The 56,577-nt window shown below is 61.4% G+C and carries 51 protein-coding genes, 4 tRNA genes and 2 other RNA genes (2 of these 57 cut by a window edge); 25 read left to right on the top strand and 32 right to left on the bottom strand.

What is annotated here, in order from left to right; translation table 11 throughout:
* A protein-coding gene (gene gltX, locus MC269_RS05130) for a glutamate--tRNA ligase (protein ID WP_239954288.1) crosses the window boundary here: on the bottom strand, positions 1-1,391 show its 5' portion. The gene continues 25 nt to the left of window position 1, outside the view; 1,391 of the gene's 1,416 nt are visible here — the first part of the coding sequence; it begins with the start codon at positions 1,389-1,391; its stop codon lies off the left edge, out of view.
* Positions 1,392-1,662: 271 nt separating this feature from the next.
* Here gltX and MC269_RS05125 point away from each other — a divergent pair.
* The 7 genes from MC269_RS05125 (at position 1,663) to MC269_RS05095 (ending at position 3,371) form a co-directional block, all read left to right on the top strand.
* A tRNA-Val gene (locus tag MC269_RS05125) sits at positions 1,663-1,738 on the top strand.
* A 38-nt stretch (positions 1,739-1,776) separates the two neighbouring features.
* Positions 1,777-1,852, top strand: a tRNA-Val gene (locus tag MC269_RS05120).
* Positions 1,853-1,893: 41 nt separating this feature from the next.
* A tRNA-Val gene (locus MC269_RS05115) sits at positions 1,894-1,969 on the top strand.
* Between the two features lie 4 nt (positions 1,970-1,973).
* Positions 1,974-2,049 (top strand) — tRNA-Lys (locus MC269_RS05110).
* Positions 2,050-2,092: 43 nt separating this feature from the next.
* Positions 2,093-2,227, top strand: a non-coding RNA gene (locus MC269_RS05105) — RtT sRNA.
* Positions 2,228-2,270: 43 nt separating this feature from the next.
* Positions 2,271-2,405, top strand: a non-coding RNA gene (locus MC269_RS05100) — RtT sRNA.
* 618 nt (positions 2,406-3,023) lie between these two features.
* Positions 3,024-3,371 (top strand): FlxA-like family protein, encoded by a 348-nt coding sequence (locus tag MC269_RS05095; protein WP_081138248.1) that lies wholly within the window; start codon positions 3,024-3,026, stop codon positions 3,369-3,371.
* Here MC269_RS05095 and MC269_RS05090 read toward each other — a convergent pair.
* Complete coding sequence (locus tag MC269_RS05090) at positions 3,368-4,288, bottom strand: LysR family transcriptional regulator (RefSeq protein ID WP_081138250.1); 921 nt, start codon at positions 4,286-4,288, stop codon at positions 3,368-3,370. The genes MC269_RS05095 and MC269_RS05090 overlap by 4 nt on opposite strands.
* A 95-nt stretch (positions 4,289-4,383) precedes the next feature.
* Between MC269_RS05090 and MC269_RS05085 the strand changes: the two genes are divergently transcribed.
* Positions 4,384-5,394 (top strand): bile acid:sodium symporter family protein, encoded by a 1,011-nt coding sequence (locus tag MC269_RS05085; protein ID WP_081138252.1) that lies wholly within the window; start codon positions 4,384-4,386, stop codon positions 5,392-5,394.
* Positions 5,395-5,420: 26 nt separating this feature from the next.
* On the opposite strand, the gene MC269_RS05080 is transcribed toward MC269_RS05085, so the two are convergent.
* The 3 genes from MC269_RS05080 to zipA all read right to left on the bottom strand — a co-directional run bounded on the left by MC269_RS05080 (position 5,421) and on the right by zipA (position 8,775).
* Positions 5,421-5,639: a DUF3820 family protein gene (locus tag MC269_RS05080; RefSeq protein WP_239954287.1), complete on the bottom strand. Its 219-nt coding sequence runs from the start codon at positions 5,637-5,639 to the stop codon at positions 5,421-5,423.
* 1 nt (position 5,640) lies between these two features.
* Positions 5,641-7,659, bottom strand: coding sequence for an NAD-dependent DNA ligase LigA (gene ligA, locus MC269_RS05075; protein ID WP_239954285.1), 2,019 nt, complete (start codon positions 7,657-7,659; stop codon positions 5,641-5,643).
* A gap of 66 nt (positions 7,660-7,725) precedes the next feature.
* On the bottom strand, positions 7,726-8,775 hold the full coding sequence (gene zipA / locus MC269_RS05070) for a cell division protein ZipA (protein ID WP_239954283.1): 1,050 nt from the start codon (positions 8,773-8,775) through the stop codon (positions 7,726-7,728).
* Positions 8,776-8,993: 218 nt separating this feature from the next.
* On the opposite strand from zipA, the gene cysZ reads away from it, so the two are divergent.
* The 5 genes from cysZ to crr all read left to right on the top strand — a co-directional run bounded on the left by cysZ (position 8,994) and on the right by crr (position 13,953).
* Positions 8,994-9,761, top strand: a complete 768-nt coding sequence (cysZ, locus tag MC269_RS05065) for a sulfate transporter CysZ (RefSeq protein WP_081138260.1) — start codon at positions 8,994-8,996, stop codon at positions 9,759-9,761.
* Between the two features lie 142 nt (positions 9,762-9,903).
* Entirely contained in the window at positions 9,904-10,875 is a 972-nt protein-coding gene (gene cysK, locus MC269_RS05060) for a cysteine synthase A (protein ID WP_239954281.1), read from the top strand.
* A gap of 387 nt (positions 10,876-11,262) precedes the next feature.
* Positions 11,263-11,520, top strand: coding sequence for a phosphocarrier protein Hpr (ptsH, locus tag MC269_RS05055; protein WP_007889063.1), 258 nt, complete (start codon positions 11,263-11,265; stop codon positions 11,518-11,520).
* Positions 11,521-11,679: 159 nt separating this feature from the next.
* Complete coding sequence (gene ptsI / locus MC269_RS05050; RefSeq protein WP_239954280.1) at positions 11,680-13,407, top strand: phosphoenolpyruvate-protein phosphotransferase PtsI; 1,728 nt, start codon at positions 11,680-11,682, stop codon at positions 13,405-13,407.
* Between the two features lie 42 nt (positions 13,408-13,449).
* Positions 13,450-13,953 (top strand): PTS glucose transporter subunit IIA, encoded by a 504-nt coding sequence (crr, locus tag MC269_RS05045; RefSeq protein ID WP_033753703.1) that lies wholly within the window; start codon positions 13,450-13,452, stop codon positions 13,951-13,953.
* Positions 13,954-14,038: 85 nt separating this feature from the next.
* Here the strand turns inward: crr and MC269_RS05040 are convergent, their stop codons facing one another.
* The 10 genes from MC269_RS05040 to MC269_RS04995 all read right to left on the bottom strand — a co-directional run bounded on the left by MC269_RS05040 (position 14,039) and on the right by MC269_RS04995 (position 22,744).
* Complete coding sequence (locus tag MC269_RS05040) at positions 14,039-15,406, bottom strand: ATP-binding protein (protein ID WP_239954279.1); 1,368 nt, start codon at positions 15,404-15,406, stop codon at positions 14,039-14,041.
* Positions 15,403-16,083: a response regulator transcription factor gene (locus tag MC269_RS05035; RefSeq protein WP_081138268.1), complete on the bottom strand. Its 681-nt coding sequence runs from the start codon at positions 16,081-16,083 to the stop codon at positions 15,403-15,405. The genes MC269_RS05040 and MC269_RS05035 overlap by 4 nt, the downstream gene beginning before the upstream one ends.
* 155 nt (positions 16,084-16,238) lie before the next feature.
* Positions 16,239-17,120 (bottom strand): cysteine synthase CysM, encoded by an 882-nt coding sequence (gene cysM, locus MC269_RS05030; protein WP_239954278.1) that lies wholly within the window; start codon positions 17,118-17,120, stop codon positions 16,239-16,241.
* A gap of 75 nt (positions 17,121-17,195) precedes the next feature.
* The gene (gene cysA / locus MC269_RS05025) at positions 17,196-18,284 is read right to left on the bottom strand and encodes a sulfate/thiosulfate ABC transporter ATP-binding protein CysA (RefSeq protein ID WP_081138272.1); all 1,089 of its coding nucleotides are present in this window, start codon (positions 18,282-18,284) and stop codon (positions 17,196-17,198) included.
* Positions 18,274-19,149, bottom strand: a complete 876-nt coding sequence (gene cysW, locus MC269_RS05020; RefSeq protein WP_239954277.1) for a sulfate/thiosulfate ABC transporter permease CysW — start codon at positions 19,147-19,149, stop codon at positions 18,274-18,276. The genes cysA and cysW overlap by 11 nt, the downstream gene beginning before the upstream one ends.
* Positions 19,149-19,985 carry a sulfate/thiosulfate ABC transporter permease CysT gene (gene cysT, locus MC269_RS05015; RefSeq protein WP_239954276.1) on the bottom strand — a complete coding sequence of 279 codons (837 nt, stop codon included), beginning with the start codon at positions 19,983-19,985 and terminating at the stop codon, positions 19,149-19,151. The genes cysW and cysT overlap by 1 nt, the downstream gene beginning before the upstream one ends.
* Complete coding sequence (locus MC269_RS05010; RefSeq protein WP_239954275.1) at positions 19,985-21,001, bottom strand: sulfate ABC transporter substrate-binding protein; 1,017 nt, start codon at positions 20,999-21,001, stop codon at positions 19,985-19,987. The genes cysT and MC269_RS05010 overlap by 1 nt, the downstream gene beginning before the upstream one ends.
* 178 nt (positions 21,002-21,179) lie before the next feature.
* The gene (locus MC269_RS05005; protein WP_239954274.1) at positions 21,180-21,797 is read right to left on the bottom strand and encodes an RpoE-regulated lipoprotein; all 618 of its coding nucleotides are present in this window, start codon (positions 21,795-21,797) and stop codon (positions 21,180-21,182) included.
* A 64-nt stretch (positions 21,798-21,861) separates the two neighbouring features.
* Complete coding sequence (locus tag MC269_RS05000) at positions 21,862-22,323, bottom strand: DUF2919 family protein (protein WP_239955067.1); 462 nt, start codon at positions 22,321-22,323, stop codon at positions 21,862-21,864.
* Positions 22,319-22,744, bottom strand: a complete 426-nt coding sequence (locus MC269_RS04995; protein WP_081138282.1) for a GNAT family acetyltransferase — start codon at positions 22,742-22,744, stop codon at positions 22,319-22,321. The genes MC269_RS05000 and MC269_RS04995 overlap by 5 nt, the downstream gene beginning before the upstream one ends.
* Positions 22,745-22,954: 210 nt before the next feature.
* On the opposite strand from MC269_RS04995, the gene amiA reads away from it, so the two are divergent.
* Positions 22,955-23,821 carry an N-acetylmuramoyl-L-alanine amidase AmiA gene (amiA, locus tag MC269_RS04990; protein WP_081138283.1) on the top strand — a complete coding sequence of 289 codons (867 nt, stop codon included), beginning with the start codon at positions 22,955-22,957 and terminating at the stop codon, positions 23,819-23,821.
* A gap of 32 nt (positions 23,822-23,853) precedes the next feature.
* Positions 23,854-24,756 carry an oxygen-dependent coproporphyrinogen oxidase gene (gene hemF, locus MC269_RS04985; RefSeq protein ID WP_239954272.1) on the top strand — a complete coding sequence of 301 codons (903 nt, stop codon included), beginning with the start codon at positions 23,854-23,856 and terminating at the stop codon, positions 24,754-24,756.
* Here hemF and maeB read toward each other — a convergent pair.
* The 7 genes from maeB to MC269_RS04950 all read right to left on the bottom strand — a co-directional run bounded on the left by maeB (position 24,751) and on the right by MC269_RS04950 (position 33,731).
* The gene (gene maeB, locus MC269_RS04980; protein ID WP_239954270.1) at positions 24,751-27,030 is read right to left on the bottom strand and encodes an NADP-dependent oxaloacetate-decarboxylating malate dehydrogenase; all 2,280 of its coding nucleotides are present in this window, start codon (positions 27,028-27,030) and stop codon (positions 24,751-24,753) included. The genes hemF and maeB overlap by 6 nt on opposite strands.
* A 116-nt stretch (positions 27,031-27,146) precedes the next feature.
* Complete coding sequence (locus tag MC269_RS04975; protein WP_033753739.1) at positions 27,147-28,112, bottom strand: sugar-binding transcriptional regulator; 966 nt, start codon at positions 28,110-28,112, stop codon at positions 27,147-27,149.
* A gap of 101 nt (positions 28,113-28,213) precedes the next feature.
* Complete coding sequence (locus tag MC269_RS04970) at positions 28,214-29,071, bottom strand: phosphogluconate dehydrogenase C-terminal domain-containing protein (protein WP_081138286.1); 858 nt, start codon at positions 29,069-29,071, stop codon at positions 28,214-28,216.
* 4 nt (positions 29,072-29,075) lie between these two features.
* A complete protein-coding gene (locus MC269_RS04965; RefSeq protein WP_239954268.1) occupies positions 29,076-29,885 on the bottom strand; it encodes a sugar phosphate isomerase/epimerase in 810 nt (269 codons plus the stop codon).
* Positions 29,882-30,655 (bottom strand): triose-phosphate isomerase family protein, encoded by a 774-nt coding sequence (locus MC269_RS04960; protein WP_239954266.1) that lies wholly within the window; start codon positions 30,653-30,655, stop codon positions 29,882-29,884. The genes MC269_RS04965 and MC269_RS04960 overlap by 4 nt, the downstream gene beginning before the upstream one ends.
* On the bottom strand, positions 30,652-32,397 hold the full coding sequence (locus MC269_RS04955) for a dihydroxyacetone kinase family protein (RefSeq protein ID WP_239954264.1): 1,746 nt from the start codon (positions 32,395-32,397) through the stop codon (positions 30,652-30,654). The genes MC269_RS04960 and MC269_RS04955 overlap by 4 nt, the downstream gene beginning before the upstream one ends.
* A 2-nt stretch (positions 32,398-32,399) precedes the next feature.
* Positions 32,400-33,731, bottom strand: coding sequence for an MFS transporter (locus MC269_RS04950; protein WP_081138290.1), 1,332 nt, complete (start codon positions 33,729-33,731; stop codon positions 32,400-32,402).
* Positions 33,732-34,126: 395 nt separating this feature from the next.
* Between MC269_RS04950 and rpiB the strand changes: the two genes are divergently transcribed.
* The 4 genes from rpiB to ampH all read left to right on the top strand — a co-directional run bounded on the left by rpiB (position 34,127) and on the right by ampH (position 39,204).
* Positions 34,127-34,591, top strand: coding sequence for a ribose 5-phosphate isomerase B (gene rpiB / locus MC269_RS04945; protein WP_081138292.1), 465 nt, complete (start codon positions 34,127-34,129; stop codon positions 34,589-34,591).
* A 276-nt stretch (positions 34,592-34,867) separates the two neighbouring features.
* Complete coding sequence (gene tal, locus MC269_RS04940) at positions 34,868-35,818, top strand: transaldolase (protein ID WP_081138294.1); 951 nt, start codon at positions 34,868-34,870, stop codon at positions 35,816-35,818.
* Between the two features lie 69 nt (positions 35,819-35,887).
* Positions 35,888-37,888, top strand: a complete 2,001-nt coding sequence (tkt, locus tag MC269_RS04935) for a transketolase (RefSeq protein WP_239954262.1) — start codon at positions 35,888-35,890, stop codon at positions 37,886-37,888.
* 146 nt (positions 37,889-38,034) lie between these two features.
* Entirely contained in the window at positions 38,035-39,204 is a 1,170-nt protein-coding gene (ampH, locus tag MC269_RS04930; protein ID WP_239954261.1) for a D-alanyl-D-alanine-carboxypeptidase/endopeptidase AmpH, read from the top strand.
* Here ampH and MC269_RS04925 read toward each other — a convergent pair.
* The 4 genes from MC269_RS04925 to MC269_RS04910 form a co-directional block, all read right to left on the bottom strand.
* A complete protein-coding gene (locus tag MC269_RS04925) occupies positions 39,201-40,268 on the bottom strand; it encodes a DUF1176 domain-containing protein (RefSeq protein ID WP_239954260.1) in 1,068 nt (355 codons plus the stop codon). The two genes, ampH and MC269_RS04925, sit on opposite strands and share 4 nt — an antisense overlap.
* A gap of 209 nt (positions 40,269-40,477) precedes the next feature.
* Positions 40,478-41,056, bottom strand: a complete 579-nt coding sequence (nudK, locus tag MC269_RS04920; RefSeq protein WP_239954259.1) for a GDP-mannose pyrophosphatase NudK — start codon at positions 41,054-41,056, stop codon at positions 40,478-40,480.
* 127 nt (positions 41,057-41,183) lie between these two features.
* The gene (ansP, locus tag MC269_RS04915; protein WP_081138304.1) at positions 41,184-42,680 is read right to left on the bottom strand and encodes an L-asparagine permease; all 1,497 of its coding nucleotides are present in this window, start codon (positions 42,678-42,680) and stop codon (positions 41,184-41,186) included.
* A 274-nt stretch (positions 42,681-42,954) separates the two neighbouring features.
* Positions 42,955-43,227 (bottom strand): DUF1471 domain-containing protein, encoded by a 273-nt coding sequence (locus MC269_RS04910; protein ID WP_239954258.1) that lies wholly within the window; start codon positions 43,225-43,227, stop codon positions 42,955-42,957.
* Between the two features lie 256 nt (positions 43,228-43,483).
* On the opposite strand from MC269_RS04910, the gene narQ reads away from it, so the two are divergent.
* The 3 genes from narQ to acrD all read left to right on the top strand — a co-directional run bounded on the left by narQ (position 43,484) and on the right by acrD (position 49,156).
* The gene (gene narQ / locus MC269_RS04905; RefSeq protein ID WP_239954257.1) at positions 43,484-45,175 is read left to right on the top strand and encodes a nitrate/nitrite two-component system sensor histidine kinase NarQ; all 1,692 of its coding nucleotides are present in this window, start codon (positions 43,484-43,486) and stop codon (positions 45,173-45,175) included.
* 59 nt (positions 45,176-45,234) lie between these two features.
* Positions 45,235-45,867 carry a response regulator gene (locus tag MC269_RS04900; RefSeq protein WP_239954255.1) on the top strand — a complete coding sequence of 211 codons (633 nt, stop codon included), beginning with the start codon at positions 45,235-45,237 and terminating at the stop codon, positions 45,865-45,867.
* A gap of 172 nt (positions 45,868-46,039) precedes the next feature.
* Complete coding sequence (acrD, locus tag MC269_RS04895) at positions 46,040-49,156, top strand: multidrug efflux RND transporter permease AcrD (protein WP_239954254.1); 3,117 nt, start codon at positions 46,040-46,042, stop codon at positions 49,154-49,156.
* Between the two features lie 100 nt (positions 49,157-49,256).
* Here acrD and MC269_RS18830 read toward each other — a convergent pair whose 3' ends face one another.
* On the bottom strand, positions 49,257-49,304 hold the full coding sequence (locus MC269_RS18830; RefSeq protein WP_224481767.1) for a hypothetical protein: 48 nt from the start codon (positions 49,302-49,304) through the stop codon (positions 49,257-49,259).
* Between the two features lie 401 nt (positions 49,305-49,705).
* Here MC269_RS18830 and MC269_RS04890 point away from each other — a divergent pair, with 401 nt between their 5' ends.
* The 3 genes from MC269_RS04890 to MC269_RS04880 are packed head-to-tail and all read left to right on the top strand — an operon-like array spanning position 49,706 to position 51,415.
* Entirely contained in the window at positions 49,706-50,074 is a 369-nt protein-coding gene (locus MC269_RS04890; RefSeq protein ID WP_239954253.1) for an ArsC family reductase, read from the top strand.
* A gap of 1 nt (position 50,075) precedes the next feature.
* Entirely contained in the window at positions 50,076-51,203 is a 1,128-nt protein-coding gene (gene dapE, locus MC269_RS04885; RefSeq protein ID WP_239954252.1) for a succinyl-diaminopimelate desuccinylase, read from the top strand.
* 23 nt (positions 51,204-51,226) lie between these two features.
* The gene (locus tag MC269_RS04880; RefSeq protein ID WP_081138316.1) at positions 51,227-51,415 is read left to right on the top strand and encodes a YpfN family protein; all 189 of its coding nucleotides are present in this window, start codon (positions 51,227-51,229) and stop codon (positions 51,413-51,415) included.
* 57 nt (positions 51,416-51,472) lie between these two features.
* Here the strand turns inward: MC269_RS04880 and ypfH are convergent, their stop codons facing one another.
* From ypfH to bamC, 5 genes are all read right to left on the bottom strand, one after another.
* Positions 51,473-52,156 (bottom strand): esterase, encoded by a 684-nt coding sequence (gene ypfH / locus MC269_RS04875; protein WP_081138318.1) that lies wholly within the window; start codon positions 52,154-52,156, stop codon positions 51,473-51,475.
* Positions 52,157-52,229: 73 nt separating this feature from the next.
* Complete coding sequence (locus tag MC269_RS04870; RefSeq protein ID WP_239954251.1) at positions 52,230-54,197, bottom strand: tRNA(Met) cytidine acetyltransferase TmcA; 1,968 nt, start codon at positions 54,195-54,197, stop codon at positions 52,230-52,232.
* Complete coding sequence (locus MC269_RS04865) at positions 54,197-55,057, bottom strand: neutral zinc metallopeptidase (RefSeq protein WP_081138322.1); 861 nt, start codon at positions 55,055-55,057, stop codon at positions 54,197-54,199. The genes MC269_RS04870 and MC269_RS04865 overlap by 1 nt, the downstream gene beginning before the upstream one ends.
* A 124-nt stretch (positions 55,058-55,181) precedes the next feature.
* Positions 55,182-55,895: a phosphoribosylaminoimidazolesuccinocarboxamide synthase gene (gene purC / locus MC269_RS04860; RefSeq protein ID WP_081138324.1), complete on the bottom strand. Its 714-nt coding sequence runs from the start codon at positions 55,893-55,895 to the stop codon at positions 55,182-55,184.
* A gap of 147 nt (positions 55,896-56,042) precedes the next feature.
* Positions 56,043-56,577, bottom strand: the 3' portion of a protein-coding gene (gene bamC / locus MC269_RS04855; RefSeq protein WP_239954250.1) for an outer membrane protein assembly factor BamC. The gene runs 497 nt beyond the window's last position; only the last 535 of its 1,032 coding nucleotides appear in the window; its start codon lies off the right edge, out of view; its stop codon occupies positions 56,043-56,045.

Genomic DNA, 56,577 nt, shown 5'->3' with positions numbered 1-56,577 from the left:
ATAAAGGCCAGCGCTTTTTCAATGCGCGCCACGCTGCGGCGCTGTCCAATTGCTTCTACGGTCACGTCCAGGCCAGGCGACTGCCCTGCGCCGGTTACAGCGACGCGCAGCGGCATGCCGACCTTGCCCATCCCAACCTCCAGCTCGTCCGCCGTGCTCTGAATCGCATGGTGCACGTTTTCCGCCGTCCAGTCGGTGATGGCGGCCAGTTTGTCACGCACCACTTCCAGCGGCTGACGCGCCACCGGGCGCAGATGTTTCTTCGCCGCGTCGGCATCGAATGCATCGAACTCTTCATAGAAGTAACGGCAGGAAGCCGCCATCTCTTTCAAGGTCTTGCAGCGTTCGCCCAGCAGTGTCACCAGCTTCGCCAGTTCCGGGCCGGTGCGCGTGTCGATATTCTGCTGTTCAATGTGCCACTGCAGATGGGTCGCCACATATTCCGGCGCCAGGCTGTTAATGTAGTGATGGTTCAGCCACTGCAGCTTTTCCGTGTTGAATGCGCTGGCGGATTTGCTCACGGCGTCCAGCGTAAACAGCTCTTTCATCTCTGGGATGGTGAAGATCTCCTGATCGCCATGGGACCAGCCCAGACGCACCAGGTAGTTGAGCAGCGCTTCCGGCAGGTAGCCGTCGTCGCGATACTGCATCACGCCCACCGCGCCGTGACGCTTGGAGAGTTTTTTGCCGTCGTCGCCGAGGATCATCGAGACGTGCGCGTACACCGGCACCTGCGCGCCAATCGCCTTGAGGATGTTGATCTGGCGCGGCGTGTTGTTGATATGGTCTTCGCCGCGGATCACGTGGGTGATGCCCATGTCCCAGTCATCGACGACGACGCAGAAGTTATAGGTGGGCGAACCGTCGGTGCGGCGGATAATCAGGTCGTCGAGTTCCTGGTTGCTGAACTCGATGGGGCCGCGGATCTGGTCGTCGAAAATGACTGAGCCTTCCTGCGGGTTGCGGAAGCGCACCACGCACGGCTCATCCGCCGCGTGATGCTCGTGGCTGTCGCGGCAGCGGCCGTCGTAACGCGGCTTTTCGCCGTTGGCCATTTGGGTTTCGCGCAGCTGCTCCAGACGCTCTTTCGAGCAGTAACATTTATAGGCGGTGCCGGCGTCCAGCATCTCGTCAATGACCGCGTTGTAGCGATCGAAGCGTTTGGTCTGGTAGTACGGGCCTTCGTCCCAGTCCAGGCTCAGCCAGTTCATGCCATCCATAATGGCTTCGATAGCTTCCGGCGTCGAACGCTCGAGATCGGTGTCTTCGATGCGCAGGACGAATTCGCCCTGGCTGTGACGAGCGAAGAGCCAGGAGTAAAGCGCGGTACGTGCGCCGCCGACATGCAGGTAGCCGGTTGGGCTGGGCGCGAAGCGAGTTTTGATTTTCATTCAGCAGTGCCTTAGATGCGCGGGTTCGTTGTCTGGATGACAAAAAACGGGTTAGACGCGAAAAACAGTGCGCACATTCTAGCACCTGGCGTTGAATCCTCAATGACTGCGCGTCGGCGCAAAGGGGTAAAGAGGCGGGTTTCTGCTAATAAAACCAGCACATTGGCTAAAAGCAGTGCGGGATGCCTAATTTTGAAGCGAACGCGCATTTTAGTTTTAAAAAGCGTTGACTCACTTCGAAGGATCTCTATAATGCGACTCCACACAGCGGGGGTGATTAGCTCAGTTGGTAGAGCATCTCCCTTACAAGGAGGGGGTCGGCGGTTCGAGCCCGTCATCACCCACCACTCTAAAGGTGGCCCGCAGTGAACAAGAGATAAGATATGGGTGATTAGCTCAGTTGGTAGAGCATCTCCCTTACAAGGAGGGGGTCGGCGGTTCGAGCCCGTCATCACCCACCATATCTTAGTCAGATGACGCTCTTGTTAAGCAGTACCGAAGTGGGTGATTAGCTCAGTTGGTAGAGCATCTCCCTTACAAGGAGGGGGTCGGCGGTTCGAGCCCGTCATCACCCACCACTTCGGGTCGTTAGCTCAGTTGGTAGAGCAGTTGACTTTTAATCAATTGGTCGCAGGTTCGAATCCTGCACGACCCACCAATTCAGAAAAAAGCGCCTTTCAGGCGCTTTTTTCGTTTCTGCGCGCCGTGGGTTAGCGTGCAGGATGAGAACCTGCGCAGGTTCGACTGAATCGCCCGGAACGATTCAGGCTGATGCGCAGCATCACCCGCAGGGCGAGGCCCCGGACGGGCCGAGGCTAATCCTGCACGACCCACCCATTCAGAAAAAAGCGCCTTTCAGGCGCTTTTTTCGTTTCTGCGCGCCGTGGGTTAGCGTGCAGGATGAGAACCTGCGCAGGTTCGACTGAATCGCCCGGAGCGATTCAGGCTGATGCGCAGCATCACCCGCAGGGCGAGGCCCCGGACGGGCCGAGGCTAATCCTGCACGACCCACCCATTCAGAGAAAAGCGCCTTTCAGGCGCTTTTTTCGTTTCTGCGCGCTGTGGGTTAGTGCCTTTCAGGCGCACGAGAAGGGCCGTTACGTAAAGTCGGCGTGAACACGTCCGTGTGGCCTCGGCCGCCGCTTCCCTGCGGCGGACGCTTTACTTCACGGCCCATCCCGCGCGCCTTTATGTGGCATCGTGCGGCGTTTGAGAAAAAACAGGGTTCGACTGAATCGCCCGGAGCGATTCAGGCTGATGCGCAGCATCACCCGCAGGGCGAGGCCCCGGACGGGCCGAGGCTAATCCTGCACGACCCACCCATTCAGAGAAAAGCGCCTTTCAGGCGCTTTTTTCGTTTCTGCACACTGTGGTTTAGTGCCTTTCAGGCGCACGGGATGGGCCGTTACGTAAAGTCGGCGTGAACACGTCCGTGTGGCCTCGGCCGCCGCTTCCCTGCGGCGGACGCTTTACTTCACGGCCCCTCCCGCACGCCTTTATGTGGTATCGTGCGGCGTTTGAGAAAAATCAGGAGTAGCTTTCCTAATCTTTTCCAAACCTTAACGCTTTCCTGCCTCAAGCGTTTTTCTCCCGAACCGATAACGATCATGTCTATTTGCAAGGAGAAAGACCATGTCATCGATATCCGCTTTATCAGCCAGTACGGGCAGTAGCGCCGGCAGCAGCAGCGCCAGCGTATCGTCGCAGATTTCTGCGCTCAACAAGCAGATCCAGAGCATCACGAAGCAGGTCAAAGAGCTGTCGGATAATCAGGATCTGACCGACGAGCAGAAGTCCGAAATGGAGCAGATGTACCAGTCGCAGATCGCCATGCTCGAAGCGCAGATCGCCCAGCTTGAGCAGAAGCAAACTGAGCAGGCGCAGCAGAACAGCGAACCGGCAAAACAGGTGAGCGGCGTGCAGGCTGCCGACGGCGTTAACCGCCCGACAGAAACCAACAAGATTAACGTCTATATCTAAAACGCCGGATTGATCGCGCGTTGTTGCGTCAGCAGCGTCGCCTGCTGACGCGCTTCCTGCCAGATCGCCTGCGCCGCCGGCGTCAGCGAACGGTTTTTCCGCTTGACCAGCACCAGGCTGCGGTTGATTTCCGGATAGAGCCGCCGCACGGTCAGCGCCCTGCCCGCCGGAAGCGGCAACGCCAGCGCCGGCAAGATACTGATGCCGATGCCCGCATCGACCATGGGAAACAGCGTTGCCGGATGGCCGATATCCTGCACCACGTTAATCTCAACCTCCTGCTGACGCAGCGCCGCGTCAATCAATACCCGACTGCCCGATGCGTAATCCTGCAGCACCATGTCGCGTCCCGCCAGCATGCGCCACTGCGCCTTAGCCACGGCGGCCAGCGGATCGTCGCTGCGGCACAGCAGCAAAAAAGGCTCGTCCAGAATCGGCTGACAGTCGAGATCGCTGCTGTTAAGCGGCCCGATAACGATGCCGAAATCGACCTCGGCATTGCGTACGCTCTGCAACACTACCTGCTGCATCCGGTCATGCAGAATCACCCTGATGTCGGGATAGCTTTGCTGGCTGGCGGCGAGGCACTGCGGCATCAGGTGCGCAGAGATGGTCTGGCTGGCGGCGATGCGCACCGTGCCGCTGCGCTGCTCGCCATAGCTGCGAATATCGAGCAGCGTAGAGTTCATCTCCTCCAGCAGGCTCGCCATGCGCGACGCCAGCTGCTGCCCCGCTTCCGTCAGCATCACCTCGCGCGTGGTGCGGTCCAGCAGCCGTACGCCGATGGCCGCCTCCAGCTCTTTAATACTGTGGCTGACCGCTGACTGACTTAGCCCAATCGCCTGCCCGGCCTGACTAAATCCGCCGTGATGGGCGACGGCGACAAAGGTGCGCAGCTGACGTAGCGTGTAATTCATCTAAATAGCTCATAGATTGATGCAATAAATCAATTTTATTTCTAAACCCGCTTCGCGCACAATCACTGCATGTAACTTTTAACCGGATTTTAACAATGGGATTTCTGCGACTCGATCCGATGATGATCAAACTGATCATCACGGTGCTGCTGGCCACCTTCTTGCCCGCTAAAGGCGTCTTTGTCGACATCTTTGAATACCTGACCACGGCCGCTATCGCCCTGCTCTTTTTTATGCACGGCGCCAAACTGTCGCGCGAAAAGATCATTGCGGGCAGCAGCCACTGGCGGCTGCACCTGTGGATTATGTTCAGCACCTTTGTGCTCTTCCCGATAATCGGCCTGCTGATCGTCTGGTGGCATCCGGTGAACGTCAGCGCGGAGATCTATACCGGCTTTATCTATCTCTGCATTCTGCCCGCCACCGTGCAGTCTGCTATCGCCTTTACCTCCATGGCGGGCGGCAACGTCGCGGCGGCAGTGTGCAGCGCCTCGGCCTCTAGCCTGCTGGGCGTCTTTATTTCGCCGCTGCTGGTGAATCTGGTGATGGACGTGCACAGCAGCGCGCCGACCAACGGGCTTGAGCAGGTCGGCAAGATTATGCTGCAGCTGCTGGTGCCTTTTGTGCTGGGTCATCTGTCGCGTCGCTGGATTGCCGGCTGGGTGGAAAAACATCGCGGCCTGATCGGCAAAACCGACCAGACCTCGATTCTGCTGGTGGTCTACTCCGCCTTTAGCGAAGCGGTGGTCAACGGCATCTGGCATCGCGTCGGCATCGATACGCTGCTGTGGATTCTGGCGGGCTGCGTGCTGCTGCTGGCGCTGGTGCTGGCGATTAACATCGCCGCCTCGCGCCTGTTCGGCTTTAACCGCGCCGATGAGATCGTGGTGCTGTTTTGCGGCTCGAAAAAGAGCCTGGCGAACGGCGTGCCGATGGCCAATATTCTGTTTCCAGCCAGCGCGGTGGGGATTATCGTGCTGCCGCTGATGATCTTCCATCAGGTGCAGCTGATGGTCTGCTCCTATATCGCCCAGCGCTATAAAGCCAGCCACGACAAGCAGCTGGCGCAGCAGGTGAAGCCGACCGTGGTCGAGTCGCAGAAGTAACGAAAAGCCCGCCGAAGCGGGCTTTTTTACGTCGTGCGTTTAAGCGGTTTTACCAGGCCTTCCAGCCCTTCCACCTTGATGGCGAGCGTAAGCTGCATCAGCTCGCCTAAGCGGCCTGAGGGAAACTCCGCTTTACGCGCAAACCACAGCAGATAGGGCTCCGGCAGATCGATCAGCAGGCAGCCTTTATATTTGCCGAACGGCATCACCATATTGGCGATTTCAACCAGCTGCGCCTTGTCCATATCAGGCGTCCAGCAGGCGGATCATTTCGGCTTCGTCGATCACCTCAATGCCCAGCTCCTGCGCTTTCACCAGCTTAGAGCCCGCCGCTTCGCCCGCGATAACCAGGTCGGTTTTTTTCGATACGCTGCCGCTGACCTTCGCGCCAAGCGCGGTCAGGCGATCTTTCGCTTCGTCGCGCGTCAGCTGGGTCAGCGAGCCGGTCAGCACCACGGTTTTACCGGCGAAGGGGCTGTCGATCTCCTCCGCCTTCACCACCTCAATGGCCGGCCAGTGCACGCCGATCTCCTCCACCAGCTGGCGAATGATTTCGCGGTTGCTCTCCTCGTCCATAAAGTTGCGCACGTGGGTGGCGACAACGGTGCCGACGTCCTGCACCGCAATCAGCGCCTCCAGATCGGCATCCATCACTTTTTGCAGCTCGCCGAAGTGGTTCGCCAGGTTAGCCGCGGTCGCCTCGCCCACTTCGCGAATGCCGAGCGCATAGAGGAAACGCGCCAGGGTGGTCGACTTCGCCTTCTCCAGCGCGTTCACCACGTTCTGTGCCGATTTCGGTCCCATACGATCGAGGCCAAGCAGCTTCTCTGGCGTCAGCCGGAAGAGATCCGCCGGGGTTTTGACATATTCGGTCTCGACCAGCTGGTCAATAATTTTGTCGCCCAGCCCTTCAACATCCATCGCGCGGCGCGACACAAAGTGCTTCAGCGCCTCTTTGCGCTGTGCGCCGCAGATTAGCCCGCCGGTGCAGCGGGTCACCACTTCGCCCTCGACGCGCTCGACGTCCGATCCGCATACCGGACAGTGGGTAGGAAACACCACTTCGCGCGCGTCTGCCGGACGCTCAGAGAGCACCACGTTCACCACCTGTGGGATAACGTCGCCGGCGCGGCGGATCACCACTTTGTCGCCGATACGCAGCCCCAGGCGCGCAATCTCATCGGCGTTGTGCAGCGTGGCGTTGCTCACCATCGCGCCCGCTACCAGCACCGGCTCCAGCCGCGCCACCGGCGTCACCGCGCCGGTGCGGCCCACCTGAAACTCGACGTCGCGCACCACGGTCATCTGCTCCTGCGCCGGAAACTTAAAGGCCACCGCCCAGCGCGGCGCGCGCGCCACAAAGCCGAGCCGCTCCTGCAGCGCCTGTGAGTCGACTTTAATCACCACGCCGTCGATATCGAAGCCCAGGTCGGGACGCGTCTCCTCGACATGGCGGTAGAAGGCCAGCGCCTCTTCCGCGCTGTGCACCAGCCTGATGCGGTCGCTCACCGGCAGGCCCCAGGCTTTGAACTGCTGCAGACGCGCATAGTGGCTGCCCGGCAGTTCGCCGCCTTCCAGCAGGCCGAAGCCGTAGCAGAAAAAGGTCAGCGGACGCTTCGCAGTAATGCGCGGATCGAGCTGGCGCAGCGAGCCGGCCGCGGCGTTGCGCGGGTTGGCGAAAATTTTGCCGTCGGTACGGCGCGCTTCGGCGTTTAGCTTCTCGAAGCCGCGCTGCGTCATAAAGACTTCGCCGCGCACTTCCAGCCGCGCAGGAAAGTCATCGCCCTTCAGGCGCAGCGGGATGGCGCCGATGGTGCGGACGTTGGTGGTGATGTTCTCGCCGGTGGTGCCGTCGCCGCGGGTGGCAGCGCGCGTCAGCAGGCCGTTTTCATACAGCAGGCTCACCGCCAGGCCGTCGAGCTTTAGTTCACAGCAGTAGGCGATATCGTCGCCTGATTTCAGGCGATCCTGCACGCGCTTGTTAAAGGCGAGGAAGCCGGCTTCGTCGAAGGTATTGTCGAGCGACAGCATCGGCACCTCATGGCGCACCTGCTCGAATACCGTTAGCGGCGCGGCGCCGACGCGCTGGGTCGGCGAGTCGGCGGTGATCAGCTCGGGATGCTGCTCTTCCAGCGCGCGCAGTTCGCGCATCAGGCGGTCATATTCAGCGTCCGGTATCTCGGGCGCGTCCATAACGTGGTAGAGGTACTCATGATGGCGCAGCGTGGTGCGCAGTTCGGTGATTTGGTCCTGAACGGATTTCATATTGCCCCATCAGATAAAAAACCCCCGACAGGCGGGGGTTTGGTGAATCAGGATTAACGGTCTGTCTTATTCTCGGGATTCGATCACGTCGCGAATGCGGTTTTTATAGGTTTCCAGCTTCTGCGGCGTCATCATGCGGCGCTCATCATCCAGCACCACGCCGCCAACATCATCGGCGATACGCTGCGCGGACTGCAGCATCAGCTTAAAGTTTTGGTTCGCATCGCCGTAGGAAGGCACCATCATAAAGATGGAGATGCCTGGCGTGGCGAAATCGGACATTTCATCCGGATTAAACGAGCCGGGCTTCACCATATTGGCGAGGCTGAACAGCACCGGGCCACTGCCCGCCGGGCTGAGATGACGATGGAAAATATTCATTTCGCCGAACTGGAAGCCCGCCTGCAGAATGCCCTGCAGCAGCGCTTCACCATTCAGCGTGCCGCCAGCGTGAGCCGCAACGTGCAGCACCAGCACCGTCTCTTTCGGTTTGCCTGGCGCTTTCGGCGCGTCCTGATGCACCGGCTCAGCAGGCTGCGGCGCAGCATGCTCATGCGGGTGAGAAACGGGCTGCTGCGGCTCTGCCTGGTACTCTGGCTCTGACTGGGTCGCTTCCAGCGGATCTAAATCGAGCAGCGGATCGGCCTGAATCGGCTGAGCAGGCGCAAAGCGCGGCGCAGGCTCCTGCGGCGCTGGCGTGCGAACCGGCTGAGGCTGCGCACGCGGCGGCTGAGACGGCTGGCGCGGCGGTTGCGGCGCCAGCAGCGGATCGTTTTCCGGCTGCGGCTGAGGCTGCGGACGCGCGGCGGGCTGACGCGGCGTCTCCGCCGTGGCGCTAAACACCGGCGCATCGTCCTGCTGCTCGTCCTGGAATGTGTCGATGCGCGGCTCCTGATGCGGTCGCTCATGACGCACGCGAACGTCGCCGACGCCTTCTTCGTCGTCGGTCAGACCCTCTTCATCGTCGCGCTGGTCGCGCTGTTTGAGCCTTTTGTGCGGGCGATCGCGGAACACTGACGAACGCTCTTTACGGCTGGTCCACAGCCCGTGAAGAAGGAGCGCTATAATGGCGATCGCGCCAACAACGATTAATATCAGACGCAAATCCTGCATCATTGTATTCTCTGTTGTTCCAATACCTTGCCACCGCGGCAAACTTTATCCTCTAACTGTATTTGCCCAGCTAAACAAGTGCAAGCTCGTGCAGTATTTTCTGACAAATAAGATAGTCACCCCACGTTTTTTTGCTGTTTTTTCACACAATCGCCTCATGGTCAGGAGAAAAAGCCAGGTTATCATGGTCTCGCCTGATTATTTCCTGGAGAGTTGCCTGTATGGCCCGAGAGAACACTGTCTCACGTTACAACGGCGTGCACTATTTTAGCGAGGGCTGGAGACTGGTTCGTCTGCCAGGCATTCGGCGTTTCGTGATTATTCCGCTGCTGGTCAATATCCTGCTGCTGGGCGGCGCTTTCGTCTGGCTGTTTTACCAGCTGGGCAGCTGGATCCCCCGGCTGATGGCGCAGATCCCCGACTGGCTGCAGTGGTTGAGCTATCTGCTCTGGCCGCTGTCGGTGATCTCTATCGTGCTGGTGTTCAGCTACTTCTTTTCTACTATTGCCAACTGGATCGCCGCGCCCTTTTGCGGCCTGCTGGCGGAGCAGCTGGAGGGCCGTCTGACGGGCAAACCGCTGCCGGACAGCGGCTGGCTGGCGATGATGAAAGACCTGCCGCGCATCATGAAGCGCGAACTGCAAAAGCTCGGCTACTATCTGCCGCGCGCGCTCGGCCTGCTGCTGCTCTATTTTATTCCTGGCTTTGGCCAGACGGTGGCGCCGGTGCTGTGGTTTCTGTTTAGCGCCTGGATGCTCTCCGTGCAGTACTGCGACTATCCGTTTGATAACCATAAGGTCAGTTTTCAGCAGATGCGCGGCGCGCTGCGTCGCCATAAAACGGCCAATATGCAGTTCGGCGCGCTGGTGAGCCTGTTCACAATGATCCCCATCCTCAACCTGGCAATTATGCCGGTGGCGGTGTGCGGCGCGACGGCGATGTGGGTCGATCGCTATCGCGGGCAACTGGGGCGCACTGAGCTACGCTAGTACTCTTCAGAGCGCCTTATGCAATTTTTAGCAGGGCTTATTGCGCGGGGACATATAGATATGCGTTTTCTTTCCTTCCGCGCGAAGACAGAAAGGGTATGCTCAGTGGGTTCCCAATAATTCATACAGTTAAGGACAGGCCATGAGTAAGATCTATGAAGATAACTCGTTGACAATTGGTCATACGCCACTGGTTCGACTGAACCGCATCGGTAACGGCCGCATTCTGGCGAAGGTAGAATCCCGTAACCCGAGCTTCAGCGTAAAATGCCGTATCGGTGCCAATATGATTTGGGACGCAGAAAAACGCGGTATTCTGAAAGCCGGCGTTGAGCTGGTCGAGCCGACCAGCGGCAATACCGGCATCGCGCTGGCCTATGTCGCCGCCGCGCGCGGCTACAAGCTGACGCTGACCATGCCGGAAACCATGTCCGTCGAGCGTCGCAAGCTGCTGAAGGCGCTGGGTGCTAACCTGGTGCTGACCGAAGGGCCGAAAGGCATGAAAGGCGCTATCGCTAAGGCAGAAGAGATTGTCGCCAGCGATCCCGACAAATATGTGCTGCTGCAGCAGTTCAGCAACCCGGCCAACCCGGAAATTCACGAGAAGACCACCGGTCCTGAAATCTGGGAAGATACCGACGGCGCGGTAGACGTGTTTATCGCCGGCGTCGGCACCGGCGGCACGCTGACCGGCGTCTCGCGCTACATCAAAAACACCAAAGGCAAGAAAGAGCTGATTACCGTGGCGGTGGAACCGACCGATTCACCGGTGATTGCTCAGGCGATCGCCGGTGAAGAGATTAAACCGGGTCCCCACAAGATTCAGGGTATCGGCGCCGGCTTTATTCCCGGCAACCTCGATCTCGACCTGGTTGACCGCGTGGTGGCGATCACCAACGAAGAGGCGATCAGCACGGCGCGTCAGCTGATGGAAGAAGAAGGCATTCTGGCGGGCATCTCTTCCGGCGCAGCCGTCGCCGCAGCGCTCAAGCTGCAGGAAGATGAAGCCTTCGCTAACAAGAACATTGTGGTCATCCTGCCCTCCTCTGGCGAGCGCTATCTCAGCACCGCGCTGTTTGCCGATCTTTTCACCGAGAAAGAGCTGCAGCAGTAACGCCAGATTCCGAAAACGTTGAAAAAAGCACCCAAATGGGTGCTTTTTTGTGGCGTAGATCGCACTTTCACCACCGCCCAGATTGATTTCAGTGACTCAGCTCTGGTATTTAAGCTGCCAATTATTTCGGTGCCTGAAATTAATCCGCCCTTGAAGTGGATCAAGCTGAATCGATTTACGCATTTGGCGAAACGGCGAATCACGGCATAATTAGCAGCTGAAGCGCTCGACAGGGATTTTGACCCTTCAACTGGAATGACACACTCATTCAAGCGCATTTAATGGTCAGCGTAACGCTATACCCGCGCACCTACACAGGCTAAAGTTACGGCTCCAGGCTAGACTTTAAGTCCATAACACCAAACCTGATAACGTTGGGGAAACAGAATGTTCCAGCAAGAAGTTACTATCACCGCGCCTAATGGTCTTCACACTCGCCCTGCCGCGCAGTTTGTTAAGGAAGCGAAAGCGTTCCAGTCAGAAATCACCGTCACCTCTAACGGTAAATCCGCCAGCGCCAAGAGCCTGTTTAAACTGCAGACGCTGGGCCTGACTCAGGGCACGGTTGTGACGCTCTCCGCAGAAGGCGAAGATGAGCAGCAGGCCGTTGAGCATCTGGTTAAACTGATGGCTGAACTGGAGTAATCCGCTCAGCTTTAGCTTTATACCGACTCCTTTGCCCCATTGAGTGCAAACATCTTGATCGCGGACAACTCGTCCGCGTTATCACATCCGTAGAGTACAGCTCCCGCGACAATGGCAACGCATTGGGTCAAAGAGCCATCGTGATTAAAAGGTAGGGTTATGATTTCAGGCATTTTAGCATCACCAGGTATCGCTTTCGGCAAAGCTCTGCTGTTGATTGAGGATGAGATCGTCATCAACCGCAAGAAGATTTCTGATGACCAGGTTGATCAGGAAGTAAAACGCTTCCTTGATGGCCGCGCCCAGGCTGCGCAGCAGCTGGAAGCCATCAAAGTGAAAGCGGGTGAAACGCTTGGTGAAGAGAAAGCATCCATCTTCGAAGGCCACATCATGTTGCTGGAAGACGAAGAGCTGGAGCAGGAAATCATCGACCTGATCAAGAAAGATCACGCATCGGCCGACGCCGCCGCCTACTCCGTTATCGACGGTCAGGCGAAAGCGCTGGAAGAGCTGGACGACGAATACCTTAAAGAACGTGCGGCTGACGTACGCGACATCGGCAAACGTCTGCTGCAAAACATTCTCGGTCTGCATATTGTCGACCTGAGCGCCATCCAGGACGAGTCGATTCTGGTAGCGAAAGATTTAACGCCGTCGGAAACCGCGCAGCTGAACCTGAAAAAGGTGCTGGGCTTTATCACCGATCTCGGCGGCCGCACCTCGCACACCTCGATCATGGCGCGCTCGCTGGAGCTGCCGGCGATTGTCGGCACCGGCAGCGTCACCGCGACGGTGAAAAACGGCGATTTCCTGATCCTCGACGGCGTGAACAACAAAGTGTACGTCAACCCGTCAGAGAGCGAGCTGGAAGAGCTGAAAGCGGTACAGAGCCAGTATCTGAGCGAAAAACATGAGCTGGCCAAGCTGAAAGATCTGCCAGCGATTACGCTCGACGGCCATCAGGTTGAAGTGTGCGCCAACATTGGCACCGTACGCGACGTCGCGGGTGCCGAGCGCAACGGCGCGGAAGGCGTTGGCCTCTATCGCACCGAGTTCCTGTTTATGGACCGCGACTCGCTGCCGACCGAAGATGAGCAGTTCCAGGCGTACAAAGCCGTGGCTGAAGCCGTTGGCTCGCAGGCAGTAATTGTGCGCACTATGGACATCGGCGGCGACAAAGATCTCCCCTACATGAACCTGCCGAAAGAAGAGAACCCGTTCCTCGGCTGGCGCGCGATCCGTATCGCCATGGACCGTAAAGAGATCCTGCATGCCCAGCTGCGCGCGATTTTACGCGCCTCCGCCTTCGGCAAGCTGCGCATTATGTTCCCGATGATTATCTCTGTTGAAGAGGTGCGTAGCCTGAAAGCTGAGCTGGAGCTGCTGAAAGCGCAGCTGCGCGAAGAGGGCAAAGCGTTCGACGAGACGATTGAAGTGGGCATTATGGTGGAAACCCCGGCTTCTGCCGTGATCGCCCGTCACCTGGCGAAAGAAGTCGACTTCTTCAGCATTGGGACAAACGACCTGACGCAGTATACTCTGGCGGTGGATCGTGGTAATGATTTGATTTCTCACCTCTACAACCCGATGACGCCTTCCGTTCTGGGCTTAATCAAGCAGGTGATCGACGCCTCTCACGCCGAAGGTAAGTGGACCGGCATGTGCGGTGAGCTGGCGGGTGATGAACGTGCTACACTACTGTTACTGGGTATGGGGCTGGACGAATTCAGCATGAGTGCCATTTCAATCCCAGGCATTAAGAAAATCATTCGCAATACTAATTTCGAAGATGCGAAGGCTCTGGCGGAGCAGGCTCTGGCTCAACCTACAGCGGAAGAACTGATGAATCTGGTCAACAAGTTCATCAAAGAGAAAACACTCTGCTGATCCACGAGACGCTGGCCCAACAATACTGTTTAGGAGAAGAATATGGGTTTTCTTGACAAGCTTTTTGGCAATAAATCAGAAAGCACATCTGGGACGATTGATATTGTTGCGCCTCTGTCAGGCGAGATCGTAAACATTGAAGACGTACCGGATGTGGTGTTTGCCGAGAAGATCGTTGGCGACGGTATCGCTATCAAGCCAACCGGCAACAAAATGGTTGCGCCGGTTGATGGCACCATCGGTAAGATTTTCGAGACCAACCACGCGTTTTCAATCGAGTCTGACAACGGCATCGAGTTGTTTGTGCACTTCGGCATCGACACGGTTGAGCTGAAAGGTGAAGGCTTTAAGCGCATCGCGGAAGAAGGCCAGAAGGTCAAGAAAGGCGATGTGGTTATCGAGTTCGATCTGCCGCTGCTGGAAGAGAAAGCCAAATCCACGCTGACGCCGGTAGTGATCTCTAACATGGACGAGATTAAAGAGCTGGTGAAGCTCTCTGGTCAGGTTACCGTGGGCGAGACGCCGGTGATCCGCATCAAGAAGTAACGGATTTAGCGAAGAAAAACGGCACCCACTGGGTGCCGTTTTTGTTTCTGTTCTGTACGGTGACGACGCGGGTGAAAAATATTACTCAGACACCCCTATCCTGCGCCTGCCAGCGCGGCAGACGGATCGTCAGCTCCAGCCCGCCTTCGGGCCGGTTAATCGCCTGCACCTCGCCGTGGTGCGCCAGCACCACCTTACGCACGATCGCCAGCCCCAGACCATAGCCTTTGCCCAGCAGCGGCGAGTTAACCCGCACAAAGGGATCGAAGATGCTGGAAAGCTTCTCTTCGTCGACTCCCGGCCCCTGATCGCGCACGCGGATCGCCAGCCACTGCTGCTCGGCCTTGAGCCGCACCTGAATATGCTGACCGGGCAGCGAGAAGCGCAGCGCGTTGCGCAGCACGTTCTCAATGCCGCGCCGAATCAGCTCGGCGTTGCCGCGCACCGTGTAATCGGCATTTTCATCCACGTGAAAATCGACCTTTACGCCAGGGATCTGCGCCTCGTAGCGCACGTCGGTAACCACCGCGTGCACCAGACCGGTAAGGTCGAAATATTGTTCGTCCGGGATGCTCTCATGCTCGGCGCGCGACAGCGTCAGCAGCTCGCCGATCATCTTATCCAGCCGCCGCGCCTCTTCGTCGATGCGATCCAGCGACGCGTTGACGCTTTCCGGCGTCTGGCGCGCCAGGCCGGTCGCCAGCTGCAGGCGCGCCAGCGGCGAACGCAGCTCGTGGGAAATATCGTGCAGCAGCTCTTCGCGCGCGCGCACCAGGGTGTCGAGCCGCTCCACCATGGCGTCGAACGCCTCAGCGACGGTAGAGAGTTCGTCATGGCGCTTGCGCATCATCGGATAGAGCCGCACGCTGAGGTCGCCGTTCGACACGCGCGAAAAGCCCTCGCGCAGCTGACGCATCGGCCGCGTCAGGTTCCACGCCAGCAGCAGGCTGAACAGCAGCCCCACCGAGCCAGCGAAAACAAACATCGGCTCGGGGATATTCAGAATGCGCCGCGGTCCGTCCATGCCCATCGAACTGTCTTCACGCAGCCCTTTCACGTTGTAGCGCAGCTCATACTCTTTGCCGTCCGCGCCTTTCACCCAGCGCACGATCACATCCGGGAATTTGCCCTGAAACGGCGGATTGAAGGTTTCCGGCAGCGGCTCGGAGTTCGCCGGCCGCGTATGCTGGATGACAGAAAAGAACTGCCGGTCATTAGGCTCCCAGTCCGCCATCATATCGTCGAGCGAGCTGGGCCCGCCGCGCTCCAGCACCGACACCGCCGACGCCATCTGCAGGTTAACGATGCGGCGCGTGGCGATGATCTCCGGCGGCTCGTGGCGATTACCGGCGATATTAAAGCCGAGCCAGAGCAGCTGGCTGATAATGACGAACACGATCCAGAAGCCGATCAGGATCTTCCAGAACATGCGGCCGCGATAGGTCTGTCTCATCGAATGCGATAGCCGATGCTGCGAACCGTTTCAATATTGACGCTGTCGGCGGTGAGCGCCGCCAGCTTCTGACGGATATTGCTGATATGCACATCCACGCTGCGATCGTACGCCTCGCGCGGGCGGCCCAGCCCTTTTTCCGACAGCTCATCTTTTGACACCACGCGATCCGGCGCGCGCATCAGCAGATCCAGCAGATTGAACTCCGACGCGGTGAGGTCGAAGGCTTTGCCCTGCCACTCGGTGATGCGGGTGGCGGGATTGAGGGTCAGCTCGCCCCAGCGCAGCAGCTCTTTTTTATCCGGCAGCGGCACCTGCTCTTCGAAGCGGCGCAGCACGGCGCGCAGACGCGCCACCAGCTCGCGCGGATAGCAGGGCTTCGGCACGTAATCGTCAGCACCCATCTCCAGTCCGATAACGCGATCGATGTTGTCGCCTTTGGCGGTCAGCATAATCACCGGCAGGCGGCTGTTCTGCCGCACCTGGCGCAGCACGTCAATGCCGCTCATATCGGGCAGCATAATATCGAGGATCATGGCAGTGTACTGCCCGGAAAGCGCCCCTTCGATGCCTGCGCTGCCGGTTAATACCAGTTGGGTTTCAAAGCCTTCCGCAATAAGGTACTGGCTGAGCATGGTGCCCAGCTCGAGGTCGTCGTCAACTAACAAAATTTTCATGGTGTTCTCTCGCCTGAATTGCCGCTATTTTGTCCTGAGCGGGCGCCGGACGCAGCCGATTTTACGCGTTCCTTACAGATTCGACGTCAGACGATGCTCAGGGAGACTATAGACAAAAATGGCCCGCAGGCACCAGCGGGCCTTTGCGAGAGGAATTAACGGTAGACGCCGGTGGAGAGATAGCGATCGCCGCGATCGCAGACGATCGCCACGATCACGCTGCCGGGCTGCGCCTGTGCGATGCGCAAGGCGCCCGCCACCGCGCCGCCGGAGCTGACGCCGCAGAAGATCCCTTCGCGCCGCGCCAGCGCGCGCATCGTCTCCTCCGCCTCCGCCTGGCCCATATCCATTACCTCATCCACCAGTTCGGGCCGATAGATGCCTGGCAGATAGGCCTGGGGCCAGCGGCGGATGCCGGGAATGGCGCTGCCCTCTTCCGGCTGCAGGCCGATGATATGGACGCGATCGCTCTGCTCTTTCAGATAGCGGCCGACGCCGGTAATGGTGCCGGTGGTGCCCATGCTGGAGACGAAATGGGTCAGGCGGCCGGCGCTCTGCTGCCAGATTTCCGGGCCGGTGGTCTGGTAGTGGCCGAGCGGGTTGTCCGGGTTGTTGAACTGGTCGAGCACGTGGCCTTCGCCGCGCGCCATCATCGCCAGCGCCCTGTCGCGCGCGCCCTCCATGCCCTGCTCGCGGCTCACCAGCACCAGTTCGGCGCCGTAGGCGCGCATCGCGTCCTGCCGCTCCTGGCTCATATTCTCCGGCATCAGCAGACGCAGCGCATAGCCTTTCATCGCGGCGATCATCGCCAGCGCGATGCCGGTATTGCCGCTGGTGGCCTCAATCAGGCGATCGCCTGGGGCGATGTCGCCGCGCAGCTCGGCCTGATGGATCATCGACCAGGCGGCGCGATCCTTGACGGAGCCGGCGGGATTGTTGCCTTCCAGCTTGAGCCAGATTTCGCTGCCGTTGGCAGGCGTCAGGCGCTGAAGTCTGATCAGCGGCGTATTGCCGATGGTGTTGTGCAGTGTGGTCAAGGTGCGTTTCCCGGCGAAGCTAAGCGAACAAAAAAAGGGCGGGAAAACTCCCGCCCGCTGTCGCATGAGAAAATATCAGGCGCTTTCGGCAAAGGCAACCGGGCGCAGCGGCGTCGCACCCTGATAGAGCCGCGCCTGCTGCAGGCCGACGAACAGACGTTCGCCGCGCACCGGCGCGCTTCTGCCGCCGTCGAACACCAGCGAGAAAGGCTCGCTCTGCCAGCCGCTCGGCTGAACCACCAGCTGCCAGAAGTGGCCGCGCGGGCTCACCTCCAGGATCTGCACCGGCAGCGGGGTTTCCAGGCTGCTCTGACGGGAAACGTCAATCTCCCACGGACGCAGGAAGAGTTCGACCGCGCCCTGATGCGCCGGCGTATAGCCCAGCGGCCAGTGATGCGCGCCGACGTGAAACTGCGAGCCGTGGATCGCGCCGTCGAAGCGGTTGACCTCGCCGAGGAACTCCAGCACGAAGCGCGTGGCGGGATCGCGCCACACCTCGTCCGGCGTGCCGACCTGCTCGATATTGCCCTGGCTCATCACCACCACGCGATCGGCCACTTCCATCGCCTCTTCCTGGTCATGGGTCACGAAGACGCTGGTGAACTTCAGCTCTTCATGCAGCTGACGCAGCCAGCGGCGCAGCTCTTTGCGCACCTGCGCGTCCAGCGCGCCGAAAGGTTCGTCGAGCAGCAGGATCTGCGGTTCGACCGCCAGCGCGCGCGCCAGCGCCACGCGCTGCTTCTGCCCGCCCGACAGCTGCGCCGGAAAGCGGTTCGCCAGATGCGCCAGCTGCACCATCTCCAGCAGGCGCGTCACGCGCTGTTTGATTTCCGCAGAAGAAGGACGCTCGCGGCGCGGCAGCACCGTCAGGCCGAAGGCGATATTGTCGAACACCGTCATATGGCGGAACAGCGCGTAGTGCTGAAACACGAAGCCAACCTGGCGGTCGCGGGCGTGCAGCGCGCTGACGTCTTTGTTATGAAAGCGGATCTGCCCGCTGTTCTGATGCTCCAGCCCGGCGATAATACGCAGCAGCGTGGTTTTCCCGGAGCCGGACGGGCCCAGCAGCGCCACCATCTGGCCAGAAGGAATATCCAGAGAGATATCGTTCAACACCGGGGTGCGGCCGAAAGATTTGTTGATCTGGTTAATCTCAATGCTCATGATTTTCCTCCTGTTGCAGGCGATGCTGCTGTTGCTCTAAACGCCACTGCAGCATGCTTTTCAGAAACAGCGTGACAATAGCCATCAGCGTCAGCAGCGCGGCGGCGGTAAAGGCGCCGACCACGTTGTAATCCTGATGCAGTAATTCAATTTGCAGCGGCAGCGTATAGGTTTCGCCGCGAATCGATCCCGAAACCACCGAGACCGCGCCGAACTCGCCGAGCGCGCGCGCATTGGTCAGCACCACGCCGTAGAGCATCGCCCAGCGAATGTTGGGCAGCGTGACGCGGCGGAACATCTGCCAGCCGGAGGCGCCCAGCAGCACCGCCGCCTCATCTTCGTGGCTGCCCTGGCTCAGCATCACCGGCACCAGCTCGCGCACCACAAAGGGACAGGTGACGAACACGGTCGCCAGCACTATGCCGGGCCAGGAGAACATCACCTGAATGTTGTGCGCGTCCAGCCAGCCGCCTGCCGGGCCGTTAACGCCCCAGAACAGCAGGTACATCAGGCCCGCTACCACCGGCGACACGGCAAACGGAATGTCGAACAGCGTCAGCAGCAGCTGGCGGCCGGGAAAGCTAAAGCGCGTCACCAGCCAGGCGAGCAGCGTGCCGAATACCAGATTGACGGGCACGGTAATCAGCGCCACCAGCACGGTGAGCCAGATGGCGTGCAGCATATCGCTGTCGCCCAGGTTCTGAAAGGCAGCGACCAGCCCCATCTTCAGCGCTTCGTAGAAGATAGAGATCATCGGCACCACCAGCAGCAGCAGCGAGACCAGTACGCCGATGCCGATCAGCAGCCATTTGCCCCAGTTAACCGGCTGGCGGTCGGCGGCGTTGAGATGCGAAATATCCGCCATTAGTGACCTCCCAGGCGACGGCCGAAGCGGCTCTGCAGGGTGTTGATGGCAAACAGCAGCACCAGCGACGCGGCGAGGATCACCGAGGCGATGGCGCTGGCGGCCGGGTAGTCGAACTCCTGCAGACGCACGAAAATCATCAGCGAGGTGACCTCGGTTTTCCAGGCGATATTGCCGGCGATGAAAATCACCGCGCCGAACTCGCCGATGCTGCGGGTAAAGGAGAGCGCGGTGCCCGCCAGCAGCGCAGGTGCCACCTCCGGCAGCACCACGCGGCGAAAGCTCTGCCAGGGCGTCGCGCCCAGCGTCTGCGCCGCCTCTTCATATTCCGGCCCCAGCTCTTCCAGCACCGGCTGTACGGTGCGCACCACGAAGGGAATGCTGGTGAAGGCCAGGGCGACGGCGATGCCGAGCCAGGTATAGGAGACCTTGATGCCGAAGACGTTGTAGATCCACTCACCGTACCAGCCGTTTACCGAGAAGAGACCGGCCAGCGTCAGGCCCGCCACCGCTGTCGGCAGGGCGAACGGCAGATCCACCAGGCCATCCAGCAGCGTGCGGCCAGGAAAGCGATAGCGCGTCAGGATCCACGCCATAATCATGCCGAACACCGCATTAAACAGTGCCGCCACGCCTGCTGCCAGCAGCGTCACTTTATAAGCCGCTACCAGCTGCGGGTTGCTGATCACCTGCCAGTACTGCGCCAGCGTCATCTTCGACAGCTGCATCAGCAGCGCGCTGATCGGCAGCAGCAGAATCAAACAGGTAAACAGCAGGCTGGTGCCGAGGCTCAGACCAAACCCCGGCAATACGCGTTTCTGACCTAACGCAAACATTATCCACGCCCCGCTGATAACAGTTTATCCAGCTCACCGCCGCTGGCGAAGTGCGCTTTCATCGCCTTATCCCAGCCGCCGAACTGATCTTCCACGCGGAACAGCTGCGTCTGCGGGAAGCGATCTTTATGCTCGCCCATCAGCTGCGGGTTATTTACGCGGTAGTAGAAGTCGGTGACAATTTGCTGCGCCTGCGGCGTGTAGAGATAGTTGAGATAGGCCTTCGCCGCCTCTTCGGTGTGATTGTGCTCGACGTTTTTATCCACCCAGGCCACCGGGAACTCGGCGAGAATATCGGTTTTCGGCACCACGACTTCATACTTATCTTTGCCGTACTGGTTGCGGATATTGTTGACCTCGGATTCGAAGCTGATCAGCACATCGCCCAGTCCGCGCTCGGCGAAGGTGGTGGTCGCACCGCGTCCGCCGGTATCGAACACCTCGACGTTTTTGATAAATTTCGCCATAAAGGCGCGGGTTTTCGCCTCGTCGCCGCCGTTGGCTTTGCTGGTCGCCCCCCAGGCCGCCAGCCAGGTGTAGCGGCCGTTGCCAGAGGTTTTCGGATTCGGGAACACCAGCTTCACGCCGTCGCGGCCGAGATCGGCCCAGTCGTGGATCTGCTTTGGATTACCTTTGCGCACCAGGAACGCCATGGTGGAGTAAAACGGCGAACTGTTGTTGGGCAGACGGCTCTGCCAGTCGGCCGCCACCAGGTTGCCTTTATCGTGCAGCACCTGCACATCGGTGACCTGGTTGTAGGTCACCACGTCGGCGCGCAGACCCTGCAGGATCGCCAGCGCCTGCTTCGAGGAGCCGGCGTGCGACATCTTGATAGTGAGCTTGTCGTCGGGATGGCTGGCATCCCACTGCTGTTCAAACGGCGCATTCAGGGCGACAAACAGCTCGCGCGCGACGTCGTACGAGCTGTTGAGCAGTTCGGTGGCATTGGCCGCGCCCGCAAGGCTGAGCGACAAGGCGATACCGCCAACGATATTTTTCATCGTTCTTTTGGTCATTGGGCACCCTGAGAAAACAAGAGATCCGGCTTACGCCAGCCGTTCGCCCAGTGTATTTATAACCCTATGAAAAGCAGTAGCGGTTTTATATATCGTTTGATGATTTTAAAGTCGAAAATGGCATAAGCCAGCGCAAGAGTTTATGCGCCAGTCGGGAAAGCGACCGGCGCAAAACCGCTTAACGCTGCCAGATAATTTTGCTCAGTTTCCAGCTTTTCAGCACGTCGTCCGACGGCATCAGCCCGTCCGGGCCATGCCAGTCGCCGCTGTAGACATAGGAGAGATGCTGGCTGCCGGGCGCGCGGCACTGGACCTCGTGATTGCTCGCACCGCCCGCCAGCTTGCAGTTGTTAAAGGCCTTGCTGAACTTGTCGCTGAAGGCGTCGCCGATTTTGCTGCCGTCCTGCGCGGCGATATCGCTGTCTGTTACCTCAATACGCTCTACGCTGCTGCGGCCGCTGATCTGCAGCTTCACTTTGCCGTCGTCCAGCGCCTGCCAGAACGCGATGACGTCGCCGTTCTCGCTGCGCATGCCCTGACGCAGCTTGTAGTTGCCTTTCAGGCCGTCGCTGATGGCACTTTCGCTCATCGCGGTGGCGCTGCCGACGCCGCCAACGCCCTGCTCGGTGGCGGTCAGCGACGATCCGAACCAGTTCCACGGCAGCGCCGAGGACCAGTGATAGCTCAGCGGGTTATACCAGCTGACGTCAGAATCGGACGAGGAACCGGACCCCGAGCTGGCGCAGCCGCTCAGCAGCGCGGCGGCCACCAGCAGCGAAGTGGGTAAAGCTTTCATGAAAACTCCTGTTAACACTGTGCCAATCGGCAGAACTCCTTGGAGTCGCCGACGGCGAAAAAGTTTATTCCGCCAGCTGCTGTTCCGGCAGAAAGCAGTCGCGCAGCCTGGCGTTCGCCAGCAGCCACAGCAGCGCCAGGCCGTCGAACAGCGTCAGCAGCAGCGGCCAGGGCGAGGCGAGCAGATCGCCCGAGGCAAAGGTCGCGCCCTGCCACGCCAGGTTCACCGCCAGCGACAGCGCCAGCACCCAGCGCCACGCCTGCCACAGCCGCGGCCAGCGCGCGCGATAGCCGGTCAGCAGCAGGCCCGTCAGCGCCGGCGCGCCGAGCGCCAGCCCGAGCCAGAACGCCTGGCGATCGGGATAGAACAGCGCCAGCAGATCGTTGCCCTGCTGGCGCGACGCGCCCGCCATCACCAGCAGGATCCAGGTGCGCGCCAGCAGCAGCAGCAGCAGCCAAAAAAGAAACGGCAGCCGCAGCTGCCCTTTCGCATCATATTCGTCCGGCAGATATTTCACCGCATCAATACTCCCGGTCTTCGATCAGCCGCTTGCCGAGCAGCACCGAATCCACCGGCTCGTAATCGAGCTTCTCATAGAACGCCACCACCTGATCGTTCTCTTCACGCACCATCAGGTTGATTTTGGGGCAGCCGCGCGCGATCAGCTTTTTCTCCAGCCGGTTCATCAGCGCGTTAGCGAAGCCGCGGCCCTGATAGTCGGGATGCACCGCCAGATAGTAGGCGGAGCCGCGATGCCCGTCGTAGCCGCCCATCAGCGTGCCGACCACCTCGCCGCCGACTTCAGCCACCAGAAAAAGGTCCGCGTCGTGGTGCATTTTGCGTTCGATATCCAGTTCCGGGTCGTTCCACGGACGTAACAAATCGCAACGCTCCCAGAGCGTAATCACCTCTTCAAAATCTTCCTGGCGGAAGGCGCGAATTTCCATCGTCTTTACCTTGCAAATAAGCACAATTCGCTGATTATCACGCATTCGCCGCCGCGTGCAACCCTGGTTAGCGCAGCGTGGAACAAAAAGCGGCAAATTTTCTGTTAGCAACCTGACATACAAAGTAAAGCCCTGAAAGGGTTCCGCTCTCGCGGTGAACAAAATGTTACGATATAACACTCTGCACAATTTCCGCTAATGGACCAGCCTATGCCCACACTTTCTCTGCTCAAGCGCCTTACCAATCGTCGTCAGCTGTTGCTCTCCGGCCTGGCGCTGGCCGTGCTCTCCCCGCGCGCGATCCAGGCGAAAGAGGAAAATGCCCCGCTGCGCGCCAGCCCGCGCCATGCGCCGCCCGCCCCGCCGCAGAAAAACGGCAAACGCATCGTGATGATCGATCCCGGTCACGGCGGCATCGACTCCGGCGCCGTCGGCAGCGAAGGCTCGGAAGAGAAGCATGTGGTGCTGGAGATTGCCCACACCGTGCGCCAGCTGCTGCAGGACCATTCCCATATTGAGGTGCGCCTGACGCGCGACAGCGACCACTTTATTCCGCTCTACCAGCGCGTCGAGATCGCGCACCAGCACGGCGCCAGCTTGTTTATGTCGATTCACGCCGACGGCTTTACCAGCCCCGACGCCAACGGCGCCTCGGTGTTCGCCCTGTCGAACCGCGGCGCCAGCAGCGCCATGGCGCGCTACCTGTCGGACAAAGAGAACGCAGCGGATAAAGTGGGCGGCGCGCAGGTCGAGCAGCAGGATCACTATCTCAATCAGATCCTGTTCGATCTGGTGCAAACCGACACCATCCGCAACAGTCTGACGCTGGGCAAGCATGTGCTGGATCAGATCCGCCCGGTGCACCATCTGCACAGCGAGCACACCGAGCAGGCGGCCTTCGCGGTGCTGAAATCGCCGTCGATTCCGTCGGTGCTGGTGGAGACCTCGTTTATCACCAACCCGCGCGAAGAGCAGCTGCTCGGCACCGACGCCTTCCGCCATAAAATCGCCACGGCGATCGCCAGCGGCATCACGCGCTACTTTGATGAGTACGATCGCCGCAATGGTCAGGTATAATCGCGCCACTTTTTTGCAATGAGTTTGATGTCATGCCCGATATTTCCCGCGTTAAAGCCTTTCTGCTGAACCTGCAGGAGACAATCTGTAATCAACTGGCGGCGGCCGACGGCGGTGCGCAGTTTATCGAAGACAGCTGGCAGCGGCCGGGCGGCGGCGGTGGGCGCAGCCGGGTGCTGCGCGACGGCGCGGTGTTTGAGCAGGCGGGCGTCAACTTCTCCCACGTGCATGGCGATCAAATGCCCGCGTCGGCCACGGCGCACCGCCCGGAGCTGGCGGGCCGCAGCTTCGAAGCGATGGGCGTGTCGCTGGTGATCCATCCGCACAGCCCCTATGTGCCGACCAGCCACGCCAACGTGCGCTTTTTTATCGCTGAAAAGCCGGGCGCCGATCCGGTGTGGTGGTTCGGCGGCGGCTTCGATCTGACGCCCTACTACGGCTTCGAGGAGGATGCGGTCCACTGGCATCAGACCGCGTTCGATCTCTGCCAGCCGTTTGGCAGCGAGGTCTACCCGCGCTACAAAAAATGGTGCGACGACTACTTCTACCTGAAACACCGCGACGAGCAGCGCGGCATCGGCGGGCTCTTTTTCGACGATCTCAACGCGCCGGACTTCGACACCAGCTTCGCCTTTATGCAGGCGGTGGGTAACGGCTTCCTCGACGGCTACCTGCCAATCGTCACGCGTCGTAAGGCGCTGCCCTGGGGCGAGCGCGAACGTCAGTTCCAGCTCTACCGCCGTGGACGCTACGTCGAGTTCAACCTGGTGTGGGATCGCGGCACGCTGTTTGGTCTGCAGACCGGCGGCCGCACCGAGTCGATTTTGATGTCGATGCCGCCGCTGGTGCGCTGGGAGTATGACTATCAGCCGGAACCCGACTCGCCGGAAGCCGCGCTGACGCGCGACTTTTTACCGGTGCGCGACTGGCTATAACGGCGCGGTCTGCGCCTCGACCACCGCCAGCGCCACCATATTGACGATGCGCCTGACCGACGCGATGCGCGTCAGCACATGCACCGGCTTGCTGATGCCCATCAGCACCGGGCCAACGGTGACGCCCTCTGAGCTGGAGACGCGAAGTAGGTTGTAACTAATTCGCGCCGCCTCGACGTTGGGCATGATCAGCAGGTTGGCCGCGCCTTTCAGCGGGCTGTCCGGCATCTGCTCGCGGCGGATGCTCTCTATCAGCGCCGCGTCGCCGTGCATCTCGCCGTCGACCTCCAGCTCCGGCGCGCGGCGCTGGATCATCGCCAGCGCCTCGCGCATTTTGCGCGCCCCCGGCGCGTCAGAGGTGCCGAAGCTGGAGTGCGACAGCAGCGCGACGCGCGGCTCAATGCCGAAGCGGCGCACCGTTTCCGCCGCCAGCAGCGTCAGGTCGGCCAGCTGTTCCGCCGTGGGATCCTCATTGACGTAGGTGTCGGCGATAAAGGTATTGCCGCTCGGCAGCAGCAGCGCGTTCATCGCGCCGGCGACCTTGACGTCGTCGCGCAGGCCGAACACCTTCTCCACCACGTCGTAGTGCTCCTGATAGTCGCCGATGGTGCCGCAGATCAGCGCGTCCGCCTCGCCGCGATGCACCATAATGGCGCCAATCAGCGTCGGGTTGCCGATCACCGCGCGCTGCGCCTGCTCGGGCGTCACGCCGCGCCGCTTCATCATCTGGTAATGCTCGTTCCAGTACGCCTTGAAGCGCGGATCTGACTCATTGTTGACCACGTCGAAATCCTTGCCGGCTTCGATCTTCAGCCCCTGCTTCTGCAAACGCATGGCGATAACGTTGGGGCGACCGATCAGGATCGGCCGCGCCAGGCCAAGCGTCACCAGCTCCTGGGTGGCGTGCAGCACGCGCACCTCTTCCCCTTCCGCCAGCACCACGCGCTTCGGCGCCTTGCGCGCCTGGGAAAAGATCGGCTTCATAAACAGGTTGGTTTTATAGACGAATTCGGTGAGCTTCTCGCGGTAGGCGTCGAAATCGTCAACAGGCCGGGTCGCCACGCCCGACTCCATCGCGGCGCGCGCCACCGCCGGCGCGATCTGCACGATCAGGCGCGGATCGAAAGGTTTGGGGATCAGATAGTCCGGCCCGAAGCTGAGATCCTGGTCGTCATAGGCGGAGGCAACCACGTCGCTCTGCTCCGCCTGCGCCAGCGCGGCGATGGCGTGCACCGCCGCCAGCTTCATCTCCTCGTTAATGGTGGTCGCGCCAACGTCGAGCGCGCCGCGAAAAATAAACGGGAAGCAGAGCACGTTGTTAACCTGGTTAGGAAAATCAGAGCGCCCGGTGCAGATAATCGCGTCTGGCCGCACCGCTTTCGCCAGCGGCGGCATAATCTCCGGCTCGGGGTTGGCCAGCGCGAGGATCAGCGGATCGCGCGCCATCTTCTGCACCATCTCCGGTGTCAGCACGCGCGGCCCGGAGCAGCCGAGGAAAATATCCGCCTGCGCGATCACCTCTTCCAGCCTGCGCGCGCCGTTATCCTCAATCGCGTAGGCGGCCTTGGTCGGCGCCATGTCCGCTTCGCGATCGCGGTAGATCACCCCTTTCGAGTCGCACACCACGATATGGCGCTTTTGCAGCCCGAGTGCCACCAGCAGGTTGAGGCAGGCGATGGCCGAAGCGCCTGCGCCAGAGACCACCAGCCGCACCGCGTCGATCGCTTTATCGACGATGCGCAGCCCGTTGAGCACCGCCGCCGTGCAGATAATCGCGGTGCCGTGCTGATCGTCGTGAAACACCGGGATTTTCATACGCTGGCGCAGCTGCTGCTCGATGTAGAAGCACTCCGGCGCTTTGATATCTTCAAGGTTAATGCCGCCGAAGGTCGGCTCCAGCGCGGCGATAACGTTGATCAGGCGCTCGGGATCCTGCTCGTCGATCTCGATATCGAAGACGTCGATGCCGGCGAATTTTTTGAATAATACCCCTTTTCCTTCCATCACCGGCTTGCCCGCCAGCGCGCCGATATTGCCGAGTCCCAGCACCGCGGTGCCGTTGGAGATCACCGCCACCAGATTGCCGCGCGCGGTGTATTTGTGCGCTGCCAGCGGATCCTGCGCGATTTCCAGACAGGGCGCGGCAACGCCAGGAGAGTAGGCCAGCGCCAGATCGCGCTGGGTGGCGAGAGGTTTAGTCGGGGAAACCTGGATTTTTCCCGGCGTGGGAAACTGATGAAAATCCAGCGCGCTCTGCTTAAGTTGGTCGTCCATTGTCGGTTCCTTTTTCAGCTTCAGTGCGCTGGCAGTATAAAAGGCTGCTGACAAGGAAAACCTCGGAGCGATCGCGATCGGGGCGTTCGGTGCCGCTGGCGACACCGTTTTGCACGCTACTGCGTCATGCTGAGGATGGTGCGGATGTTCTGCGCCGAGGTGGCGACGATATCGATAGCGCCGGTGCGCAGCGCGCCGAGCAGCGCCATCGCTTTGGTGTTTTCCGCGGCGATGGCGATAACGCAGGGAATTTTACGCAGCTCGTCGATGCTCAGACCGATGACGCGGTCGTTCATCACCGTGTCCACGTGCTGGCCCTGCGCGTTGAAAAAATCGTAGCCCGCCACGTCGCCGGTGACGCCCTGATTGACGCTGGCGTCGATAATTTCGTGCGGGGTAAACCAGCCGAGTTTGACCATATAGCTGTTTTCATTCATATCGCCGATGCCCACCAGGGCGATATCCGCCTTACGCGCACGATCCAGCGTCTCTTTGATGGTGCCGTTCTGCATAAACGCCTCTTTCAGCGCGCGGTTTTCCACATAGGCGGGCGCATAGAGCGTTTCGCTAAAGCCGCCGAACTTTTTCGCCAGCCGACGACTGATGTGATCGGCGTTGATGGCGTCGCCTGGGCGATGGGTGCCGCCAATGCCGCAGATAAAGTGACAGTTGCGCAGCGGCACCGCGCCGGGATGATCGGCCACCGCCGCGACGTTGCGCCCCTGGCCTACCGCCACCACGGTGTTCTCTTTGAGATTTTGCGCCAGATGCGCCGAGACCAGCGCCGCCACCTGACGGCGCTGCTCATCGCCATCCTGCTGGTCGAGCGCGATCAGCGCGCGCTGCAGCTGCGGAAAGCGATCCAGCAGCTGCTGCTCCAGTCGGGTGCTGAAAACTGGATGGTAGCGAACATTGATCTCAACAATGCCCTCTTCTTTCGCTCGTTTCAGCAGTCGTCCGACCTTGATGCGCGAGATGCCGAACTTGCGCGCGATCTCTTCCTGCGTGATCTCATCCTGATAGTAAGCGACGGCGATTTCCGTCAGCAGTTCCGTGTCCGGAGCGAGGGTATGTTTTTCCATCGTGACCTGATTGAGCGTTGCCGTTAACTGCCGGGATTTATAACACTGATGCGGCTCACTTAGCCAGGCGTGCGCCCGCGAGCCGCTTTTGTCGTCACAGATCAGCGGCGGATGGCGTCAATTTTCAGCATGCGCGCAATCACGATATCCAGCTCTTTTTGATCGAAGATCTGCTTCCAGTCCGGCTTGACGATCTTCTCGCGGCCATACTCCATGGCGATCATGCAGGCGTCCGAGAAGGGGTTGGTGGCGCGGAAGGCGACCGCCAGCGCGATCTGGATATGGCCGTAGAGCATCGCTTTCGCCGCCTCTTCCGGCACGCCGCTGTGCTTCACCGTCTCGTCCAGCGCCTCTTTCATAAAGGCGCCGACCATGCAGGCGACGGTTTCCACCAGCGTCGGCTCCAGATAGGCGAGCTGCGTCACCGTCACCCAGTGCACCTGATCCACCGGGCCATACATCACGTTGATCACCTGCGCCAGCTCCGCTCTCTGCGCGTCGCTGCCGTTCTCCCAAGCCGCCGCGATATGCTGGATCGCCGCCACGCCGCCGAAGGCATCCTCATGCTCCTCTTTGGTGTAGCGCTGCAGGAACACCGACGGATGGCAGGGATGCGCCACCGCATACTCGATATCGTCACGCTGGGCGATCAGATTGGCGTAGGCCGCCGCCGGATCGAGCGTCAGCAGCACCGCGCCGCGCTTCATCTGCGGCACCACCGTTTCCGAAACCTTGCCCAGCACGATATCGGGCACGGCGAGGATCACCACGTCGCTCAGCGGCACCACGGAGGCGGCGTCGGAAATTTCGCGGCCCTGGGCGCCGATTTGCGCCTGCGCCTGCGGTGAGTTTTCGCAGTAGAAGACCTGATAGTCGCTGCGCTGCAGGTTGGCGGAGATGCGCATGCCCATTTTGCCGCCTGCGCCAATAACAGTAATGGTTTTCAGTTGATTGCTCATGGTGTTACTCCTGATCTTGTTTACGACGTAAGAATTCGACACAGCGCTGCGTCCACTGCGCTTCCAGCTGGCAGGTGCGCTCTGCGCTCTCCTGCCACGGCAGCCAGTGCTCGATAATCTGATTAATGCCTTTTTCAGCTGGCCGCACGCTGGCAATCAGCGCGTCGTAATCCAGCAGCCCTTCGCCAAGCGGCACGCCCGCCAGGGTAAAGCCGACCCAGCCGTCGCGGCGCGAAAAGGCGAAATCTTTGATGTGCAGATTGCCGACGCGCGCGGCGGTGTTGGCGATGACCTGCTGCGGCAGCTCCAGTCCCGCCACGCAGTTGGCCGGATCGAGACAGACCGCCAGCCACGGCGAGGGGAAAAGATCGATCAGCGCCATTAGATCGGCGCTGGAGAGTTGCTCATAGGTTTCGAGGCAGAGTTTCACCTGCTGACTTTCAAAAGCGGGCAGCACCTCGGCGATAAGCTGCTGCGCCTCGGCAGGCGACGGACGATGTGTGGCGGTAAAGCACATCGAGCGGATCACTTTCGCCTCTAGCAGCGCCGCCATATGCAGATAGCGCTGCAGATGGGCAGTGGCGAGGCCGCGCGTGCCCAGCTCCAGCGTGATGCCGAGAGTGTCGGCCTGCTGCTTCAGCTCACGCAGCTGCGCGTCGCTCCAGCTCTCTATCGCCGGGTAATCGCAAATCTGAAATACCGGCACGTCGAGGTCGGCGGTTTGCTGCAGCATTTGCGCCAGCGTCAGCGGCTGCGGCGCGCGATCCGACAGGCGCCAGAAAAAGGCGTAGGTGCTTAATCCAATCCGGCTCATACGCTCTCCCTCGCCAGCAGCGCGGCGGCTTCATCAACCATCTGCGCCAGCGCGGCGGGATCGTGGGCGAAGCGGCCGAGAAACAGGCCGTCGACGCTCGCTTCCAGCCGGCTCAGCAGACCCGGACCGGCGCTGCCGCCGTAGATCACCTGCAGCGCAATGCCTGGCGGCAGCGGCTGCTGGCGCAGGGCACGGCACACCGCGCGGATATGCTCTTCCGGCGCGGGTTGCGGCGCGCCAATCGCCCACTGCGGCTCGTAGGCGAGCAGCAGGCTGCCGTGCAGCGACTGCGACTCAGCCAGCGCGCGCGAAAGCTGGAGGGCGCACGCCTCTGCCGCCGCGTCGGGCGTATCCTGCTGCGCCTCGCCGAGGCACAACACGGGCGTCAGCCGGGACTGCAATGCCAGCGCGACCTTGGCGGCGATCTGCGCATCGTTTTCCGCAAAGTAGCGGCGGCGTTCCGCATGGCCGATCTCCGCCAGCGTTCCGCCCAGCTCCTGCACCATGCTGGCGCTCACCTCGCCGGTCCAGGCGCCGCTGGCGGCGGGCGCGATATTTTGCGCGCCGACGCGCACCGGCGTATCGGCAAACAGCGCCTTCACCGCCGGCAGCGCCGGAAAAGCGGGCAGCACGAACAGGCCGACGCGTCCCTCGCGCACCGCGGGGTGCTGGCGCGCGATCTGCGCCACCGCGCGGCACCATGTCAGCGTCTGCGCGTAGCTGAAATACATTTTCAGGCTGGTTCCCAGCCAGATAGCGGGCTGCGTCATACCGAGGCTCCCTGCGGCTGATTTTCGCGCAGGCGCTCCGCCACCGTAGCGACAATCAGCGCCAGCGACACCGCGCCGGCGTCTGGCGTGCCGAGGCTTTTTTCCGCCAGCGGACGGGCGCGGCCCATCTTCGGCAGCAGCTGGGCGGTGGCCTGCGCGGCGGCCTGCGCCGTTTCCGCCGCCTGCTGCCAGGCGTCAGCCAGCGACGCGCCGCGCGCCACCGCCGCGCTCAGGCTGTCGCTGAACGGCACCAGCACATCCACCATGGTTTTGTCGCCGGGTTTGGCTTTGCCGAAGTGCATAATGCCCTCTTTGGCCTGCTTTACGCCGTCGGCAACGCGCTGCGCGTCGGGTTTGCGCTCGTCGCCCAGCGCGGTGCCGATGGCGGTCAGCGCCACGCCCCACAGCGCGCCCGAGGTGCCGCCCGCCTTATCCGCCCAGGCATCGGCGGCCCGGCACAGCAGCGTGCCCGCGCCCGCGCCCTGCGCGGCAACGTCGCGCGCCTGCGCCAGCGCGCCCAGCACGCCGCGCTCCATGCCGATGCCGTGGTCGCCGTCGCCGGCAACGGCGTCGATGCGCCCGAGCTGCTCAGCGTTACGCTGTATCACAGCGGCGATGGCGTCGAGTATCGCCAGCACGCGCTGCGCACTCTGCCGCGATGCGGCGCTGGCGGCGGGGATCGCGCTCTGCGTCGTCTGCTCGCACGCGCTCGCCTCCAGCGGTTCGGCAACGATCACGCTGCCTTTGCGAAAGGCCGGCGCGTTGGCCGGCGCGCGCCAGCACCTTTCCAGCGCCTCATCCAGCCACATCAGCGTCAGCGATGCGCCCGCCATATTAAAGCTGGTGACGAACTCGCCCACTTCCGGCTCGACGATCTCCAGCTGCTGTTCGCGCAGCAGCTGCGCCACGCGGCGATAAACCACGAACAGCTCTTCATATTTCACCGATCCCAGCCCGTTGAGTATCGCCGCCACGCGTGTGCCTGGCTGCAGTGTGACGCCCGGCGGCAGTTCGCTCAGCAGGTTGTCGACGAAGATTTCCGCCAGCACGTCGGCGCGCGGCACGTCGCTTTCGCTGATGCCCGGCTCGCCGTGAATACCCATGCCGAGCGCCATACGTCCAGCGTCAATGCTGAACAGCGGCTGCGTCGCCCCAGGCAAGGTACAGCCGGAGAACGCGACGCCGAAGGAGCGCGTGCGCTGGTTGGCATGGCGCGCCAGCGCGGCCACCTGCGCCAGGCTGTGGCCCGCTTCCGCCGCGGCGCTGGCGACTTTAAACACGGTTAAATCGCCGGCAACACCGCGGCGCTTTTCAATCTCTTCCAGGCTGGCGCTGGAGATATCGTCGGTGACCGTTACCACTTCGCAGGCGATGCCCTCGGCCCGCAGACGCTCGCACGCCTGGCCAAAATGCAGCACGTCGCCGGCGTAGTTGCCGAAGGTGAGCAGCACGCCGCCGCCGTTGTGCGCCGCACGCGCTACGTTAACGATCTGCTGTGCCGACGGCGAAGCGAACAGATTGCCCATGGCGGCGCCGTGCGCCATGCCCTGCCCCACCAGTCCGGCAAAGGCGGGATAGTGGCCGGAGCCGCCGCCCACCACCACCGCCACCGTGCCGGGCTGGCTGCGCGTGCTGCGCACCACGCCGCCAGGCACCTGGCGCACTTTATCCGCGTTGGCCGCGACAAAACCTTCGATCAGCTCCGCCGCAAACGCAGAGGGCTGGTTGTAGAGATACGTCATGATTAATGCTCCTGAGCAAGAGAGGAGGCCAGCGGTTCAGCGCGGCGGCGGTTCAGCAGCAGCATCAGCAGCGCTGACAGCAGCATAAAGCCGCCCACCACCATCATCGGCAGCGTGTAACTTTGCGTGGCGTCGTGCAGCGCGCCGGTGATATAGCCCGCCGAGAAGCCCGCCACGTTGCCCAGCGTGTTGATCAGGGCGATGGCGGCGGCCGCCGAGGCGCCGGACAGGAACTGCGTCGGCAGGGTCCAGAAGTTGGGCAGCGCGGCGAAGATGGAGCTGGCGGTGACGGCGATAACCAGCATGGTGCTGAGCGGCGAGTTCATATAGAGCGCCAGCGGCACGCTGATGCCGCCCGCCAGCGCAGGCAGCGCGATATGCCAGGTTTTACAGCCGCGGCGCGAGGCGTCGCGCGACCAGAAAAACATCACCACGGCCGCCACCAGATAGGGCGCGCCGGTGATTAGCCCTTTCTGCATCACGTTAAAGGTGGTGCCGAACTGCTGCTGAAAGCCGCCGATGATGGTCGGCAGGAAAAAGGCGAGCGCGTAAAGGCCATAGATAAAGCCGAAATAGATCAGGCAGAGCAGCCAGACACGGCCGTTGCCCAGCACGGTGCGTACGCCAGGATGCGCGTTTTGCTTGGCGGCGTGCTCGCTCTCCAGCTCGCGCGTCAGCCACTGTTTCTCTTCGCGGGTGAGCCAGCGTGCGTCACGCGGCGCGTCCACCAGCCAGAACAGCGTCACGACGCCGATCAGAATGGCGGGCACCGACACGCCGATAAACATCAGCCGCCAGCCTTCCATGCCAAACAGGCCGTGCTGCTCGATCATGCCTGCCGCCAGCGGCGCGCCGAACACCACCGTCAGCGGCTGCGCCAGGTAGAACAGCGAAAGAATTTTGCTGCGATGGCGCGCCGGCACCCAGAGGCTGAGGTAGAGGATCGCACCGGGAAAGAAGCCCGCTTCCGCAATGCCGAGCAGCAGCCGCAGCGTATAGAGGCCCTCGACGCTGCTGACCCAGGCGAACAGCAGCGACACGATGCCCCAGCTCACCATAATGCGCGCCAGCCATTTGCGCGCGCCGAAGCGGTGCAGCGCAAGGTTGCTCGGCACCTCCAGCAGGATATAGCCGATAAAGAAGATGCCCGAGGCGAGCCCGAACTGCGCGGCGCTCAGCCCCAGATCCTGCGTCATGCCGTTCGGCCCGGCGAAGGAAATAGCGGTACGGTCGAGAAAGTTGATAAAGAACATCAGCGCCACGAACGGCACCAGTCGCCAGGAGATTTTGCGAATGGTGGACTGTTCGATCTGCGCCTGCGTCTGTTGCGTCATGTTGCGCCTCCACAGCGCGACGAGGCGCGCTGGTTTCCTGGTAAGCGCGCCGCAGGGCGCGCAGTCGGGTCGGTAAGTGTCATGGTGATGTCCTCAACGGATCTTATTGTTGCTGGCCTGCATGAACAAATGAACACTAAACGATTAAATGAACATGTCTCAAGCGCAGTATGCAAAAATGTGATCGCTCTCAAATGAAACGTCTTTCGGTTAAATTTAAGAAAAATACCCGGCAGGTGCGCCTCTTGCGGGTGCGCGGCACCCTCCCGGAGCCGCGTATCCGCACAAAACAAATGAAACACACTTGAACATATGAACAAAACTATGGCAGGCTAAAACCGAGCATGACTTTCTGCCCGGCTTGCGGGCCCTGTTAAATAGCTGGAGAGAACCGGATGAGCACCATTGCGATTGGCGCCGATGACGCGGCGCTGGAACTGAAAAACCTGATCAAACGCCACCTTGAATCACTGCACTACGAAGTGGTGGATTACAGCAACGACGCGCGCCGGGACCTGCCGATCTATCCCGACATCGCCTGGAGCCTGGCGAACGCCATCAGCGACGGTCAGTTCGCCCGCGGCATTCTGGTGTGTGGCACCGGCATCGGTATGGCGATCGTCGCCAACAAGGTGCCGGGCATTCGCGCGGCGCAGTGTCACGACACCTACTCCGCCGAACGCGCGCGCAAAAGCAACAATGCGCAGGTGATGACGCTGGGCGCACGCGTGGTCGGGCCGGAACTGGCGAAATCGATCGTCAACGCCTGGCTGGCGTCAGAGTTTGAGGGCGGCGGATCGACGGAAAAAGTGGAAAAGATCGGCTTCTACGAGCAGACGGCGCACAACGCCTGCCGCTGAGGCGCCTGACCGGGCGGAAAGTGCGGTTCATCCGGCAGAACCTGTCAGTTCTGCTAACCTTTGTGATGCGCGATTTTCGCCCCCCGGCTGGCTGACAGGATGTTGCAGCTCGCTCTCCCTGTTTGACGTCACGCTGTTTTCGCCGTGCGGGGCCTCGATGAGTTCAACCCATCGCAATAATCAGAAAAAGAGTATTTTCATCACCGAACGCCTGATGCACTGTGTTGCAGGGTGAAATCATTCGCAATAAAGAATTGCTCATCAAGGAGTTAAAAGATGAACCAGCTAGACGCATTAAAACAGTTCACCACGGTCGTGGCGGACAGCGGCGATATCGAATCCATTCGCAACTACCATCCTGAAGACGCCACCACCAACCCGTCTCTGATCCTGAAAGCCGCAGGCCTCGAGGGCTACAAGCACCTGATCGACGACGCCATCGACTATGCGAAAAAGCAAGGCGGCAGCAAAGAGACGCAGATCATCAACGCCAGCGACAAAGTGGCGATTAACCTCGGTATGGAGATCCTGAAAAGCGTACCGGGCCGTGTTTCGACCGAAGTAGATGCGCGCCTCTCTTTCGATCGTGGCATGTGTGTGACCAAAGCGGAAAAACTGGTTCGCCTCTATGAAGAGCACGGCATCGACCGTTCGCGCATCCTGATCAAACTCGCCTCCACCTGGGAAGGGATCAAGGCGGCTGAAGAGCTGGAGAAAAACGGCATCCACTGCAACCTGACGCTGCTCTTCTCCTTCGCCCAGGCGCGCGCCTGCGCCGAAGCGGGCGTTTACCTGATCTCGCCGTTCGTCGGCCGCATCTACGACTGGTACAACAGCCGCAAACCGCTCGACCCGTACGTGGTGGATGAAGATCCAGGCGTGAAATCGGTGCGTCGCATCTATGACTACTACAAAAAGCATCGCTACAGCACCATCATCATGGGCGCGAGCTTCCGTAAAGTAGAACAGATTATCGCGCTGGCGGGCTGTGACCGTCTGACCATCTCCCCGAACCTGCTGGAAGAGCTGCAGAACAGCGACGCGCCGGTTGAGCGCAAGCTGGAGCCGTCAACCGAAGGTTTCCATCAGCCCGCCTCGCTCTCTGAAGCGGAGTTCCGCTGGGAGCACAACCAGGATCCGATGGCGGTAGAGAAACTTTCCGACGGCATCCGTCAGTTCGCCGTGGATCAGCAGAAACTCGAAGACGTGCTGGCCGCGCGCCTGTAGTTTTTTGCCTGTTTAACTTTGTCGGGCGGGTTTCCCGCCCGCACTTCTGCTCAACGAAGGGAGAACCCTATGTCATCACGCAGAGAGTTGGCGAACGCGATTCGTGCGTTAAGTATGGATGCGGTACAGAAAGCAAATTCCGGACACCCCGGCATGCCGATGGGCATGGCGGACATCGCCGAAGTGCTGTGGCGCGATTACCTGAAGCACAACCCGACCAACCCCGCCTGGGCCGACCGCGACCGTTTTATCCTCTCTAACGGCCACGGGTCGATGCTGCTTTATAGCCTGCTGCACCTCACCGGCTACGATCTGCCGATGGAAGAGCTGAAAAACTTCCGTCAGCTGCACTCTAAAACCCCGGGTCACCCGGAGATCGGCTACACCCCAGGTGTGGAAACCACCACCGGCCCGCTGGGCCAGGGCCTGGCCAACGCCGTGGGTCTGGCGATCGCCGAGCGCACGCTGGCTGCGCAGTTCAACCGCCCGGGTCACGATATCGTCGACCACTTCACCTATGTGTTTATGGGCGACGGCTGTTTGATGGAGGGGATCTCTCATGAGGTCTGCTCGCTGGCGGGCACGCTGGGTCTGGGCAAGCTGATCGGCTTTTACGACCACAACGGCATCTCTATCGATGGCGAAACCGAAGGCTGGTTTACCGACGACACCCACAAGCGCTTCGAAGCCTATGACTGGCACGTCGTCGGCGAAATCGACGGCCACGACGCCGAGGCGGTGAGCCGCGCGATTAAAGAGGCGCAGAGCGTCACCGACAAGCCGTCACTGATTATCTGCCGCACCGTTATCGGCTTCGGTTCGCCTAACAAAGCGGGCAAAGAGGAGTCACACGGCGCGGCGCTGGGCGAGGCGGAAGTGGCGCTGGCGCGCAAAGAGCTGGGCTGGACCTCGGCGCCGTTTGAAATCCCGCAGGACATTTATCAGCAGTGGGACGCCAAAGCGGCGGGCGCCGAGCGCGAACGCGCGTGGAACGACAAGCTGGCGGCCTATAAGCAGGCGCATCCCGAGCTGGCTGAAGAGTACCAGCGTCGTATGAACGGCGAAATGCCGTCGACCTGGGAGAGCGAAACCCACAAATTCATTAGCGACCTGCAGGCGAATCCGCAGAAGATCGCCAGCCGTAAAGCGTCGCAGAACACCCTGGAGCATCTCGGCTCGCTGCTGCCGGAGCTGCTGGGCGGCTCGGCAGACCTTGCGCCGAGCAACCTCACTATCTGGTCCGGCTCTAAGCCGATCAAAGAGGATCCGGCGGGCAACTATATTCACTACGGCGTGCGCGAATTTGGTATGACCGCTATCGCCAACGGCATCGCCCATCACGGCGGCTTCGTGCCCTACACCGCCACCTTCCTGATGTTCGTGGAGTATGCGCGCAACGCCGCGCGTATGGCGGCGCTGATGAAAGCGCGTCAGATCATGGTCTACACCCACGACTCCATCGGCCTGGGCGAAGATGGCCCGACGCACCAGCCGGTTGAGCAGCTGGCGAGCCTGCGCCTGACGCCAAACTTCAGCACCTGGCGCCCGTGCGATCAGGTCGAAACGGCGGTAGCGTGGAAAGCCGCTATCGAACGCCATCACGGCCCGACCGCGCTGATTCTGTCGCGTCAGAACCTGCTGCAGCCGGAGCGCACTCCGGCGCAGGTCGAGAATATCGCGCGCGGCGGCTATATCCTGAAGGACAGCGACGGCACGCCGGATATCATCCTGATCGCCACCGGTTCCGAAGTGGAGATCACGCTGGACGCGGCGGCGAAGCTGACCACCGACGGCCACAAAGTGCGCGTGGTGTCGCTGCCGAGCACCGACGTGTTCGACAAGCAGGATAGCGCCTATCGCGAATCGGTGCTGCCGTCGACGGTGCGCGCGCGCGTCGCGGTGGAAGCGGGTATTGCGGACTACTGGTTCAAGTATGTCGGCATTGACGGCAAAATTGTCGGCATGACCACCTTCGGCGAATCCGCGCCGGCGGGCAAACTCTTCCCGGCCTTCGGCTTTACGGTAGAGAACGTTGTGGCGCAGGCGGAGTCGTTACTCAAGCCAGCGTAATACTTCTGGCCCTTCCCTTTTCTGCGGGAAGGGCCACTTCCCTTCACAGCCTGAAACAGAAAAAAATCTTTTCCGCCCCCTTCACCGCTTACGCAAACGCATTACTATAGGGTCTTCTCCGTTCCCTCTCGCTGGATGCTTTTCCGTTGAAAAAACGTACACCCTGGTTACTCGCCCTAATGGTTTCGCTGACGCCATTGGCAGGCAAAGCGCAGATTGCGCCCGATCCGCTGCTTTCATCCCAGATTGTCGATCGCTACGCTGAACATATTTTTTACGGCAGCGGCGCCACCGGCATGGCGCTGGTCGCCATCGACGGCAATCAGCGCGTCTTCGCCAGCTTCGGCGATACCCGACCGGGCAACAACGTGCGGCCGCAAAAAGATTCCCTGATCCGCATCGCCTCGCTCAGCAAGCTGCTGACCAGCGAGGTGATGGTGAAGATGGCGGAGCGCGGCCAGCTTCGCCTTGACGATCCGCTGAGCAAATATGCACCGCCGGGCGCGCGCGTGCCGAGCTACGCCGGCCAGCCGATTCGCCTGATCAACCTTTCGACCCACACCAGCGGCCTGCCGCGCGAACAGCCTGGCGGCAAGCCGCATCGTCCGGTCTTTGTCTGGCCAACGCGCAGCGACCGCTGGGCGTGGCTGGCGGGCGCGAAGCTGAAAGCCGCGCCGGGCACCGACGCCGCCTACTCCAATCTGGGCTATGACCTGCTGGGCGACGCGCTGGCGCGCGCCGCGGGCACGCCCTATCCGGCTCTGCTGCAGCAGCTGATCACTCGCCCGCTCGGCATGAAAGACACCACCTTTACCCCGTCGCCGGAGCAGTGCGACCGCCTGATGGTGGCAGAGAAAGGCGCCAGCCCCTGCAACAACACGCTGGCGGCCATCGGCAGCGGCGGCGTCTACTCGACGCCCGAGGATATGGGCCGCTGGATGCAGCAGTTCCTGAACTCGTCGGTCAGCCCGCGTTCACCGCAGGTCGATCGCATGCAGACGCTGATCTACCGCCGCGACCAGCTGGCGAAAGTCGAGGGCATGGACGTGCCGGGCAGAGCAGACGCCATCGGCATGGGCTGGGTTTATATGGGACCGAAAAACGGCCGTCCTGGCATTATCCAGAAAACCGGCGGCGGCGGCGGCTTCATTACCTATATGGCGATGGTGCCGCAGAATAACGTCGGGGTGTTTGTGGTGGTGACGCGCTCGCCGCTGACGCGCTTTAGCGCCATGAGCGACGGCGTCAACGATCTGCTGGCTGAGCTGGTCGGCAATCAGAACGGCTCGCCGATGATGGTGCAGGCGATCCGCTAGGGCGCGCTGGTGGGCGACGGCTGGGAGACCCACAGGGTTGGCCAGTCGTCGCTGCTGTGCCAGGCGTCACAGGTGGACTCTTCCGCATACTCCGCCAGGGTAAAATCGGTGCCGTTAAAGCGCCAGCGCGTGGCGGAGCCGCAGTCCCCCAATCCTCGTCCCTTGGCAAAGGTGTAGAGCTGACCGGTGCTGGCGTCGTAGTCGGCGTTGATCAGCTCAACCTGACGCTCGCCGCGCGGCGGCGTAAAGGGCAGCGTCAGGCTGATGCCGCGCGCCACGTAGGGCGCGGCGCGCGTCACCTCAAACGCCAGATCGATGACGTTATAGGCGCCCATTTCGCAGCTCACCATCAGCAGCGCTTTGCTGTCGGTCAGCGGCGCGACGTTGACCTCGCGCCGCATCGGATCGAGTGAACAGCTGTCGGCGCTCAGGCGCCAGGTGCCGTAGTCGAGCAGTCCGCTGGTCTCCTCGCGGGTCAGCGCGGCAGGCGGCGCGCCTCTGTCGGGCAGCGACGGCAGCGGCGGCTGTGGCGGCACATCCCACAGCGCGCGCGAACCGCGCTTTATCCAGGCGCTCATGCCGTTTACCCTGCCCTGCACGTCGTCCATCAGCAGCAGCGCCGCCTTCAGGCCGTGCAGCGAAATGGCGGCCTGCGCGTTATAGGTAAGCTGGATGGCGTCCGCGTCGAGGATCTGTGCGAGAAATTCATCAATGGCGATGGCGTGGCTGGTGGCGAGATGATGCGGCTCGACCGTCCAGTGCTTGAGGTCGGGACGCAGGCGGCGCTGATCGAGCAGCAAATTATCCTGCAGCGGCGCGCCGGGCACTTCCCCGCTGTAGGCGCTGCCGTAGTCGATACGCAGCAGCGGCCGATCGTTGACGCCGGCATGGCGCGCGATGGTCATCACCAGCCCTTTATCGCCCGGGATATTGCGTGCCACGCAAAATCCGACGTTATTGCAGGTCACCTGCCAGTCGGAAAACGACTTTTGCAGTGGATCGGCTTTTACGCAGGCAACGAAAAGGAAAGGCAACAGCAGCAGTGACTTCGTCCAGGTCGACATCAAGAAAAACGGTCCCCAAAATCTCAGAGTGGAGATGATAGCGCAACGACCGGGCATCGGGTGGGTTGAAACTGTGACCCCGTCCGGAAAGCGCACTTAACTGCTGAAAAAGCATACGATAATGAGGCGCGGCGCCAGTGAAATCACCGCTCTCATCATCGGTAGCGCGCGCGCTTAGCTCAATCGGATTTATCGGACAATGCCGCGCCTTAGCCTTTCAGCCAGCCCGCCAGCTGCGCGTGCTGCAGCAGCATAATGGTTTTGCCGTCGCGAATGCGGCCATCTTTGACCATCGCCAGCGCCTCCGGGAAGGGGATCTCCAGCACGTCGATATCTTCATCTTCGACGCCGCCGCCGGCGTTGTCGCGCAGCGATTCGTTATATTCAGCGGCGAAGAAGTGGATCAGCTCGGTTACGCCACCCGGCGACATATAGGCTTCGTAGAGTTTTTCCACCTCGCCCACCGCATAGCCGGTCTCCTCAATCGCCTCTTTGCGAATGCAGACCTCTGGCGAGTCGTTGTCCAGCAAACCGGCGCACGCCTCAATCAGCATGCCGCTGGCGTTGCCGTTGACCCAGGTGGCGATACGGAACTGGCGCGTCAGCACCACGCTGTTTTTCTCGCGGTTATAGAGCAGGATAGTGGCGCCGTTGCCGCGGTCGTAGACTTCGCGCTTGTGACGCACCACGTCGCCGTTGCGGGTGGCGAGTTCATAGGTGAAGTTGCGCAGGATAAAGTAATTTTCGGAGAGCAGTTTATCTTTGATGATGTTGATCTTGAACGACATGATGGCTCCGCTACAGCTTTAGAGGAGTTTGCCATCATAGGCGCAAGCGCGCGGGAAAACTATACGCGGCGGGAAGAAAAAAAGCCTGCCGTTAGCGGGCAGGCTTTTCAGGAGGCAGCCGCGCGGGTTAGCGCGCGGCGTCGTCCGCCAGCGTCTGCGCGCTGTCGTCGTCGTGCAGGTGGTCATGCTCGGTCTGGGCGATAGCCGCAACGCGCTTGCGCACGCCGAACCAGCCCAGCACCAGGATCACCGCCAGCACCGGGATGGCGGCGATGGTGTAGGTGCCGTTCGGATAGTCGAACGCCATCAGCACCAGCACGCTCAGCAGGAACAGCAGCGTCAGCCAGGAGGTGACCGGCGCGCCCGGCAGCTTAAAGCTGACGTCGTCCGCTTTGCCCTCTTTGATCGCTTTACGCAGGCGCATCTGGCAGATCACGATAAAGCCCCATGAGGCGATAATGCCGAGCGACGCGACGTTCAGCACGATCTCGAACACCTGCGAAGGCACGTAGTAGTTCAGCACCACGCCGATCACATAGACCGCGATGGTGACCAGAATGCCGGCGTAGGGCACCTGCTGGCCGCTCATTTTCGCCATAAACTTCGGCGCCGAACCGCCCATCGCCATCGAGCGCAGAATGCGGCCGGTGGAGTAAAGGCCGGAGTTGAGGCTGGAGAGCGCCGCGCTCAGCACCACGATGTTCATGATGCTGCCAACGTAGGGCACGCCCAGCTTCGAGAAGAAGGTCACGAACGGGCTCTGTCCCGCCTGATAGGCGTTCCACGGCAGCAGCAGCACCAGCAGCACCACCGACCCGACGTAGAACAGGCCGATACGCCAGATTACGCTGTTGATCGCCTTCGGCAGCATGGTCGCCGGATCTTTACACTCGCCGGCGGCGGTGCCCACCAGTTCGATAGAGGCGAAGGCGAACACCACGCCCTGCACCAGCACCAGCGCTGGCAGCAGGCCGTGCGGGAACAGGCCACCGTTGTCGGTCACCAGATGGAAGCCGGTGGCGTTGCCGTCCAGCGGCTTGCCGGTGCCGAGGAACACCACGCCCACCACGAGGAAGATGGCAATCGCCAGCACTTTAACCAGCGCGAACCAGAACTCCATCTCGGCGAACCACTTAACGCCGATCATGTTCATGGTGCCGACGATGGCCAGCGCGCCCAGCGCGAAGACCCACTGCGGCACGTCGCCGAACGCGCCCCAGTAGTGCATATAGAGCGCCACCGCGGTGATATCGACGATGCCGGTCATCGCCCAGTTGACGAAGTACATCCAGCCCGCGACGTAGGCGGCTTTTTCACCGAGGAATTCACGCGCGTAGGAGACGAAGCTGCCGCTGGAGGGACGGTGCAGCACCAGTTCGCCCAGCGCGCGCAGAATAAAGAACGAGAAGATGCCGCAGACCAGATAGATGATCGCCAGCGCCGGTCCCGCCGCCTGCAAACGGCCGCCTGCGCCAAGGAACAGGCCGGTGCCGATGGCGCCGCCGATAGCAATCATCTGAACGTGACGATTGCCCATCGCCTTGTGGTAGCCGGTGTCATGTGAGTTCAGCCAGCGTCTTTTCGCAGCACGCATTTCGGCTGCGGTTTTTTTAGTAGATTTCATAGCCTTCCTGTTTGTCCTGACCATCAATCATGGCGATCACAAACGATTGCGTACGCCATGCGAAATGGGGTAATGACCCTGTTATCTGCCTGTGAGTTATTAGTAAAAAGGCAGGGGAAATTACGGCGATGAATCCTACCCGTTCTGCGTGAACGAAGCAAAAGATACCGGTGAGGCGCACAAAGTGTTTTGTAATAATCGGGTTTGTTGCACAAAAAAACCGGCCATTGGCAGGCCGGTAAGTGCTACAGGGATGGAAGGGTATGGCTGAGGGCTAGCGGTAAATCTCTGCGGTGCCGCGCCACAGGCTGGAGTCGCCTGGGTTTTCGACGCCGATAACGCGGTAGTGGCTGGCGCCCATCTCTTCAGCTTTCTGCGACAGCTGGCGCGTCGCGTCATCCAGCGAGCCGCGCGCGTTAGAGACGGAAACGCTGCCGATGCTTTGCAGATTCTGCGCCTGTTGCTGGTCTACCGGCGTCGCCGCCAGCGAGGAGAACGACGCACTGGCTAGCAGGGCGCCAGCCAGTATCACGGTCAGTTTTTTCATCAGATACTCCTTCAGTCGCGTTGCAGGTGATTAGCTTGATTCCGGATTGAATTATTAACGCCCTAATGAAAGGCTACATCTGGCCGATGTAAAGCTGTCTGCTTTTTACACGTCCGGCTGAGCGCTCTCCTGGGAAGTGTCAGAAGAGGTCATTTTTTGTGCAGGATGTAACCCGTCGTGTCCTCTCTCATCGATGCGCGTGGCGGCTCGCCCTTCTCTTCTCTATAATGCCCGCACCAAAAACAGGGATATCGCCGTGATAGTGAAACGATCCGTGACCCGCAGCATCGGCCAGGCGCTGAGCGCCATCGTCCTGCTGGCACTGCTGACCACCGGGCTGGCGCTGATGACGCTCTCCAGCAGCCTGCGCGACGCCGAGGCTATTAACCTGGCCGGTTCACTGCGCATGCAGAGCTACCGTCTGGCCTGGGACAGCACCAGCAACCCGCAGCTCCTGCAGCAGCACCTGCTGGAGTATGCCCAGACGCTGGACAAACCGGCGCTGCGCGATCTCGATCGCCCCTGGGTGCCGCAGGAGGTGGTCAGCCGCTACCAGCATCTGCGTCACGCCTGGCCGGCGCTGCAGCAGCAGCTGCAGCGCGGCGACGCGGACCTCTATCAGCAGCAGGTGGCGAACTACGTCGGCGAGATCGACCGCTTCGTCATGGGGCTGCAGCGCTACAGCGAGCGAAAAATGGAGCTGGTGGCGGCCAGCAGCCTGCTGGGCGTGATTGCCATCGTGGCGCTGGCGTTAGCCACCATCCGCTTTAGCCGTCGTCAGGTGGTGCGTCCGCTTAATGCGCTGGTGACCGCCAGCCGCTACGTGGAAAGCGGCAACTTCGCCTTTCCGCCGCTGGTGGTGGAGCAGAATAACGAGCTGCGCGTGCTGGCGCAGACCTTCAGCGCCATGGCGGCGCGTCTTGAATCGCACCATCAGGCGCTGGCCAGCGCGGTAGAGGAGAAAACGCGCGACCTGCAGGAAGCCAACCGCACCCTGTCGCTGCTGTATGAGAGTTCACAGCTGCTTACCGCCAGCCCGCTCAGCGCGACACTGTTCGAGCGCGTGATGGCGCAGGTGCGCGAGCGCGAGAACCTGCATGTGCTGGTGCTGGAGAGCGCGCACGGTCGCTTCTGCGTCGGCAACAGCGACCGTGCGCTGCGCTGGCACAGCGTGCCGCTGCCGCAGGACGACGAACAGGCTGGCGCGCTGCGCTGGCAGAGCGAGCGCGACGCGCCGCGCGAGGCGCTGATGCAGAGCCTGGGCAATATGCTGTCGCGCGCCATCTGGATCTGGCAAACGCAAAAGCAGGTGCAGCAGATGCTGTTAATCGAGGAGCGCGCCACCATCGCCCGCGAGCTGCACGACTCACTGGCGCAGGCGCTCTCTTTTATGCGCATCCAGCTGACGCTGCTGCGCCGCGCGCTCGACAATCCGAACGCGGCGGCGCAAAACATTATTGCCGACTTTGACCGCACGCTCTCCGACGCCTATCGCCAGCTGCGCGAGCTGCTGGCGACCTTTCGCCTTACCATCGAGCAGGCCGATCTGGTGGCAGCGATGCAGGCGATGATCGCCTCGTTGCAGGAGCAGGTTACGGCTAAGATTAGCTTTAGCTGTCAGCCCGGACTGGAGACGCTGGATGCGCAGCAGCAGGTGCATCTGCTGCAGATTGCGCGCGAAGCGCTACTCAACGCCATTCGCCACGCCGAGGCGCGCAGCATCGCGGTGCGCTATGAGCGCAACGCGGAAGGCGAGCATCTGCTGACCGTGACCGACGACGGCGTCGGCATCGCCAGCACCGACGAGCCGCCGGGGCATTATGGCCTGACCATTATGTCGGAACGCGCCGCGCGGCTGGCGGGCGAGCTAACGATTCAGGCGCAGGCGCGCGGCACTCAGGTGGCGCTGCGTTTTCCGCCGCAGACCGACGCCCAGACATCGCGTTGATCCCCAACGCCCTTTTTATTGATAAAACAGGCTTTTTTCTTTATTCGCCGGGAGTAGACATGCAACAACCTGTGCTGACGGTCATGATTGTGGACGACCACCCGCTGATGCGGCGCGGCATTCGCCAGCTGCTGGCGCTGGAGCCGCGTCTGGCGGTGATTGCCGAGGCCAACAACGGCACCGAAGCGCTGGCCGAGGCGCGCCGCCTGACGCCCGATATCATCCTGCTCGATCTCAATATGAAGGGCATGTCGGGGCTGGATACGCTGAAGGCGCTGCGCCACGAAGGGATCGCGTCGCGCATTGTTATCTTTACCGTCTCGGACGCGCGCAGCGATATCGACGCCATGATCGACGCCGGCGCGGACGGCTACCTGCTGAAAGATGGCGATCCGGCGCTGCTGCCCGATCAGCTGCTGGAAGCGGCGCGCGGCGAGAAGATTTTCAGCGACGCGGTGCGCGACTACCTCGCCACGCGCCAGCACAGCGCCAGTCCGTTCCGCCAGCTTACCGAACGCGAGCGCGACGTGCTGCAGGAGGTGGCGCGCGGGCTGTCAAACAAAGAGATCGCCGCCGCGCTGCATATTTCGGAAGAGACGGTAAAAGTACATATCCGCAATCTGCTGAAGAAGTTAGACGTACGCTCACGCGTCGCGGCAACTGTGATGTGGTTAGAGAGCCGCAACAGCTGACCTGACGCGGTATTTACACTTTCTCCACAATTTCTCCACGATGTCCTAATTTGCGCCACGTAGAGTAAGGTCCGGCAGGAAATTTATCTTTTTCTTTGCCTGCTCGGCCCGCCTCTGCCGTGGGCCGCATTCTGATAATAAAAGCGAAACGCTGCTGAGGAGTGTCGATTCGATGTCGAATTTTTTCATCGACCGTCCCGTTTTTGCCTGGGTGCTGGCGATTTTAATCTGCCTGTGCGGCACGCTGGCGATTATTTCCCTGCCTGTGGAGCAATATCCCGACCTGGCTCCGCCTAACGTGCGCATTACCGCCAACTATCCGGGCGCCTCGGCGGAAACGCTGGAGAACACCGTTACACAGGTTATCGAGCAGAACATGACCGGCATCGACAACCTGATGTATATGTCCTCCAACAGCAGCAACACCGGCCAGGCGCAAATCACCCTCACCTTTTCCGCCGGCACCAATCCCGACGAGGCGCGCCAGCAGGTACAGAACCAGCTGCAGTCGGCGCTGCGCAAGCTGCCGCAGGCGGTGCAGTCGCAGGGCGTGACGGTGAATAAAACCGGCGACAGCAATATTTTGATGCTCGCCTTCGTCTCGACCGACGGCAGCATGGATAAGCAGGATATTGCCGACTATGTCGCCAGTAATATCCAGGATCCGCTGAGCCGTATCGACGGCGTCGGTCAGGTGGACGCCTACGGCTCGCAGTATGCGATGCGCATCTGGCTCGATCCCGCCCGGCTGATCGCCTATTCGCTGACCACCGACGACGTGGTGAGCGCCATCGAGGCGCAAAACGCCCAGGTCGCGGTCGGCCAGGTAGGCGGCCTGCCCTCGGTGGATAAGCAGGCGCTGAACGCCACGGTAAATGCGCAGTCGCTGCTGCAAACGCCAGAGCAGTTCAAAGCCATCACCCTGAAGAGCAACCCCGACGGCTCGGTGGTGACGCTAAGCGACGTGGCGCAGGTGGCGCTGGGCGCGGAGAAATATGATTATCTCAGCCGCTACAACGGCCAGCCCGCCTCCGGGCTCGGCATCAAGCTCGCCTCCGGCGCCAACGAGATGAACACCGACAAGCTGGTGCGCCAGCGGGTGGAAGAGCTGTCGCACTTTTTCCCGCACGGGCTGGAAGCCAAAGTCGCCTATGAAACCACGCCGTTCGTCAAAGCCTCGATTATCGACGTAGTGAAAACCCTGCTCGAGGCGATCGTGCTGGTGTTCGGCGTGATGTATCTGTTTATGCAAAACTTTCGCGCCACGCTGATCCCGACCATCGCGGTGCCGGTGGTGCTGCTCGGCACCTTCTCGGTGCTCTACGCCTGCGGCTTCAGCATCAACACCCTGACGATGTTCGCCATGGTGCTCGCTATCGGCCTGCTGGTGGACGACGCCATCGTGGTGGTGGAGAACGTCGAGCGCATCATGAGCGAAGAGGGTCTGTCGCCGCGCGCCGCGACGCGCAAGTCGATGGGGCAAATTCAGGGCGCGCTGGTGGGCATCGCGCTGGTGCTGTCGGCGGTGTTCGTGCCGATGGCCTTCTTCGGCGGCACGGTCGGCGCTATCTACCGCCAGTTCTCGATTACCATCGTCTCGGCGATGGTGCTGTCGGTGCTGGTGGCGATGATCCTCACGCCGGCGCTATGCGCCACGCTGCTGAAGCCGCTGCCGCCAGACGGGCATCACCAGCGTCGCGGCTTCTTCGGCTGGTTCAACCGCCACTTCAACCGCAACGCCGACCGCTACGAGCGCGGCGTGGCAAGCATCCTGCTAAAGGGCGGCCGCTGGCTGCTGCTCTATCTCGCCATTATCGGCCTGATGGCGTTCCTGTTTATCCGCCTGCCGACCTCGTTTCTGCCGCTGGAAGATCGCGGCGTTTTCCTCACCCAGGTGCAGCTGCCGCCGGGCGCCACGCTGCAGCAAACCTCCAGCGTGGTGGCGCAGGTGGAGAACTACTATATGACCCAGGAGAAAGAGAACGTGCTGTCGGTGTTCTCTACCATCGGCTCAGGGCCGGGCGGCAACGGTCAGAACGTGGCGCGGCTGTTTGTGCGCCTGAAAGACTGGGAGGAGCGGTCGGGCGCGGATCGCACTTCGTTCGCGATTATCGACCGCGCCACCAAAGCCTTCCGCGCGATTAAAGAAGGACGCGTCATCGCCAGCAGCCCGCCGGCGATCACCGGCATGGGCAGCTCCTCCGGCTTTGATATGGAGCTGCAGGATCACGCCGGTATCGGCCACGTTCAGCTGATGGCAATGCGCGATAAGCTGCTGGCGATGGCGGAGAGCGATCCCGCGCTGTCGCGGGTGCGTCACAACGGCCTCGACGACAGTCCACAGCTGCAGATCGATGTCGATCAGCGCAAGGCGCAGGCGCTGGGCGTCTCAATCGATACCATCAACGATACCCTGACCACCGCCTGGGGCTCGACCTATGTCAACGACTTCCTCGACCGCGGACGCGTGAAGAAGGTATACGTGCAGGCCGCGCCGCAGTACCGCATGCTGCCGAACGATATCAATCAATGGTACGTGCGCAACAGCAGCGGCGGCATGGTGCCCTTCTCCGCCTTCGCCACCAGCCGCTGGGAGACCGGCTCGCCGCGTCTGGAGCGCTATAACGGCTATTCGTCGATCGAGATCGTTGGCGAGGCGGCGTCGGGCGTCAGCAGCGGCACGGCGATGGACGCGATGGAGCGGCTGGTGGCGCAGCTGCCGCTCGGCGTCGGCTTCCAGTGGACAGGCGCCTCTTATCAGGAGCGCCTGTCGGGTTCGCAGGCGCCTGCGCTCTACGCCATTTCGCTGCTGGTGGTGTTTCTCTGCCTGGCGGCGCTCTACGAGAGCTGGTCGATTCCCTTCTCGGTGATGCTGGTGGTGCCGCTCGGCGTGGTGGGCGCGCTGGTGGCCACCTGGCTGCGCGGGCTGGAGAACGACGTCTATTTCCAGGTTGGGCTGCTGACGGTGGTGGGGCTTTCCGCTAAGAACGCCATTCTGATCGTGGAGTTCGCCAACGAGATCAACAGCAAAGGCGGCGAGCTGGTAGAGGCGACGCTTAGCGCCGCGCGCCAGCGTCTGCGCCCGATCCTGATGACCTCGCTGGCCTTTATCTTCGGCGTGCTGCCGATGGCCATCAGCGCGGGCGCCGGCTCCGGCAGCCAGCACGCAGTCGGCACCGGCGTGATGGGCGGCATGATCTCCGCGACCCTGCTGGCGATCTTCTTTGTGCCGCTGTTCTTTGTGCTGGTGCGCCGCCGCTTCCCGCTGAAGGCGAAGCCGCACGACTAAGCGCCAAAAATTAAGGCAGCCACCGAGGTGGCTGCCTTGTATTACTGTGTGTGGTCAGAATCAGAGCAAGGGGGACAGGTCCTGCTGTGTTCGCTGCCGGTTACTTGTTGCGTAACATCGCGGCGATGAATTCTTTCCAGTTCCCCATTTCAGCGTCAATCATATAAACCCTCTCTTATTGTGCTGCCGATTTTACGCATAAATTTTCGACAAGTGAATACGGTTACACCTGTTTTCACTATCGGCAAAGGCGATTAATGACCTGAGTTTTTTGGATCTGCTAGCTGACGCACATTTCAGCAATGACGGGGATCAGGCGGGAGAAAAGGCGGTTATAACGGACCAGACGGTCTGAATTTCACTTAAGATAATTCTTAACATGATCATGATAAACCGCGTGACAATTGCCGGTACTAATGAAAGCGGTTACTAAGACTAATCTTAATGATTTTATTTCGGTAATTTCGCCGCTTTTGCCCTCTCGGCGCTTAGCAGCCAAATACTCTGTGATAAACTGGCGCACTCTTTTTTTCTGGACGAGGAAGCCTGATGACAGCGCAGTGGGTGATGTACGGCATTAAAAATTGCGACACGATAAAAAAAGCGCGCCGCTTTTTAGAGGCCGCCGACATCGACGTTGAGTTTCATGATTACCGCGCCAGCGGGCTGAACGATGCGCTGCTGATGCAGTTTATCGATCAGCTAGGCTATCAGACGCTGCTTAACACGCGCGGCACCACCTGGCGCAAGCTGCCGGAAGCGGAGCGCGAAGCCGTTATCGACAGCAGCAGCGCCAGCGCGCTGATGCTGGCACACCCCGCCGTTATCAAGCGTCCCGTACTGCGCGCGCCAGACGGCTCGCTGCTGGTCGGCTTCAGCGAAGCCGCTTATCAGGCGTTTATTCAGGAGAAGTCATAACATGTTCTGTCCGGTTATCGAACTGACGCAGCAGCTGATCCGCCGTCCCTCGCTGAGCCCGGACGACGCAGGCTGTCAGGCGCTGCTGATCGCGCGTCTGGAAGCGATTGGCTTTCATGTTGAGCTGATGCACATCGACGACACGCTCAACTTCTGGGCGACGCGCGGCCAGGGCGAAACGCTGGCGTTCGCCGGTCATACCGACGTGGTGCCGCCGGGCGACGCCAGCCGCTGGATCAACCCACCCTTCGAGCCCACCATTCGCGACGGCATGCTGTTTGGCCGCGGCGCGGCGGATATGAAAGGGTCGCTGGCGGCGATGGTGGTCGCCGCCGAGCGCTTTATCGCCGCGCATCCCAACCACAAAGGCCGCCTGGCGTTTTTGATCACCTCCGACGAAGAGGCGAGCGCGAAAAACGGCACGGTGAAAGTGGTGGAGCGTCTGATGGCGCGCCGTGAGCGTCTCGATTACTGCCTGGTCGGCGAACCCTCCAGCACTGAAGTGGTGGGCGACGTGGTGAAAAACGGCCGCCGCGGCTCGATGACCGCTAACCTCACCATTCACGGCGTGCAGGGCCATGTCGCCTATCCCCATCTGGCGGACAACCCGGTACACCGCGCGCTGCCGGCGCTTAACGCGCTGGTCGCCACCGAGTGGGATCGCGGCAATGAATTTTTCCCGCCCACCAGCATGCAGATCGCCAACGTGCAGGCCGGCACCGGCAGCAACAACGTTATCCCGGGCGAGTTTTTCGTGCAGTTCAATTTCCGCTTCAGCACCGAACTCACCGACCAGATGATCAAGGATCGCGTGGCGGCGCTGCTCGACAGCTACCAGCTGCGCTATACGCTGGAGTGGGTGGTGTCCGGTCAGCCGTTCCTGACCTCGCGCGGCAGGCTGGTCGACGCCGTGGTTAAGGCGGTATCGCACTATAATGAAATTAAGCCGCAGCTGCTGACCACCGGCGGCACCTCAGACGGGCGCTTTATCGCGCGGATGGGCGCGCAGGTGGTGGAGCTTGGCCCGGTGAATGCCACCATTCACAAAATCAATGAGTGCGTGAAGGCCGCCGATCTACAGACGCTGAGCCGCATGTATCAGCGCATTATGGAACAGCTGGTCGCCTGATCGCGATCGAGAGGAGCAGGCAAATGGAATTTATCAAAGAGTACTGGTGGATCCTGGTGATCCTGTTGCTGGTTGGCGTGCTGATGAATGTGTATAAAGATCTGAAGCGCATCGACCATAAAAAATATATGGCGAACAAGCCCGACCTGCCGCCGCATCGCGACTTTAACGATAAGTGGGACGATGACGACAACTGGCCGAAGAAGAAGTAACCCAACGGCTTAGCGGCGTCAGCGCCCGACAACGCCCTCGCCTGCGCGAGGGCGTTTTTACATCATCATAATCACATCGTCGTCGCCGGGCTTCGCGCCGCTCAGCGCCTCGTCGAAATAGCGCTTCGGCACGGTGTAGTGCAGATGCTTCAGCGCCAGCGCCATGCTGCGATCGTCAACCGCGTGCGGCAGATCCTCAATGATATCGAGGGTGACGTCGCCGCCCAGTGCGGTGAGCCGCTGCGCCGCCTGTTCGGCATGCTGCATCGGGATCTGCTCGTCATACTCGCCGTGGATCAGATGGATGGTGGTACGGGTCGTGGCGTTTTCCGGCAGCGTGGCGTAGCGGCCGCTAAACGCCACCACGCGTCCCGCCAGATCCGGCTGCGCCTTGACGCCCTCCAGCACCATGGTGCTGCCCTGCGAAAACCCCACCAGCGCCGTGGCATCGGCAGCGACGCCGCTTTGCGCCTGCCAGTGCCGCACCGAATCGACGAACTGCGGCAGCACCGCGTTGATGCGCTGCTGCTCGCTCTGATCGTGCTGCGCGGTTTCGCTGAACCAGTAGTGGCCAGGTGCCGGCGCGCCGACTGCGACTACCTGCGCCTGCGGGAACTCGCGCGCGAACCAGCCGCCCAGCTGCGCCATGGAGTGCGGATTATCGCCGACGCCGTGATAGAGCAGGAACAGCTGTTGTGCAGCCGCGCTCGGCTGCTGAACAATAACGTATTGCAGTGTCATATCGACCTCCTCAGATCACTATACGCCGCCCTGAGCAGAGCGCTATCGGGAAAATTTGAACGACTTTGTGGATTTATTCCACTTGCTGTCGCAGCAGAGAGGCGCGCGCGGCGTCCCATTCGCTCAGCGCCGCGGCGGCGTCCAGCCGCAGCCTGGCGACAAGCGCCTTGCGGCCTGCCAGCCCGGCCTGCTGCGCCACATCACCGAGATCCGCCTGCGGCTGCAGCACGGCCTGCAGCAGCGGGGAAACGGCGACGCGGTCGGCGAGGCGCTGCAGCACCGGCAGCGTCGCCTCCAGCGGCCGCTGCGCCCAGGCGAACCCCGCCGCCAGCCAGGCATCTTCGTCATTAAAAGGGGAAAAGGTTTCTGGCAGCGCGATCGGCTCGGCAATCTGCTGACGTAGCTGCGGCCAGTCGCGCGCCAGCCCCGCCGCCGCACGCTGCTGCAGCGCCCTGCCTGCGGGCGTCAGCGCGCGTATCGCCATCGCTGCATAGCAGCCGCTGCTCGCCTCGCGCTGCGTGCCGATGCGCGCCAGGGTAAAGCCGCAGGCGCGCCAGAAGGCCCACAGCGCCTCGGTATAGCCGAAGCTGACAGAGAGAAAATCCACCTCCTGCTGCGCCTGCACGGCGGCCACCAGCGCCTGGCCGATACCCTGCCTGCGCTGCTCCGCCGCCACCGCGATACGGCTGATGCGACGAGAGCGCAGCGTCGCCGCCTCAACGAAGCCGGCGTGCGCCGCCAGCGACTGCGCCACCAGATTGCCGCGCGGCCGCCGCCTGCCCGCCCAGACCGCCTGCGCCAGTTCAGGCGTTAAGCCGCCCTCTTCCACCAGCCAGAGCGCGCCCTGCAGCGCGGGCGCGTCGCCGCTCAGCCACAGCGTCATGCCGGGCGCATCCATTAAGCGCCGCAGGTCGAGCGGCGAGGTGCGGTAGTGGGCGCTGGCCAGCAGACGGTAAGCCGCCTCCGGCAACGTGGCATCGTGCCGCCAGGCGTCGGCGGGCATCCGGCGCGGCGCAGTGTGCGACGAGGCAGGCGCCGGAATGGCGTCTTCAAACAGCAGCGCCTGATTGAGCCAGGCTTCCAGCGGATCCTGACGCGACCAGCGCAGCGGCTCGTCCAGCGTAAAGTAACACACCCGCGGCAGCCCGGCGCAGAACTTGAGAATAAAGCCGCGTCCGGTGCCCTCGTAGCCCTGCACCGTGGTGGTCAGCAGCACGCGCGGGAAGCGTGCCACCAGCGCGCTCAGCAGCGGCGTCGGGATGGCGGCGGCCTCATCGACGATCAGCCAGTCAGCCGCAAGGTCGGGCTGGGCGAGAATGGCGTCCGGCGCCATAAAATGAAAAGCGTCGCCGGCGAAGCGCGCCAGCACTTCGGTGGAGGCCCTGGCGGGCGCGGCGATCGGCGTGCCGGGAATCTGCCGCGCCAGCATGCCGGCCAGCGCCGACTTGCCGCGTCCGCGCGGCGCGGTCAGCACCGCGACGCCGGGCGCCATCGTCAGCAGCTGCTGCAGAATCGCCTGCTGCTGCTGCGGCGCGCGGCACTGCCAGTCAGGCATCTCAGCCAGCGGCGCGATACGCGGCGGCGCATCCTGACGCAGCAGCGCCACGCTGGGATCGGCAAGCAGCGTCTGCTGCAGATGGCGGATAAAGTTCGGCGTGGCGATGGGTTCAGCGACGTCGGCCCAGCGCAGGCTGTCCTGGTCCGGCTGCTGCGCCCAGCGCAGCCAGGGCGGTGTGAGCAGCAGCAGCCAGCTTCCGGCGCGCAGCGCGCCCGCCAGCGCGGCGAAGGCTTCAGCATGAAAGCCGCGGCGCGCGTCGAAAAGGGCGTAGGTGAACTCGCGGCCGAGCAGCGTGCGCAACGCCGCTGGCGCGCAGCGAGGGAGATCGTCGATCGGCGCGTCGCCGACCAGCAGCCAGTCGCCCGGCAGGCCGGCGCGCCATTCCGCGGCGCGCGCCAGGCACCACTCCGGCTCGCCGCTGATGACGCAGAGCCGCCTGACGCCTGCCTGCTGCATCTGGCGGCCGAGCTGTTCAGGCGACATCAGTTAGCGGCGAAGGTGTTGCACTGTCCGGGATCGCCGCTGTCGAATCCGCGTTTAAACCAGCTGTAGCGCTGCTCTGAGGTGCCGTGGGTAAAGCTGTCGGGCACTACGCGTCCCTGGCTGCGCTGCTGCAGGCGATCGTCGCCGATAGCCTGTGCCGCATCCAGCGCCTGCTGCAGGTCGCCGGTCTCCAGCCAGTTGTCTTTGCTGACGTAGTGGCCCCAGACGCCGGCGAAGCAGTCCGCCTGCAGCTCCATCTTCACCGACAGGTGATTGATCTGCGTCTGGCTGGCGCCCTGCTGCATCTCGCGCACTTTCGGCTCGATGCCGAGCAGCTTCTGCACGTGGTGTCCCACCTCGTGCGCCACCACGTAGCCCTGCGCGAACTCGCCGCCTGCGCCGAGCTTGTTTTTCATCTCATCGTAGAACGAGAGGTCGATATAGACGCGCTGATCCGCCGGGCAGTAGAACGGCCCCATCGCCGTCTGGCCGGTGCCGCAGCGGGTCTGGGTCGCGCCGCGATACATCACCAGCGTCGGCGCGACGTACTCTTTGCCCATCTGCTGGAACAGCTTGCTCCAGGTATCTTCGGTTGAGGCGAGAATGACGCGGGTGAATTTCGCCGCTTCATCGTCGTTGGCGCTGACGCGCTGCTGCTGCTGGCTGGTGGGCGCGACGTCGCCCCCGGTGAGCAGCCCCGTCAGGTCGTAGCCGTAATAGCCAGCGATCGCCACCACCACTAACAGGATGATGCCGCCTTTTCCACGCGGAATACGGATCTGGCGTCCGCCGCCATAGGCCGGAGATTGATCCCGGCGATCTTCAACATTGTCGCTCTCGCGACGTCCTTGCCAGCGCATATCCTGCTCCTGATTACGAGTGTCTGCTGATTTTAGTTGCGCGGCGAGACAACTACCAGCCTTGCGGCCAAATGAAAAAGGAGAGCCGTGGCTCTCCTCTCTTTCTGTTGCAGACGCGTTTAACTCAGTCGAGCTTCACGCCCAGGCGCTGCGCCACCTCTTCATAGGCTTCGATCAGGCCGCCGAGGCTCTGGCGGAAACGGTCTTTGTCCATTTTGTCCAGGGTCTGCTTGTCCCACAGGCGCGCGCCGTCTGGCGAGAACTCGTCGCCCAGCACCACTTCGCCGTTGAACAGGCCGAACTCCAGCTTGAAGTCGACGAGGATCAGGCCGGCGTCGTCAAACAGCTTGCTCAGCACCTCGTTAGCCTTGAAGGTCAGCTCCTGCATGCGCGCCAGATTCGCCTTGCTCACCCAGCCGAAGGTTTCGCAGTAGGATTCATTGACCATCGGGTCGTGCTTCGCGTCATCTTTCAGAAAGAGATCGAACAGCGGCGGATTGAGGATCATGCCCTCTTCCACGCCGAGACGTTTAACCAGCGAGCCCGCCGCGCGGTTGCGCACCACGCACTCCACCGGCACCATCTCCAGCTTTTTCACCAGCGCTTCGTTGTCGGAGAGCAGCGCTTCCATCTGGGTCGGAATGCCCGCTTCCTGCAGTTTGGTCATGATGAAATGGTTAAACTTGTTGTTGACCATCCCTTTGCGATCGAACTGCTCGATTCGGGCGCCGTCGCCTGCTGACGTATCGTTGCGGAATTCGAGTACCAGCAGATCCGGGTTGTCGGTGCTGTATACGGTTTTCGCTTTACCGCGATACAACTCAGCTCGCTTTTGCATCTTGTTAACTCCAGACTTAGAAATTTCGGGTGTTCTGCGGCGGCGGGCCGCTGCGGGGATTGCCGCGACGCAATCGTTTACTTCGCCGCGCGCTATTATGCCAGAGACGAAAAAAAAAGGCCGGAGAATCTCCGGCCCTGAGGCGATTTATTTGTTGAGTGCCGCCTGGAACACGGCCACCAGCGCATCATTCTGCGACTGGGTGAGCACGTGGCCCTTGGGATCGATAAACTGCAGGCTGCTGCGGTTGTCCAGGTCGCCGACCTGCACTTTGTAGTCGCCGTTCGGCAGTTCAGGATCTTTCGCGCCGACATCATCCCACGCGCCGCTGCCCGGCGATTTGTAGGTGACGTTCAGGCTGCCCTGCGAGCGGTTGCTGTCGGTGACTTCCATGCCGACGCGCTTCATCGCCTGCGGCAGACGCTGCCAGGCGACGTTGAACGGCGTGCGCAGCACCAGCATCGGCAGGCCGGTGTCATCCGCGCCGCTCTGCACGTCGATGCTGCCGCTGGCGCGGCCCGCCGCTGCGTTTTCGCTGGCGACGTCGATCTTGTCCAGACCGGCGCTGATGGCATTAAGCATCTGTGCGGTGTAGCGCTGGATCTGCACCGGCGCGGTGACCGCTTTGCCTTCCTGCTGCAGCTCGAGCAGGCGCACCGTCAGCACCTGCTGATAGCTCTGC

Source organism: Pantoea sp. Z09 (assembly GCF_022394795.1).
Taxonomy (GTDB): domain Bacteria; phylum Pseudomonadota; class Gammaproteobacteria; order Enterobacterales; family Enterobacteriaceae; genus Pantoea; species Pantoea latae.
The sequence above is the reverse complement of the archived record's forward strand: the minus strand, read 5'-3'. Positions and strand labels throughout refer to the sequence as shown.

Excerpts from the sequence above, each read along its gene's own strand:
- maeB (WP_239954270.1), bottom strand. The coding sequence starts at position 27,030 with ATGGACGACCAACTTAAGCAGAGCGCGCTGGATTTTCATCAGTTTCCC.
- crr (WP_033753703.1), top strand. The coding sequence starts at position 13,450 with ATGGGTTTTCTTGACAAGCTTTTTGGCAATAAATCAGAAAGCACATCT.
- tkt (WP_239954262.1), top strand. The coding sequence starts at position 35,888 with ATGTCATCACGCAGAGAGTTGGCGAACGCGATTCGTGCGTTAAGTATG.
- nudK (WP_239954259.1), bottom strand. The coding sequence starts at position 41,056 with ATGTCGTTCAAGATCAACATCATCAAAGATAAACTGCTCTCCGAAAAT.
- MC269_RS04900 (WP_239954255.1), top strand. The coding sequence starts at position 45,235 with ATGCAACAACCTGTGCTGACGGTCATGATTGTGGACGACCACCCGCTG.
- MC269_RS04925 (WP_239954260.1), bottom strand. The coding sequence starts at position 40,268 with ATGTCGACCTGGACGAAGTCACTGCTGCTGTTGCCTTTCCTTTTCGTT.
- MC269_RS04975 (WP_033753739.1), bottom strand. The coding sequence starts at position 28,112 with ATGGAAAAACATACCCTCGCTCCGGACACGGAACTGCTGACGGAAATC.
- MC269_RS04890 (WP_239954253.1), top strand. The coding sequence starts at position 49,706 with ATGACAGCGCAGTGGGTGATGTACGGCATTAAAAATTGCGACACGATA.
- acrD (WP_239954254.1), top strand. The coding sequence starts at position 46,040 with ATGTCGAATTTTTTCATCGACCGTCCCGTTTTTGCCTGGGTGCTGGCG.
- MC269_RS04870 (WP_239954251.1), bottom strand. The coding sequence starts at position 54,197 with ATGTCGCCTGAACAGCTCGGCCGCCAGATGCAGCAGGCAGGCGTCAGG.
- ligA (WP_239954285.1), bottom strand. The coding sequence starts at position 7,659 with ATGAAATCCGTTCAGGACCAAATCACCGAACTGCGCACCACGCTGCGC.
- purC (WP_081138324.1), bottom strand. The coding sequence starts at position 55,895 with ATGCAAAAGCGAGCTGAGTTGTATCGCGGTAAAGCGAAAACCGTATAC.
- MC269_RS04960 (WP_239954266.1), bottom strand. The coding sequence starts at position 30,655 with ATGACGCAGCCCGCTATCTGGCTGGGAACCAGCCTGAAAATGTATTTC.
- zipA (WP_239954283.1), bottom strand. The coding sequence starts at position 8,775 with ATGATGCAGGATTTGCGTCTGATATTAATCGTTGTTGGCGCGATCGCC.
- amiA (WP_081138283.1), top strand. The coding sequence starts at position 22,955 with ATGCCCACACTTTCTCTGCTCAAGCGCCTTACCAATCGTCGTCAGCTG.
- rpiB (WP_081138292.1), top strand. The coding sequence starts at position 34,127 with ATGAGCACCATTGCGATTGGCGCCGATGACGCGGCGCTGGAACTGAAA.
- MC269_RS05085 (WP_081138252.1), top strand. The coding sequence starts at position 4,384 with ATGGGATTTCTGCGACTCGATCCGATGATGATCAAACTGATCATCACG.
- MC269_RS05040 (WP_239954279.1), bottom strand. The coding sequence starts at position 15,406 with ATGAGACAGACCTATCGCGGCCGCATGTTCTGGAAGATCCTGATCGGC.
- MC269_RS04970 (WP_081138286.1), bottom strand. The coding sequence starts at position 29,071 with ATGAGCAATCAACTGAAAACCATTACTGTTATTGGCGCAGGCGGCAAA.
- MC269_RS04950 (WP_081138290.1), bottom strand. The coding sequence starts at position 33,731 with ATGACGCAACAGACGCAGGCGCAGATCGAACAGTCCACCATTCGCAAA.
- MC269_RS04910 (WP_239954258.1), bottom strand. The coding sequence starts at position 43,227 with ATGAAAAAACTGACCGTGATACTGGCTGGCGCCCTGCTAGCCAGTGCG.
- MC269_RS04995 (WP_081138282.1), bottom strand. The coding sequence starts at position 22,744 with ATGGAAATTCGCGCCTTCCGCCAGGAAGATTTTGAAGAGGTGATTACG.
- cysW (WP_239954277.1), bottom strand. The coding sequence starts at position 19,149 with ATGGCGGATATTTCGCATCTCAACGCCGCCGACCGCCAGCCGGTTAAC.
- MC269_RS04865 (WP_081138322.1), bottom strand. The coding sequence starts at position 55,057 with ATGCGCTGGCAAGGACGTCGCGAGAGCGACAATGTTGAAGATCGCCGG.
- cysA (WP_081138272.1), bottom strand. The coding sequence starts at position 18,284 with ATGAGCATTGAGATTAACCAGATCAACAAATCTTTCGGCCGCACCCCG.
- ypfH (WP_081138318.1), bottom strand. The coding sequence starts at position 52,156 with ATGACACTGCAATACGTTATTGTTCAGCAGCCGAGCGCGGCTGCACAA.
- MC269_RS05010 (WP_239954275.1), bottom strand. The coding sequence starts at position 21,001 with ATGACCAAAAGAACGATGAAAAATATCGTTGGCGGTATCGCCTTGTCG.
- MC269_RS04965 (WP_239954268.1), bottom strand. The coding sequence starts at position 29,885 with ATGAGCCGGATTGGATTAAGCACCTACGCCTTTTTCTGGCGCCTGTCG.
- MC269_RS05035 (WP_081138268.1), bottom strand. The coding sequence starts at position 16,083 with ATGAAAATTTTGTTAGTTGACGACGACCTCGAGCTGGGCACCATGCTC.
- cysZ (WP_081138260.1), top strand. The coding sequence starts at position 8,994 with ATGGCCCGAGAGAACACTGTCTCACGTTACAACGGCGTGCACTATTTT.
- hemF (WP_239954272.1), top strand. The coding sequence starts at position 23,854 with ATGCCCGATATTTCCCGCGTTAAAGCCTTTCTGCTGAACCTGCAGGAG.
- cysT (WP_239954276.1), bottom strand. The coding sequence starts at position 19,985 with ATGTTTGCGTTAGGTCAGAAACGCGTATTGCCGGGGTTTGGTCTGAGC.
- MC269_RS05095 (WP_081138248.1), top strand. The coding sequence starts at position 3,024 with ATGTCATCGATATCCGCTTTATCAGCCAGTACGGGCAGTAGCGCCGGC.
- MC269_RS04880 (WP_081138316.1), top strand. The coding sequence starts at position 51,227 with ATGGAATTTATCAAAGAGTACTGGTGGATCCTGGTGATCCTGTTGCTG.
- cysK (WP_239954281.1), top strand. The coding sequence starts at position 9,904 with ATGAGTAAGATCTATGAAGATAACTCGTTGACAATTGGTCATACGCCA.
- ansP (WP_081138304.1), bottom strand. The coding sequence starts at position 42,680 with ATGAAATCTACTAAAAAAACCGCAGCCGAAATGCGTGCTGCGAAAAGA.
- MC269_RS05080 (WP_239954287.1), bottom strand. The coding sequence starts at position 5,639 with ATGGACAAGGCGCAGCTGGTTGAAATCGCCAATATGGTGATGCCGTTC.
- MC269_RS05005 (WP_239954274.1), bottom strand. The coding sequence starts at position 21,797 with ATGAAAGCTTTACCCACTTCGCTGCTGGTGGCCGCCGCGCTGCTGAGC.
- MC269_RS05090 (WP_081138250.1), bottom strand. The coding sequence starts at position 4,288 with ATGAATTACACGCTACGTCAGCTGCGCACCTTTGTCGCCGTCGCCCAT.
- dapE (WP_239954252.1), top strand. The coding sequence starts at position 50,076 with ATGTTCTGTCCGGTTATCGAACTGACGCAGCAGCTGATCCGCCGTCCC.
- tal (WP_081138294.1), top strand. The coding sequence starts at position 34,868 with ATGAACCAGCTAGACGCATTAAAACAGTTCACCACGGTCGTGGCGGAC.
- ptsH (WP_007889063.1), top strand. The coding sequence starts at position 11,263 with ATGTTCCAGCAAGAAGTTACTATCACCGCGCCTAATGGTCTTCACACT.
- ptsI (WP_239954280.1), top strand. The coding sequence starts at position 11,680 with ATGATTTCAGGCATTTTAGCATCACCAGGTATCGCTTTCGGCAAAGCT.
- MC269_RS04955 (WP_239954264.1), bottom strand. The coding sequence starts at position 32,397 with ATGACGTATCTCTACAACCAGCCCTCTGCGTTTGCGGCGGAGCTGATC.